Here is a 57,671-nt window from a genome sequence, read left to right on the forward strand (position 1 = left end):
TACCCATTGCGCATTGCTGTACAAGCTGTACAGCCCGCTGTTGATAACGTCCTCTGCTGCGGCCAAAGCTTCAGTATACTGCGCCATGCTAAGGTACACGCGTGCCTGTAGGGCTTTGTTCGCATAGTAGTTTAAGTAGCCGTCGCGCTTGGTCTTGGGTAAGCCTGCTTCGCCGGCCTTTAGGTCAGCGACGATCTGGTTATAGTTTTCCTCCACCGTAGCGCGTAAGGGCGTTTCGTTGTAAGCTAAAGTCTTTACAATATTTGGTACGCCGAAAGCCGACTTATCATCTGTGAACTGTTTTCCATATAGACGCACCAAGTCAAAGTATGCCAAGGCTCGGAGTGTGTGAGCCTCGGATTTCGCCAGCGCAAAATTCTCGGTGGTGCCTGCCGTTTCTAATTTCTGGATGTTTTCCAAGAGGTTATTCGCTTGGTAGATGACATTGTAGATCGTTGTCCAGAAACCCGCGAAATTGTTGGCCTGTGGATTATGGTTGAAGGTGTATAAGGCGTCTAATCCACGACCTTGCGAGAACAGTGTAACATCGCCGCCCTTTGCTTCACCATATACGATGAAGTTACGGCCATAGTACGCCGAATTTGTCATTTGCCGTTGTATACCGTTGATGACAATTTGGGCATCATTGGCTGTTTGTATGGCGCGATCAGCGTCATTGGCATTGGTCGGTGGGACATCCAGAAAATCTTTGCACGAAGTGCTTGAAATGGCTAGAAGTAGTGCACAACTGACGATCTTTATATAGGTTTTCATAGTCAAGTCTGTTAGGATTAAAAAGTAAGTTCAATGCCGAAGGTATATGTCTTGCCCAGTGGTGTTTCCCAGCCACGCGTTCCATATTGTCCCACTTCCGGATCCGCCATTTTGTACTTCGAAGCGGTCAATAAATTGGTTCCGTTAAAGAAAAGTCGGGCGTTCGCTATTTTTGCTCGTTGCGTCCAGGCCGTTGGAATTTGATAGGCAACGTTGATATTTTTCAGCCGAAGAAAAGACGCGTCATAGATATGTCTACTGCTAAACTGTATGGCGTCGGTCAGATCGTTACCATCGATCTTCGGTTGTGAACCCGTAGGGTTGGTAGGCGACCACATATTTTCGTAGTAGTGTTGTGAACGAATACGTTCCCAGTAGTAGCCATCGTCGTTTACATCCTTTTCTGCACCATCATACAGTTTTCCCCCGAGCTTGTAAGCAAAGTTCAGCCCCAGTGAAATACCCTTATATTCAAAATCGGAATTGATACCACCATAAACCTTCGGCACGGCACTGCCGATAATCACTTGACTTGCCTTCGAATAGCTATAGGTTGCCGCCCGTCCGTTGAAATCGAAGTCACTCGTGCTGTTATTCGTGTACCACACGTTGCGTCCGTTTTGGAGATCTACGCCTGCCCATTCATAGCCGTAAAACGAAAGCACAGACTCACCTTCTCGATAGATGAACTGTGCCCGAGCGTCGCCGTCGGTTGGATCATTCCAAAGGATATCTTTTCCGGCATCGAGGGTTTTTACTTTGGAGCTCAAGAAGGCGGCATTTACGCGTAGGGACCAGGTGAAATTATCATTCCGTAGGATATCGCCCCCCAAGTCCAGCTCGATACCACTATTGTTGATCACACCCACGTTTTGGAGCGCGCGGGTAAATCCCGTTGTACCTGAGGTGGGAACATCTTGCAAAAGATCTTTAGAGTCTCGGCTGAAATACTCCACCGATCCGGTAAGCCTGTTCTGCAAAAAGCCAAACTCCAACGCAAGATCATAGGTGTTACTTTTCTCCCAACGCAGCAAGGTGTTGGCTAGGCCTTTATCAATATTCACCAACGATCCATCGCTAACCAAGCCGCCAGGGCTGCCTTTGTAATTATACTTGTAGTACATCAGCGTTCGCCAAGCAAAATTATCGTTTGGTAAGGTGCCATTCACCCCGTACGATGCACGCAGGCGTAGCGCGCTGACCAGGTCATTGTCTTTCAGAAAGCTTTCACGGTGCAAGCTCCACGCGCCAGAGACCGACCAAAATGTACCCCATCGGCTGTCGGGATGGAAGCGTGACGACCCATCGCGACGTAAGGAAGCACCTAGGAAATACCGCTCGTCATAATTATAATCGACACGACCTAGAGCAGACATTAGATTGTTACCCCATGAATAGCTATCTGCGCGGAAGTTTGCGCCGGTGCCTATAGAACTGCTGTTACTTGATCCCAAATTTACGCCATTGCTGAATTGATAATCGGTAACATTTTTTTCCACCTCATAGCCAGCAAGTAAGCTGATGTTATGTAAATCAAATGTTTTGTTGTAAGTCAACGTATTCGATGATACATACTTCCGGATGTTGTTGTTCCATCGGCTGGATGATCCTTTATCTGTCGCCCCATTAAAATGTAATGCAGAAAGGTATAAATCGTCTCGTACATCGGTATTGTCAAACGAGAAAATTGTTTTTGCGGTTAGACCGGAGATAATCTCCCAAGATAACGACTGCACCGCGCCCAATCGTAGCGTTCTGGTGCTGTTGTCCCACTGATCGTTGTAATAATCCGAATTGAAGGCCAAGCTTCCGTATTGTGCTGTCCAAGGATTCCCCGTTTTATAATCAGTCGGCCAGTAGAACGGAAACAGCAGGTTTCTAGATTGAAAGAATGAGTTCGAACCGGTACTCCGTGTGTCGTTAAAGCCGGTCTTATCGGTGTTGGCTAGATTAAGATTGATGTTGTATTCTACGTTTTTGAATAAGCGCTGATTCAGATTTAGCCGACCTGATACCCGCTCATACTCATTGATGATTGCCCGCCCTTGGTCTTTTGTGTAGGAAAGCGATGAATAGTATTTGGTGTTTTCTGTTCCACCGCTCACCGATACATCGTTGGTCTGAAAAACGCCGGTGCGAAAGAGGTAATCTTCCCAGTCGAAAAAGCGGCCTTCGCGATTCTCGATGCCGTCTGTCATGCCGAGGATGCGTACATTAGACATTCGCGAAACATCATCAACTTCAAAACGGTAGCCGTGTCTGTTAAAGCGATTGTTTATCTGACCGAGAGCATACGTACTTGCTTCCGCATCGGTATAGTTGACTCCCGTAGCGTTGTTTCGGTTTGATGTACGGTAGTCATGGAAGATCTGGTACTCCATATTGATCTGCGCTTGCGGATCAGCAATTTCATAGTTGTCCGTGGCCCATGATGGTGTGAAGCCAATGGAAGAACGAAGGTTAATGGATGGTTTACCTGTTTTTCCGCGCTTTGTCGTGATGACGATCACGCCGTTTGCCGCTCTGGATCCATAAAGGGAAGAGGCGGCGGCATCCTTAAGCACGGTGATGGATTCAATGTCGGCAGGATTTAACGTGCTCATGACGTTCGAAGTCGAATAGATTTGCCCACTCATCTGGCCTACATTTCCGGATATAACAGGTACACCGTCAATAACATATAGTGGTTCATTGGAAGCATTCATCGAACCTATGCCGCGGATACGAACGTTGGAAGTTGCCCCCGCTTGTCCAGAACCCGTAGAGACCTGTAGTCCGGCGACACGACCATTTAAGGCATTTTCAAATGAGGTAGTGGGCTGATCGCGTATTTCTTTCGGTGTCACTGTTGCTGCAGAGCCCGTATACGTGCTTTTGCGAGCCGTTCCGTAGGCTACCACCATCACTTCGTCCAGCGCGGTATCGTCAGGCCGTAACGTGATCTGTAAACTTTTCTGCCCGGCAATGGGAATCTCTTGTGAGGCATAACCAACAGCGGACACAATCAGTGTGCCGGTGGTGGGCGCGGAAAGGGTAAATAAACCGCTTTCATTGGTAGAAGTACCGAGCTGCGTACCTTTAACGTTTATGCTCACACCAGAGACCGGTAAGCCCGTGGCATCGACAATTTTTCCTGCGAGCGCAGAATGCTGCGCATGGACAACCTGTATCATACTGCTACAGGCAAGGATACAGAGCGAGGTTAGTAAGTTTTTGTTCATACATGTAAGATTAGCATGGTTATTATTAGGTAATAATATCTTGTAGATCGACTGGAAGTAGCCTAACTACTATTCTGTCAGTTAGTGGGTTGTGCAGTGTAATAGGATGTTGCAGAAAAGATCTGCTAGGCCTTCAATACGACACCGATGCCGGCCCGTTCGGGGATGTGGCATTGTCCATCGACAATTTGCAGACCATCAAAAATATCGTTTCCGATTAACAGCGCGCCATCAAGATCTGCCCAATCAACCAGTGGCGCGAGTTGCGCAGCAGCTGTTATGGCGCAAGATGTTTCTGTCATGCAGCCTAACATTACCCTCATGTCCAGGCTACGTGCTAGCTCAGCCATTTGTTTGGCTTCGCGCATACCCGTGCATTTCATCAATTTGATGTTGATCCCGCTATAGACATCTTTCAGGCCCACGACGTCCGTAAGGCGTTGACAGCCTTCATCAGCAATGGTAGGGATAGGTGATCGCTCCGTTAGCCAAGCCATGTCGTCCACCTGCTCTTTGGGCATGGGCTGCTCCAAAAAAACGACATTGCGTTCCGTTAGCCAGTGGGTCATTTCGAGGGCTTCTTCTTTGTTTTTCCAACCTTGATTGACATCTGCACAAAGTGGGACGTCCGTCACCGAACGAATCGTTTCGATAATCATCTTATCGGTTTCCAATCCGAGCTTCACCTTCAGCATTTTAAACGAGGCTGCTTCCATTACCTTTTGTCGTATTACCGCCGCTGTATCTATGCCGATTGTAAATGAAGTGGCCGGAATACGCAAGGCATTGAGTCCCCAAATTTTGTAAAATGGCTGTCCAAGCAGCTTTCCTATCAAATCATGTAAGGCAATATCGACGGCTGCCTTAGCGGCGGTATTTTTTGCATCGATATGGTCTATATACCGCAAGATGTCTTCGGTTTGAAAGGGCGATGAAAATGGTGATAAGTCAACCTTATTTAAAAAGTTCATGACACTTTCCTGCGATTCGCCCAGGTAGGGTGGCATGCTCGCCTCGCCATAGCCCACAACACCCTCATATTCAATTTCGGTAAGTACAACCGGTGTCGTTGTACGGCTAAACGAAGCAACGGTAAAAACATGGCGCATCGCGAGCGTATAAGGCCGAAAGCGTATAGAAAATTTACCCATCTTTTTGGTTGACCAAGCAGTATCCATCTAATTTCTATTTGTTGTTGTAATAATGACTTGCACTGATATTTTGTATTTTAGGATCTTTTGCGGATAAAAAGCGTTTTGCAGCAACAACCGTTCGGGCTTGGAAATCGTCGTAGTCTGCGGCACCTTTTAACATGCTATTTATCCGTACACTGCCTGCCGCATGAATAAATTGCCCGTTGCCCAAGTATAATGCTACATGCGTGACCCGCGCGTTCTTACTTTTATTCTTACCCCCAGCGAAAAAAAGCAAATCTGCAGGTTTTAGGTTTTTAAGTGCTTTCTGCGGATCGAAATCTCCGTTTTTATCTAAAATATCGATCGTCTGGCCTTGCAAGACCTGTTGCGAAGCATCACGCGGAATGACGAGCCCATTCATAAAATAGGATGTCTTGGTAAAGCCACTGCAATCCACACCTTTCACCGAGGTTCCGCCCCAAAGGTAGGGTAGACCGAGCATCGACTTCGCACTGCGAATAATATTATCCGCGTTCGCATCGCGTGTTTTTAGCCACAGGGAGAAAAGCTGGGCTTCTTCTATCGGAATATAGGCTATCCGGCCATCGGGATAAGCGACTTTGTAGAAGGTGTCAGTTGCCGATACTAGCGATAATATACCACCATACACTAAATCGGATACGCGTTGGCTTTGGCGATCCGGCGCGGAATATGATTTCCCAAATTCAGCCGTATAGATCACGCGATCATTGCGGTTCCACATCTTTAGCTTCTCGTCTGCTATCGGTGTTATCGATGAGGTGGGTACCCAGGCTATGTAGCCCTCCGGCGTGCGAACACGGTAATCACTGCCATTTTTCTGAAGTATATCCACTTGTGTACCTAGCAAGAGTTGCGTAGCCATCTCCGCCGCGTGTGAAGGCGCCGTGCGTAGGTTCGCAACGGAAAGATTAACCAGTCCAGCGGTAGCGTCGCCTACCGATGCATCCGGAAGCGCCAATATAGTAAAGCTACCCTTCCATTTACTGAGGTCTTTTTCCAGTTCGGATTTTAATTGAGGATCACTAATTTGTATGTGATACGTACCATCATCATCCTTTTCATCAACAAGTTCGACAATGCTTGTGCGTTTGTCGGGCGCCCATTTCAGCCGGAACTCGGCTAGGGCTTTTTGTACATCTTGATCCGGGGATGTGGAATGCTGTGCTTTGCTTACTAAACTGAGGGATAGTAAGCAGCAAAAAAAAGCAAAGAATTTTGAGGACATGGCTTTTTTGTTAATCATTTAAAGCGAATATAGTGTTTTTGAAAGAAATATGACAAAATGAAATGCGTTTTTTTGTTTGTTTTCGGATTCAGTTAGTAATAATCAGCATGCCTAGACTTTTTTTGAAGCATTTGCAGGCGTCGACTGTTAAGCGAGCTATTTGCGTAGTCAATTTTTCCATCATGGCAAGTCCATAACCCTATATAGTATCTTTTTCTCCTTAATCGTTTTAGTAGATATGATCATGTTGTTAAGTGGATTTTTCGTAATATTGTGAGGACGTATATCTACTACTATTCATGAATTCCAGAAGACAATTTATCAAGCGAACATTAGTCGGCGCAGCAGCTGTTGGCTCGCTGAATACCCTCATGGCATCCCCGCAAACGCGCAAGTCTATCCAACCAATCGTTATCTCTACTTGGGATTTTGGTGTAGCAGCCAATCAGGCTGCGTGGCAAGTCCTTAAGAAAAAGGGTAGGGCACTGGATGCGGTGGAGCAAGGTGTACAGGTTGCGGAGGCCGACCTCTCGAATCCCACAGTTGGCAAGGGCGGTTACCCCGATCGAGACGGACATGTAACCCTAGACGCCTGTATCATGGATGAGGAGGGGAATTGCGGATCGGTAGCGGCACTGGAACATATAGCGCATCCAATCTCGGTGGCGCGGATGGTTATGGAAAAAACACCGCATGTTATGCTCGTCGGCGAAGGTGCCTTACAGTTTGCTTTGGAGAACGGGTTTCAGCGTGAAAATCTGCTTATCCCTTCATCGGAGAAGGCTTGGCAAGAATGGCTGAAAGAAAAGAAGTATAAGCCTATTATGAATATTGAAAATAAGTCATTCAACACCGAACGACTTCCGGGCAACCAATACAATCACGATACCATCGGGATGTTGGCGTTAGATGCTGAAGGCAATCTGTCCGGGGCATGTACGACGAGTGGAATGGCCTTTAAGATGCGCGGTCGCGTGGGCGATAGTCCGATAATCGGCGCGGGTTTATACATTGATAATGAGGTAGGCGGAGCAACATCGACGGGCGTGGGCGAAGAAGTAATCCGCACGGTGGGTAGTTTCTTAGTGGTGGAATTGATGCGTCAGGGTTATTCGCCAGAGGCAGCCTGCAAAGAAGCCGTGGAACGTATCGTAAAAAAGAAACCTGCAACAGCGAAGGAAATTCAAGTGGGATTTTTGGCCTTGAATAAGAAAGGTGAATACGGATCTTATGCATTGCAATCTGGCTTTACCTACGCCGTTTGCAATGAACAGAAGCAAGATCTGGTTATCAAAGGAAAACACATTTTTAAGTAGTGCGTAATGAGATATTGGTAGTTAGATCTTAGTATTTAGATTTTAGTAGTTAGATCTAGTATGTAGATTTTAGTAGTTAGATGTTAGCATGTAAAAGCGCGAACTATGACTTCCAAATTATCATTTTTAGTTTTTAACTTCTCACATTTGACGTGTAACTTCTTTTGAGGTGTAAATTTTGACTTGTAACTTTTAACTTCTTACTTGTCTTCTTTTTAACTTTTTACTTTTTAATTTTGACTTTTTAATTTACAAATATGAAAGCAACATTTGGTGGTGGATGTTTTTGGTGTACCGAGGTGATATTCCAAAATACGGATGGGGTGAATACCGTTTTACCCGGATATATGGGCGGGAAAACAGAAAGCCCAACTTATAAAGAGGTGTGCAATGGGGACTCGGAGCACGTGGAGGTTGTGCAATTAGATTTTGATGAAAGCAAGGTAAGCTTTGACGAGCTGCTCAAGATCTTTTTCAAAACACATAATCCAACAACGCTAAATAGGCAAGGTAATGACGTCGGCACGCAATACCGGTCTGTGGTTTTCTACCATGACGAAGCACAGAAAGAGGCAACTTTAGCGTTTATCCAAGGTCTGGAAGATGCGGAAGCATTTGCAGACCCTATTGTGACGGCTGTAGAGCCTGCGGAAAAATTTTGGGAGGCGGAAGATTATCATCATGATTACTTCAACCAAAATCCAGGCAATCCGTTTTGTGCGGCGGTAATAGCTCCTAAGCTGCAGAAATTTTTGAAAGAGTACAAGGCTTAATCGAACGAACAAAATAGCTCTTCAAAAAATCGTAATGAATGCGGAAAATGCTTCATTGCTTGCCTGTTATGTCTACGAATGGCCAAGTAAAAACAATCTTGCACTTGGTCATTTGTTTTTTATGTGCTGCGTTTTATCTTACGTTCCTTCCAGGATAAGATTTATTTTCATAGCGATTCACACCTATTTCCGTGCTGCTAAAAGATTATTCCAAATTTCCGAGCACAAAAGGTGGTTGGGTTCTGATGGCAATAACAAAGCCATTTCGGGCAATATACTCCAGCTCGATTTCTTTGTCTACGAATTGATAAAAGTCTTGATCGGAATCCTTCAAAATTAAGTGGCCGCCAAAACTGCTATGCAGTCCAAATGTGTTTCCCTGGTAATAATTCTCCGGAATGGGGTGCTCTTGCATGACAACCTCCGTCGTCGTAAAAGATATGTTTGCGGATCGATTTCTTTTTTGAAGCACCTTTTTCAATACGCCTCTACGAATAATCTTCCTATCGGCCTCTAGCACAATATCTTTTTCTTTATTCGTTAGTGGAATAATGACGAAAAAGATACATGCTACCACCGCTATGCAGAATAACACTACTTCTCCTATATCGAAAACAAATCCGGAGATTATGAAGAAAACGCATATGGTCCAAAAAATACTGTTGTAATTTTGTCGCGCCGTTTGATTCAACCGTCTTCGATCTTCTTCGGTAATTGCGACTATTTTTATCATGATAACTGTATTGTGCTACGGCGGGGGCCTCCGGTTCAACTCGTAAAGTTACAGGCTAATTTACTGATAATCTTTCCCTGATTTCAGGGATTTTTAACGGATAGCATACCGTCTTGCTCGGTAGGTTTTTATTTCAAGCGTAAAACAAAGGAACGAAAGCATATACTTTTCGCTCCTTTGTTTTTTAGCGTCTTTTATTGAAAAGCTGTGCTGATGTTATGCTTTCCGCTGCCTTAAAACAAGGACGTTTGCCCATCATCGTCCGGTTTAGCGCTATCTCCTTCATCCAGATTAATATCCTCTGGGTTGGTGATTTCAAAGCCTACGTCCGCTACCACAGCGTTTTGATCATTATCCGGTTGGCTAAGTGTTTCGGACACTGTCGCGGCCTCGGCAGCAACCTCAGGTGCAACGGGCGAATCCGACGAGGGCTTCACGGAAAGATCTATTTCCTCGGTAAGCAAGGCCACACGTTTAACCGTATGGAACGATAGCCTATTTCCTTGTGCCTTCATTCCTTTCACGTCAATAATTTCGTTCAAGGGTTGCTCTAAGGTTTCGGGAGTCTGTGATTTGCCTTTCAACAAATCCACTTTTACCATCGGATCGGCACCATTGGTGACGATAATTAGCTGTGAGCCTGGTGCTTCATTGATAAATGACAAGCGTTTTCCAATGGGCTGATCGTCAAACTTAAAGCGTTTTACGAAATAGGTACTCGTTTTACCATCCTGATGTATGACCGTGTAGACATGTTCTGGCAGGTATTTTTCCATGCGCAGTATGTTTGCATCAAAATGATTGTTTAGATCAAAGCTGGAAAATTCATATGATCCATCGGCGTAAACCAATAAGATCTTATCGTCACCATCGAATTCCCCAAGATAGCGCCCACGCTCGTCTGCATTTAAGCGCCTCAGCACATCATCAAACCATATTTTTCTGCCTGCTAAGGTGGAAACCCCAGCATTTTTGAAGGTTATTTTTTTGGTCGGGAACTTCGATACGATGTTGCCCTGCGATGCACGACCTTTTATAGCTATTTCTGCGAAATCCAGATCAAAGGTCAGCTTACGCAGTTTAGAATGTGGTTTCAACTGAATATTGACCACTTCAGCTTCTCCGTTTGGATTGGCCGTAAAATACAACAGTTTAGAGCCTTTAGCACCTTTAGATATGTCGTATTCCTTGTCGCGCGTCACGCCCGTTACAGCAAATCGTTTCACATAGCTTGTGCCTGTGGCACCATCGCTGTATACGGCGTTGTAGATGGTTCGCTCATCGCCCTTTTTAAAGACGGCGATATGAATAATCCCTTTGCCGACGAAAACTTTGTCCTGCACTTTGGTGACGGAATACTTTCCGTCGCTACGGAATACAATGATGTCGTCAATATCCGAACATTCCGAGACAAATTCATCCTTGCGCATGCCCGTGCCGATAAATCCTTCTTCCCGGTTAACGTATAGCTTGGCATTAGCCAAGGCTACTTGAGAGGCTTCTACTTTATCAAAGATACGAATCTCGGTTTTGCGTTCTCGACCTTTGCTGTATTTGCTGCGTAAATGCTCGAACCAATCGATGCTATACTCCGTAAGGTTTCGCAGGTTTTTGCGTACCACCTTGATGTCGTCTTCCAGCGCCTTCATCTGTTCGTCAGCTTTGCTTACATCAAATCGCGTGATGCTGCTCATCGGTTTGTCGATCAGCCGTTTGTAATCTTCCGGAAGGATTTCTCGGTAAAACTGTGGGAAGAACGGCTCAAACAAGCGATTTAATACAGTCACCACCGTTTGGAAATCGCCAGCATTCTCATAGTCAGTATGTTTGTACATACCTTCCTGAATAAATATTTTTAGTAAGGAGCTAAAAAAGATTTTCTCCTGCAGTTCGTGGAGTTTAATTTCGAGTTCACGCTTCAACAGCTCCTTAGTAAACTTGGTGTTGGCGATCAAGATATCGTTCACACTCATAAAGTGCGGCTTGTTATCAATGATTACGCAGGTATTTGGCGATATCGAATTTTCACAGGCAGTGAAGGCATATAGGGCATCGATGGTGACATCGGGCGAAATACCGGGTGCCAAGTGAACGATGATCTCGACGTGTTCCGCTGTATTGTCTTCGATTTTTTTGATCTTGATTTTGCCCTTCTCGTTTGCGGTGACTACGCTCTCAATAAGTCCCCCCGTGGTTGTTCCAAACGGGATTTGTGTAATGGCCAACGTCTTTTTATCGCGCTCTTCTATTCGGGCACGCACGCGAATCTTACCACCTCTGCGGCCTTCATTATAGTTTGACACATCAGCCAAGCCTCCGGTAGGGAAGTCGGGGACGAGGTTTGGACGTTCGCCTTTCAATACTTGAATCGAACCATCGATAAGCTCGATAAAGTTATGCGGCATAATTTTCGTCGCCAATCCGACGGCAATACCTTCAGCACCCTGTGCAAGCAATAACGGAAACTTGACTGGCAACGTAACAGGCTCCTTATTCCGGCCGTCATAGCTCAACTGCCACTCCGTGGTATCAGGATTGAACACCACTTCATTAGCGAATTTCGATAGCCGACCCTCAATATAACGCGGCGCCGCAGCGGCATCGCCAGTGATCGGATCTCCCCAGTTACCTTGGCAGTCGATCAGTAAATCTTTTTGCCCGATCTGCACCATGGCGTCCCCAATAGAAGCATCCCCGTGTGGGTGATACTTCATGGTGTTTCCGATCACGTTCGCAGCCTTATTGTAGCGACCATCATCCATCTCCTTCAGGGAATGTAAGATACGTCGTTGCACGGGTTTGAATCCGTCGTTGATATGCGGTACCGCCCGGTCTAGAATAACATAAGAAGCATAGTCCAGAAACCAGTTCTCGTAAAGTCCGGATAGGGGAATAGTGGTGCTGTTTAATTCGTGATCTTGACCTTGTGCATTGGGGTCGGTATTCTCTGCTGAAAAGTTTGTTTCTTCGCTCATTTACGACAAAGTAGCTTTATTTCGATACTGTTTATTGGCTTTTTAAGGCAGGTAAAAATAACAAAATTCAACCATTTATCGTGATATTTCTTCAGTTAGAAGTCAAAATTCAGCAGTCAGAATTCAAAAGCGAGACGTTAAAAGGTAGAACTTAAAAGTGAAAATGCGTCATTGCAAGGAAGTATGACGGGACAAGGCATTACTTTAAAAGTAAAAAGTTAAAAATTCAAGAGTTAGAAGTTAAAAGTTAAAATGCGTCCTTGCGAGGAGGTATGACGGGGCAAGGCATTACTTTAAAAATAAGAAGTGAAAAACTCAAAAGTTAGAATTTAAAAGTGAAAATGCGTCCTTGCGAGGAAGTATGACGTGGCAATCTGCATTTTTACAAACGTAATATTGCCGCGCCATCGTTCCTCTTGCTCCCAAAGACCTCCACTTTTGTCCCGTTTAATATCTCATTTCCCACTACTCAATACCAAATATTGCCGCGGCGAGCGGCGGAAGGGTTTAAGGAAAAAAAAGGTAGTGTTTCAGGACCAGCACAGTCCTGAAACACTACCTTTATCTATGTACAAAGTAGAAAAGTAAAAATTTGTACCCAGTACCATTTCTACAATCTACATACTAAAATCTAAGTACTAAAATCTAAATACTAATATCTCAATACGCACTACTCATTACTCACTACTCCAACGTAAACTGCGCCTCGCTAACGTCACTTGAGTTTGTGCCGATGTAAAGTTTGAAGTCTCCGGGTTCCGCGACGAATTTTAGCTCGTTATTATAGAACTTAAGGTCTGCTGCTGAAATCTCAAAGTTAATATCGCGTGCCTCACCTTTTTTGAGGAAGATTTTCTGGAAGCCCTTCAGCTCTTTTACAGGACGTGTGATCGATGCATAGACATCCCGCAGATAAAGCTGCACGACTTCCTCGCCGTCATAATTTCCTGTATTCTTAACGTTTACGGTCGCGATGATTTTATCGTCTGCGCGCATACTGCTCTTGCTTAGCTTGATATCGCTGTACGTAAAAGTACTATAGCTTAACCCGTAGCCAAAGGGGTAAAGCGGCTCGTTGTCGACATCCAGATAATTGGAACGAAATTTTTGGAACCAAGCATCCTTGGCCAGTGGTCTACCTGTTGTTTTGGCGGCATAGTATAGCGGGATTTGACCGACGTTTTTCGGGAATGTAGCAGGTAATTTTCCGGAAGGATTTACATCACCAAACAATACATCCGCTACCGCTTTTCCGGTTTCCGTACCCCCAAACCATACATTTAATATTGCTGGAACATGCTCTTGTTCCCAAGATAATGTCAGTGGGCGACCCGCAAATACGACCAAGACCACCGGCTTGCCGGTTTTTAACAAAGCTTCCAATAATCTTTTTTGAGTCGGCGGAATGTCTAGATCCGTCCGGCTGGAGCTTTCACCACTCATCTCAGACGATTCGCCCAACGCGGCAACAATAACATCCGCTGTCGATGCTACTTCTACAGCTTCGGCGATAATGTCTGCTTCAGGACGCTCATCACGCGGAATCGTCCGCCCAAACATCGTAGCCCGTTCTTGGTAAGTGGCATCGCTCAGTAGGTTGGACCCCATATGGTGCACAATGTTAACGCTATTACCCAATGCTGCCTGCATGCCTTCCAACAGGCTTGGCGTGTTTTCTAAGTCAGCGCTTACACTCCAAGTTCCAGGCATGTTGGCACGTGTATTGGCCAACGGGCCGATCAACGCGACGGTACCCTTCTTTTGTAAAGGCAGTGTTTGCTTATCATTTTTTAGCAAAACGAATGACTTGGCAGCAATCTCACGGGATTTAGCTAAGTGGGCGGGTGTCAAAATGTTCTTCTCGGCGCGCTTATCATCGCAATAGCGAAACGGATCTTCAAACAAGCCTAGCTTGTATTTCGCTTCAAGAATTAAGCGACAGGCTTGGTCGATTTCTGCTTGGGTCACCTTTCCTTGATCCAACGATTTTTTCAACGTCGTGAGGAAGCCTTCGCCAACCATATCCATATGTATTCCCGCTTTCAAGGCGAGTGCAGACACCGTTTGGAGATCTCCCAACCCGTGGTCGACCAGTTCATTGATACCGGTATAGTCGGTGACAACCATACCGTTAAAGCCCCATTGATTGCGCAAAACATCTGTCATCAGCCATTTATTCGCTGTTGCGGGCACGCCGTTAATATCGTTAAAAGAAGCCATCACAGTTCCGGCGCCGGCATCTATAGCGGCCTTGTACGGCGGGAGATATTCGTTGTACATGCGGTGCAGGCTCATATCCGTAGTGTTATAGTCACGTCCCGATTCCGCAGCACCATAAAGCGCGAAATGTTTGACGCAAGCCATCAGCGTGTTGTTCGCTTTTAGGTCCGTTCCCTGATAGCCTTTTACCATCTCTTCTGCGATGCGTGATGAGAGGTAGGTGTCTTCGCCGCTGCCTTCGGAAATACGACCCCAACGCGGGTCGCGCGAAATATCGACCATCGGCGAGAACGTCCAGTTCAAACCATCCGCTGTGGCTTCAACTGCGGCGATGCGCGCCGACTCGCGGATGAGCTTCATATCCCAGGTTGCGGCTAAACCCAGTGGAATAGGAAATAAGGTCTTGTAACCATGAATCACATCCATCCCAAAAATAATGGGAATGCCTAAGCGAGATTCTTTGACGGCAAGCGTCTGTGCCGCCCTGATTTTCGAAGGGCTTGACATGCTGAAGATTCCACCAATCTGGCCCGCTTTGATCTTACTTTCGACCCCAGTAGAAACGACAGACCCGGTTACGGCCTCACCGCCTGTGACCAGGTTAAGCTGGCCTATTTTTTCTTCAACGGTCATTTTGCCCATCAGTTCGGAAACAAACGTATCCATTTTTGGATCTTTCTGGGCTTGGACACTTAGGCTGCAGCTCGTGGCAACGCTGAGCATCCATATTGCTATTTTTCTCATATTCATTCTTTGTTTGTGTAGGTGATCCTATTTCCTGCGGTATGACAGCTCGCGCTATTCTACTTTGGTGACTGGATAGCGGGTTGACGTTCCGTTTTCATTAATCGCCTCTATGCTGAAATAGTAAGGCTTTTGGCTGTCCATAGCTTTGTAATAGTATTCGTTGGCGTCGTGTACCATGATGCAGTTATACAACTTGTCAGGCGCTAGTCCGGTGTATATATTGTAGGCGTATGCATTGTCAACGGGACTCCATTTTATCCAGGCGCTGCGTTTGTCTTTTTCTGTGCGGAGCACGATAAACTGCTCGACAGGTTCGGGGAGGGCACCGTTGCCTTTCCCAAATACGCGAAGTCCGCTGATCGCAAATTTTCCAGATGGCATGTGGATGTTCTCCAGTTTGATATAGCGTGCCTGAACTGCTTTATCCAACTCTATATAGGCGTGGGGAGCATCAGTTTTGTTATCGCTTTTATCGACAATTACGCGCCAGGCATGACCATCGTCTGAGGCATACAATTTATACTGATGATATATACCCTCTATTTTGCCTAAAAAGCTGCTGTCTACGTCTTGATCGGCATAGTTTATTTGGATGGCGCGAATGATCGATTTTTTACCAAGATCCGTTGTAATCCATTCGCCCGGGTTTCCGGATTGCGCACTCCAATAGGTTTTCATACTTTCATCCACGGCATGGTTGGCTGAAAAGGCGCCCGATGTGGATGATACTGTTACGGGTTTCTTGTAGTTTAGCAGCATCCAACCGGTAAATGTACCGGCTTGCTTTGCGTCGGGTAAGTAATGCGGATAATCACCAAAGGCTGTATTGCTATACATCTGGTCATCGTTATCGAAGTATGTCGGCCATATGCCTAGCCTACGTTCGAAATTGTTTTTAACGCCCAGCACGATTGTTGACACATGCCAATATTGCCCATGTTTATCGCGGAATGTAGAGCCGTGGCCAGCTCCGCGGGCAAAACCTCCAGGTTTGTAACTTAACGGATCAGACTGCTTGATGAATGGGCCTAAAGGCGAATCACCCACTGCTACACCATCTGCGTAGCCACTAAACTCGGTGCCCGGCCCCGCAAATTGAAAGTAATACTTATTGTTGTGCTTCGTCATGTGAGCACCTTCTAGAAAAGGATCAAGAAAAGTATTATCCATATGTTCGCCAAACCGCTGCCAGCCGTATCGCCAGTCTTCCAGATAAAGAAGTTCCTTGCGGGTGCCTTTCGGGTGCATGGTCTTGCGGTCTAGTTCGATGCCGTAGAGCGGATATTGGTTGCTGCTTCCATTGTACATGTAAAACCGGCCATCTGTATCGGTAAAGAAATCTGGATCCCAACCGCCTATGGCGAAGCTATCTACTAATGGTTTCCATTCGTTGGCTTTTGGATTGGTGCTCATCCAGATGGTAAAATTGTCGGTATAGGTGCTACCAAAGACCAGCATGGTGTCGCCTACGACGCCGACAGCGGGCGCGCAAAGCTCATCGTACACATCCCCATTCCAGGGGCGCAAAAATTTTTTGGACTGGAATTTCCAGTTGACCATATCTGCACTCCACCAGTATCCCCATTGGTTGGTACTGAAGAGGTAATAGTCGTCTTTGTAGGTTACGATCACGGGATCTGCTGTGGCACGATGCCGTCCCCATTCTGAGAAATTGGGAATAGGGGTATAGCCGTAATCGATATCAATAGGATTGCAATAGGTCTGATGGCGCGTTTGCCCCTGTGCAGCGCACAGGAGCAACATCGCCATACCGAAACAAACAAGGATTTGTTTCATTGTTTAGTTGTTTAGCTCAGGACTTTTAAATCCCAATTTTTTTAATCCGGCCTGCACATCAGGCGCTTGCATAAACAAGTTCCAGATGAAGCCATCTTTGTAATTTTGTATCATCACGACGATAGGCCCCTGATCAATGGCGAGGTAGCGCTGCGGATACCAATTCTCCGTTTCGCTGTAAGCGTCGTAGAAGCCATATTTGCCCCATACCTTATCCCCGATACTGTCTTTGAGATAATGCATAAAGCTCAAACTTTCTTTTGGACTGTAGGGCATCGAAGACAAAGCAGCTGTTGGTGAAATGACACCTGAAGGATCGTTATCGGGATGATGTGCATTGTAGCCATTGGTCGAGTAACTAGCTGTCCAGCCCCAACCTTTATCAGCGCCGTAACCCTTAAACTTTTTTGGGTTCTCGTTAGCGTACGCTATGTTAATTTTTGTATGATTAGTGACAACGTCCTCATAATTGGCATACGTATCTACCAGGCCCTTAGGGTTTAGTCCCAGAAACGAATAATGCGCCCAGAACAGCGGACCCACTTGTCCGTCCTCCGCATTGTGTTTCACCACCGTGGGTATGCCATATTTTTCTACGTCCGAGCGTATCGCGCCATCGCGTGCCCAGCCTTTATGGTAAGTCGATGCTGGAATGGCATGTGTGGGTGAGGAGGCTGCCATAATATAGGCTATCATACATTCATCAAAGCCTTGGATGGCATGGTTCATACCCCAGCCATGCTTCGGACTCCAATGCCAATAAAGCAGATCTTTTCCATTTCGGTAAAAATCCCAATTAATGCCTTTCCAAAGTTCATCGGCCTGCGCGGCAACCTTTTTTTCTTCAGCTGATCCATCTTTATAGAATTCGCGGATGCATATTAATGCCTCTGCCATAAAAGCCGTTTCTACGATATCGCCCCCATCATCACTCGTGCTAAATGCTTTCGCTTTGCCGGTGTCGCCAACATACCAGTGCGACCATGCGCCTTGAAAACGATCGACCTTAGCGAGGAAGTTTAACGATTTTTGGAAGTGTGCTAGGCCTTCCTCTTTACTAATGAATTCATTGTGTATGCCCACCAAAATTGCCATCAAGCCGAATCCACTTCCGCCTATAGTGACGACATTTTCATCGTTCTGCGGGTATTCGCCATCGATGTGGATACGCTCGCGTGCCAAGCCGGAGTTGGGCTCAGCACCTTCCCAAAAGTATTGAAAGGTTTGCTTCTGCGCGGCGTTTAAAAGGCTGTCTGTATGGACATCTCCACGCTGCTGCGTCGTATCTTGCGTATCCGCACGCTTGCTGCTGCTATTTTGTGAACAACTTATGCATGATATGCCTATAATGGCCGATAGGGTCAAGAACTTTATTTTCATTAGTTAAGATTAGGTGATGTGAATTTTAATTTTTGTAAGGCGCTTTTAATTTCAGGTGTCTGCATAAAATATTTCCATAATAGGCCGGAGCGGTAATTTTCAATACCGATAATGATGGGGCCTTGATCAATGGCGAGGTACGACTCTGCGAACCAAGGCTCGCTCAAGGAGAATGCATCTTTAAATCCCTGATCGCCCCATAATTTGTCGCCTAGTTTGTAGTAGAAAAATTCCAAAGCTTGAATAGATTCTTCAGGCGTGTAAGGCATGGCGGCCAGTGCGGCTGTAGGACTGATAACGCCATTATCTTCGGTAGGCGAATGCACCTTATAGCCGTTGATGTCATCGCTGGCGGTCAAGCCCCAACAGTCTGCGCCATAGCCAACAAAAGCTTTTGGATTAGCCACACAATACGCGCGGTTTATGAGACTATGGTTTTTTACTTGATCCGCATAAGAAGCGTATTGGTCTTGTAGTCCGTTAGGGTTTAAGCCCAGGAAGCTATATTGTGAAAGAAAGAGTGGGCCTCCGCTTGGCGGACCGAGCGGCAACTGAATACCGTGGTAACTGTTGCCATTGCGCATGGCCCCGTTGTTTGCCCATCCTTGCTCATATACAGCGGCATCAATGCCATGCGTGGGCGATCCAGCGGCAAGGATGTAGGTGATAAGCGACTCGTTCCAGCCCGAAATTTTAAGATTCATTTCCCATTGGAAATTCGGGCTCCAATGCCAGAATAAGGTTTGTTGACCGTTGCGGAAGAAATTCCAGTTTACGGCATTATATAGCGTGCTGATGTCTGTCGTTAATGAGGCATCGTTAAAGTACGTTCGTGCAGTAAGAAGCCCTTGGAAAAGTAAGGCCGTTTCGACAAGGTCAGCGCCATTGTCCTTTTCACTAAAGGGTTGCGTTTTGCCTGTAGCGCCGTTGTACCAATGTGCGAACGCACCTTGGTATGTATCGGCCATTTTTAAGAAGGAAACGATTTTTTTGGTACGTTCGAGCCCTTGTTCGCGGGTTACGAAACCGCGTTCGATACCTACCAGAATCGTCATTAAGCCGAAACCTGTGCCGCCCATGGTGACGGTCTCGCCCGAACTGTTGCGCTCGCGGATCATCCCATAGCTGGGGTGTGCATGATCCCAAAAATACGTGAATGTCTGTCGCTGCACCTTCGTTAGCAGTTCGTCGGTAGGCATGCGGTCAAATTTGTCTTTCGTGTCGATGCCGGTCGTAAAAGTATAGGCATACTCTTTATCCAGTTTTTTACCGTCTGTGGCTGTGAGAGAATTTCGAACAACTAATGTAAACGCTTTTAGCGCTTCGAGATCAGCAGCAGGGACTACAGTAACTGTTTGTCTGTCGGCGGACAGTGTTATGGTGCTCGCCACGCTGATTCCATTGCTTAGGATCGATACATGGCTAGAAAGATTTTGTTCTTGCAGCGGCAAGGGAAACGAGAGCTGGAAACTAGGCTGGAGTATTACATTTTTTTGATTCGCTGCCAGCGCGTTCCCTTCCAATCGAACCTGCGTCAACGGGAAGCTGTCAGCAGTTGGCGCTTGATCCTGCTGCTCTTTACTGCAGGAAAGCGTAAACAATAGCGTAATAAAACCAAATAGTACTTTGCTCATTGTATCGTATTAGATGGAGACAGAACGTTATTTAGCAGTGCTTTCAGTCTCCAAAAATGTCTCATTGTAGGGGAATATGACGAAGCAACCGGTATTTCGATAATACCCCTGATTGCTTCGTCGTCGTTCCTCATGCTTTCGATGACGTAAACTTGTCCTTTCGGTAGTTAATTACCAACCGGTGTTTTGGGTCATTTCAGGTGTTTGAATAAGCTGTCTGTCCGGAATCGGGAATATGTAATTCCGTTCCTGGAAATTTTTACCTGCTGCGCGCATGGCTGCTTCTCCCTGTCTGGTACGCACCAAGTCAAACCATCTATCGTGTTCGAAAGCCAATTCAAGCCGGCGTTCTTTCCAGATAGCCTGGCGGAGCTGCACTTGATCGGTCACCGTGACTGCCGGTAAGTTTACCCGCGAACGAATGATGTTGAGGTTTTGAAGTGCCAGTTGGCTATTTCCAGTTTCGTTAGCGGCCTCCGCTAGGATAAGATAGATTTCACCCAAACGCAAATAGCGTATATTTTTGTCGGTATCGCCGGCGCCAGCATTGGCTGATGAGTATGCTTTTTCATTGTACATCGGATTCTCCACATTAGGGCTTACCCTACGTCCGTCCCACAATGTTTCACCAGGGAAAATAATAGTCGCGTTTTTCCGTATTTCATCGCCTTCGGCATTGAATGCATCGAGCAAGTTTTGCGATGGAATATTAAATCCCCATCCCCAACCGGATTCACCGCGAGCGCCTTGCGTTTGCGAATATTGCTGTATTCCGTGTGCGATTTCCTCGCCTCTGGCCTGAAATTCAAACAACGATTCACGGCCATTATCTGTGGTCGCACGCCAGATGGTTGCATAATCCGGTTCCAGACTATACTCGCCCGAATTGAGTACCGTTTGCGCCATGTTTACAGCATCTTGCCATTTGGACTGATACAAGAATACTTTGGCCAATAAACCCTGTGCGGCGCCTTTCGTAGCCCGGCCTAGATCTTTCGCTTCGTAGGCAGACTTCAGCGGCAAGTGCTCGATAGCAAACTGAAGATCAGCCTCAATATATGCATAGACTGCAGCCGTCGATTGACGTTGGATCAGATCTACGTCTTGAATAGTTACATCACCCCAGCCACGTACCAAAAAGAAATAGTTCAATGCGCGAAGGAATCGTGCTTCACCAATAAGTCTGTTTTTATATACCTCGTCCGTCAATCCGAAGTTCTCGGTATATTCTATGGCTTGCGTAGCGCGTCCGATAGATTTGTACCAGTGCTCCCACGTAGACGCGAATGATGGCGTCGTTGATGTATAGGTTAAGGCATCCAGGATATCTTTGTCTGTTCCTGTGTCCGTTGCCGAACTGCCCTTGTCAGCATTATCAGATATTATTTCTGTAATACCCAAGTATGCGAACCCATAGTTCCAGTCTGTGAACATGCCGTATACCCCGTTTATAAACGTTTCCGGTTGGTATACTTCATTACTATCATCTGCTTCCACGATTTCTTTGGAAGGTACGTTCAGAAAGTCTTTGGTACAACCTTGAAAAAGAAATCCTGCGGCGATGAGTAATGCTATATTTAATGTTTTAAGTTTCATTTGTTTTCTAGCTAGGTTATTAGAAAGTAAGATTTAAACCAAACAAGAAATTTCTTGTTGTTGGATACGCTGACAATTCGACACCAGCAGTTCCTGCCGGGCGTGCATCATCCTGATTATTGCTGGATGAGACACCAGATATTTCCGGGGAGACACCAGAATATTTCGTGAACATCAGTGGGTTTTGTGCTGAGAAGTAGATCCGTAATTTCGAGTTTTCGGAATACAACTTATTAAAAGTATAGCCTAACGTTGCATTATTAATACGGAAATAGCTCCCTGATTCTAGATAGTAGCTGGAAGCATAGGTATCTCGCGCTGCCCCAGGGTTGGTGTTGGAAGGATTGCTTGCTGTCCAACGTTCGTTAAACGTGTCTTCGGTGATATTCTCACCGCCGTTGATGCGCGTGCCTTTCAACGCATTATAGATTTTGTTTCCAGCAACGCCATATCCGTACACCGAGAAATCGAAGGCTTTGTAGTTCATGCCAATGTTTATACCATAAGTCGAGGTCGGGATAAATGAGCCGAAGAATACCTTATCGCGGTTGTCAATAGCTCCATCTTCATTTTGATCCTTATAGCGAAGGTAGCCCGGTAAAGCAGCACCTGGCGTCGCTCCAGCAGCTATTTCTCCTGTGTTTTGCCAAACCCCTTCTGTTTCCCACATCCACCAAGCATAAATTGGTTGTCCAACACGTAGTTGTTTCGTGATTTCTCCATTCGCCAAGCTTCCACCGATACCTCCATCGTAGGCCGGAACAACTTCTGTAACTTCGTTTTTATTGTACGAATAATTTACGCTGACGTTGTAGTTGAAGTTATCGTTGACCGCCTTGTTCCAAGACACTAACGCCTCGATACCTTGATTGAGGACCTTTGCTCCATGTGCATAGAAGTTTTGAGAAAACGGTGAGTTCAGTGTAGGCGTTACGTCCAAAATCGTATTCCTGTTCATCTTGTGGTAATAGTCGATGGAACCAGTCAGCTGGTTGTTTAAGAAACCGAAGTCCACACCAAAACCTGTTTCGTATGTTTTTTCCCAGGTTAGGGGTATAGCAGGCGTTCCAAATGAAGCACCATAAACCAATTCCTGACTTGGACCTAAGACGTAATTGTTATTATTGATACCCGCGCCGCCATCTGTTCCTGGAGAAACGATGATTTGTGAGATATTAAGTGGTATGTCTTGGTTACCAAGCACACCCCAGTTACCTCTTAATTTAAGCAGGTTTACCCAGCTTGCATTTTGCATGAACTTCTCATTACTAATCGTCCACCCCGCACCGAATGATGGGAACGTACCCCAATACTCGCCAGAGGCACGGAATACACTGGAACCATCTCGGCGAACAGTACCTGTTAAGTAATAGCGGCTATCAAAGTTATATTGTGCACGGGCGAAGTAAGAAGCCAACGCACGATGTGTAAACTCGCGCTGGTCTACTGTTCTTGGATACTGGCCAGATACGTGAAGTAAGTTCCAATATTGCTCTTGGGCCGGCAAATCATAACCAGTTAAAGCGGTTCTGTTTCCTATACCGAACTCTTCTCTGGACATACCCAAGGTTGCGTCCAGGTTGTGTTTGCCGAAGCTTTTCTGAAATGTCAAGAAGTTCTCCCATATCCAGCGGAAGGTTTCTTCTTGCTGCAGGTTGAGTCTGTTGTAAGCAAACGACGCTGACGCTGGATTTTGTGCTCTTAAGCGTTCAAATTCCGCTTCTGTTTGCGTAGGTGATTCATTCAAGTAGGCATCACGTATGTCTTGGAAAGAGCGACCGCGCGTCCAATATTTTGTTGCGCCTACGCGTGAATTTACTTTAAGGTAGTCTGTAATACGAAACTCGCCCTCAAAGCCACCTTGCAAGGTCGTCGATTTTTGCAATTCGTTGTAGCGGCTGATATCATAAACCGGATTACCTATGGAATTTAAAACACGGATATCGCCAGATTCGTAGTCGATCAAACCAGTCTGTGCGTTTAATATAGGACGTCCAGCTCTGCCGTTCGGATACCATACCGGACTTAACGGTGTTTGACGATATGCTGTGTTGAAGGCGCCATTTGGCTTGATTTTGTTATCCGTAAAGGTAAGGTTCAACGTTTGATTGAACTTTAATCTTCCTTCTAAGAATTTATAGGTGTTATTGTTCCGAATAACATTACGTTTGAACTTAGCGCCTTCAAGTAACCCATTCTCTGTGAAGTTATTGAAACTTAAAAAGTAATCTACGGCTTCAGATCCGCCGGAGAGGCTTACCGCATTATTAAATACAGTTCCCGTCTTTAAAATTTCATCATACCAATCCGTATCGTAGGGTTGTCCTGTTGATTGAATTTGGTAACCCGCGTTTATTGCAGCGAGATTTTCACTAACGTAAGTCGCATATTGGCTACCATTCGCCATTTTTACCGGATTCAAGATATTTTTTATACCGGAGTAACTTTCGTAGTTGATTCGCAAGAACCCTGCTTTACCCTTTTTAGTTGTGATGATCACAACACCATTCGCAGCCCGTAGACCATAGATCGACGCCGACGAAGCATCTTTTAACACATCCATCGACTCGATATCCGTTGGGTTGATATTATTAATATCGGCAACGGGCATACCATCAACAATGTATAAGGGGTTCCGACCGCTAAGCGCAGTACCTAAACCACGGATGATCACGTTAGGGGAGGAGCCGGGGGCGTCTGAAGCAACGATATTTAGACCCGCTACTTTACCTTGAACGGATTGCATGGCTGACAAAGCCGGTTGCTTCGCGATCTCATCTGCTTTTATAGAAGAGATAGCACCGGTCAAGTCCGCTTTCTTTTGCGTACCGTAACCGATAACCACCACTTCCTCCAACGCTTGATCATCACTAATTAAGAATACATTGAGATTCGTTTGATTACCGACCGTAACAGATTGCGCCGTGTATCCGATGAAGCGGAATGTAAGGGAATCGGTCGCGTTCGCTTCGATCGTGAAGCGGCCCGCCGCATCGGTTTGTGTATTTTGACCGCTACTGGCAGACACCGTCACTCCAGGTAGTACGAATAGCGATCCGCTATCCTTGACTGTACCGGTGACGGTTTTAACCTGTGCATACCCAAATGACAGGATAGCGGCTAAAAACAAGAAGAGTGTAAATAACTTCCTCATAAAGCTAGTTTGTTTTAAATTGTTTGTTTGTTGTAACAGTAACTGGTCTTGTAACACAGTGTTTATAATTAAAACAAAGATGTGATGTATTCGTTCAGCATCGAAATTATTTGATTTCACATTACTACTTCACTATTTTTCCACCGCTACAATGCCTGCCGTGCTTATTGTTTAAATATATGGTAATGAGTTTTTTATATACGGTGAGTGATTGCTCAAATTCTTTTCCGGTGTGTAGTAAGTACACTAATACGGTGTAGTAGTGTTGATGTAGTGATTTTTAGCGTTTGCGAGGTATATAGGAGGCGTGGAAAAATGATTTAGCAAGGTGTTACAACGCGAGTCGCTGCAAAATATTGTATGAAATAAGTGATTTATGTTGGTTGTTGCGAAAAGTACCTTAGTTAAGCGTTTTTTTGTGCATTATTGAATTAGTTTGGCCCACATTCGGTGGTTCGACCTCTTTTCCGAACGTCAAAGCTGCATGATGCTTTTGGGAATAGTCCAAGATAATCATGTGCATGCTGAGAAAAGGCGATACCGTATAGTATATTCACACCTATCCAAAAAGGTGCAAAGTGAGGGGCATATATTATAGCTCCAATAGAAATTCGCTGAGGTTTTTCTCTGTTGGGAGATTGAATTTTTTACGTAGCCGATAGCGTCTGATTTCAATGCCGCGCGTGGTGATGTTCATCAGCGAGGCCATATCTTTGCTGGACATATTTAGTCGCAGATACGCGCATAGTTTTAGATCGTTGGGCGATAAGCCCGGGTAGTCGGTTTTTAATTTTTTGAAGAAGTTTTCATGTGACTCGTTGAAGCTTTTTTCAAATAAATCCCAGTCGCGCTCGTCACTTCGCGCGTTGTCGATAAGCTTGTTTACTTTCTGGAGCTGATCTTGTGATAGCTTTTTTCCATCACGGTCTTTCACATTCAGCAACTCTTCATGCAGGTTATTGAGGAGCTCATTTTTATACACAATATTGGTCGCGGCATTGGCCAACTCCCTGTTTTTGGCTTCCAGTTCGGTAGTCAGCTGTTCGTTTTTCAGTTCCATGAGCTTTTTCTCGTTCTGTTCGCTCTCCTTGCGCAGCAGCTCCTGCTGGCGCAGTTGCAGTTTGTTTCTGATCTCTAGTTTATCGCGCTTTATTTTTTCAATGATCATCTTGCGCGCAAAAACAAAAGCGACGACCGTCAGTAGCACATAAAGCAGCAGTGCTGGCCATTGCAAGTACCAAGGTGGCAGGATTTGGAAGGACAGCGAAGTGATTGCTGAAACGAGGCCGTTCGCGGCGATGATGCGAACGTTAAACGTATAATTTCCGGTGTGCAGATTGGTAAAATCAATATAGGGTATTTCCGTAGGAGCCGACCATTCTGTCTGCAAACCTTCCAATAGCGATTGATATTTTACGGGTGTATTGCTATACCATGGCGATGCAAATTGGATGCGGATGTTATTTTGATCGTACGATATAGCGCGCTCCGGATCCAAATAATGCAGCGTATCGCTAGCGTTTAAGATCTCTTGCAAACCCATGATCAGTGGCTTATTGGGTTTTTGGGCTTGCTTTTTCTTGAGATCATAAAAGGCGATACCATTGTCCAGACCAAATAATAACTTATCGCCCACCGCTTCCACAACTTCGTAGTTTTTCATGACAATATCTTGTAAGCTATTGAAGCTTGAAGAATCGACCACGATCTGATTGCTCTGCGGGGTTACTTCGGCAAAACGGCCCTCCTGTGCAAACATGTAGCTGTTTTTTCCAAGCGGACTAATCTTTTTGGCTCTCGCGAAAGAGCCAAGAGCACTGTTTAATTCTTCGTAAGGCTTGAAGCGCGATAATACGCCATCATACAAGAAAATGCCCTTATCCGTAGCGAACACAATGTTTTGCTGTACGGTGGCCGGTGTAATGCGTTGTATGTTCGGAAAATCTTTGCTAAATGAAAACGTCTTGAGCGTGCTCACCGTTTGATAGGGAGGCGCGAACTCCACCAACTGTATGGCGTTGTTGAAAACCACCCAAAATTGATTGTCGTTCCGCGGATAAACGCTGATCACCGCGGTTTTGGGATCGTTGTATTTTTGTTTCAACAGCCAGGCCCCCTTATTTTCGAACAGGGCCAAACCCGTATAGTTACCCTGTAGAAACAGCTGTGGATCTTTGGGCAGCTGGATGTTCGACCAACCGCCGGTCCAGCTTGAAATGCGTGTGATATTACTTCCGTCGACTAGAAATGTGCCATCATTGTGTCCGCATACGAGCTGCCCATTAAATACATCCAGGGTCCAAACCTGTCCTTGAGATCCTGCGATAAATTCCAATTTTAGCGGTGTCATCGTCGCGCCATCAGACCAATTGCTGTAAAAGAGGCCTTGGTTGGTGCCAAGATAGATGCGACCTTGGAATACCTTAATAGCATACACCGTCCCGATTTCGCCAAAAATATCGCGGTAGTAATAGAACGGGGAGTTTACCTCGATGCGGTCTATGCCATTATCCAGCCCAGCCCAAATGTTACCTTGCCTATCCAAGGTCATGCTCAACACGGTATTGTTTTGAAGGCCGTTGCGTTTATGGATATGTTGCAGTAACCGACCTTCTTTATCAATAATGAAAATACCGTTTTTGATCGTTCCGAAAGCAAAAGTGTTCCCGTCAATTTTCAATCCATTATTCAATTGCGCCTCTTTAAGCAAGGTGTTCACCGCAGATTCCGGTTTCCAAGCTTCAGCGCGGCCGTTAGCATCGAGCAGATATAGACCTTGCTTGGCCGTACCTACTAAAAATTGCTGCCCATCAAAGGGAAGAACGGTAAGCACATTGCGCAGGCTACTGGAAAGCTTGGCGAAATCCTTTCCATTCCAACGTTCCAATCCCGAAGGGATGCGCTCCATCCAGATCGTTTTATCGACCTGATGTGCAAAAAGGAAGGGTTCGCCATCGCCGTAGCGCACATCAACCTTATTGTTTTCGTAAACATAAAATTTGGAAAAAGATTGAAAGATAACGCTTCCATCTAGAAACAAGATTTTCCAGATCTCGTCGTTTTCGAGGATCTCGGGCTTCACCAAACGCGAGAGGTTGTGGTATTGCAATGTGCTTCCTTTTTTCTCGAAGTAACCAAACTCTTCTTTTCCGCCCACGAAAACATCGCCGTTGGCGGCGACAGCCACGCTACGGGTAAAGTTCTTATTGCTTAAGGGGTAGAGATCCCAATAGGCGCCATTAAAAGCGATTAATCCGTTGTTGTTGGCGGCATACATAATACCATCCTTCCCTTGGGCGATGCTCCAGTTTTGGTTGCCCGCCTTGTATTGCGATTTTGTATAGTTCTGCACAAACGGACTGCCCACCGAGGGAATGGATTGCGCAAAGCTGTATACAGCATTCAGAAAAGCAATTGAAAAGATTATAAAACGAACCATAGCTACCATCTCACAAGAGCGCAATTTACAAACTCGACGTCTTTTAAACAAAATCTTATTGGGCCAACAAATTCTAAAGAGGATTTAAGTATTATTGTGCTATGATTGCATACGCGAATGCCAAGGTCAATATCGGATTACATATAATCGATAAGCGAGCGGATGGATACCATTTGCTGGAAAGTATTTTTTATCCCTATCCGATTTACGATATCATCGAGCTTTATCCAAAAGCGTCTGGAAAAACCAGTCTGGAAATCAGCGGTATCGACTTGGTGCCCGATGCGAACAATTTGTGTTTGCGTGCTTACCACCTGCTTTCGGAACGCTATTCGCTGCCGCCCGTGCACATTCATTTACACAAGCAGATTCCGTTTGGTGCCGGCTTGGGAGGCGGCTCCTCTGATGCAGCAACGGTGCTAAACATGTTGAATGCGCAATTTGCGATCGGATTATCGGATCGTGAATTGTGTATAGAGGCCGCACGGCTGGGTGCAGATTGCCCCTTTTTTATCGTCAACAAACCCATGTATGCTACGGGTATCGGTACGGAGCTTACTCCTGTGGATCTGGATTTGTCCGGAAGATATATGGTGCTTATCAAGCCGAAGGTGCATGTATCTACTGCAGAAGCCTACCGTGGTGTTTCGCCAAGATCTGCTGAATTCAACCTTATCGATTCCGTGAAGCTTCCGCTGCAAGATTGGAAGTTTTACGTAAAGAACGATTTTGAAGACAGTATTTTCCTGCAGTATCCCGAGATACAGGAAGTCAAGTTGTTCCTGTACGAACATGGCGCGGTATACGCCAGCATGTCTGGTTCAGGGTCAACCGTGTATGGTATTTTTGACGAGGAGGTGCTATTAGATGTGCCTGAACAATTGGGAACGGTTTACTATCCGAAGGCTATACAGTAGGGGCCTTCACTTATTTTTATTTCCACGCTTTGTCTTACGATATGCCGGGATGTAAATTAACTTGTGATTTTACACGGCTGATGTTTGCTCGGATTTTTAGCTAGAGCATACCAGTTGTGCGGAACACCATCGATTTCGAAAACGTTTGTAAACGTAAATCCAACCTTTCTCAAGACGTTATTTGATCCTTTATTTTGGCAGTCAGCTATGGCCACGATTTCCTTCAATCCTAATGTGTTAAAGCCGTAGTCGAGTGTAGCTATCGCCGCTTCGGTCGCAAATCCTTTTCCCCAGTAACGCTTGATGAATCGGTAACCAAGATCGTAATAACGTATGTGGCCATTCTGTTCTTCGGTAATATACTTAAGGCCTGCCCATCCTAGAAAATCATTCGTGCGCTTGTCAATAACGGCCCATCTCCCTATACCGTAATCGACGTATTGCTTTCTTATAAATTCAATGATAGCCGGAATTTGCTCGATGCTTTTTACCGGGTTGTTCCCTAAATAGTGATGCACGGCTGGATCAGCATCCAATTCAAACATGCCGTCTATATCTGCCGGCAGTATCTCTCTTAAAATTAGGCGCTCTGTTTCTACGTATATCTTCATAATTGCTGTTTTTTTATCCGTAATTTCCGCCGATGCGGCTAAATATTTTTTTGGGTTGCCAAATGGTTTCACGCCCGTAGGTCATCCTTACTGCCGTTGTATCTTGCTTTTCAAATCCATTTTGCAATAGAAACGTTATCGCTATGTCATTATCTGCCGGTACAACAGCGACATCATTTGCACTATATTTAAGTGCCATCAGGGAAAGACCAGCATGGGCTGTTGCTGCATATATCGGGCCTTGTCCCAATTTTGGAAAATAGTAACCTTCCACTAGACCTTCCTTCTCAAAAACAATAGATTGGTTTAGGTGCCCTTCAATAAGTTTTTTCCTATTCTCTCCATTGATTTCCAAATCTAGCTTTAAGATTTGTTCATAAAGATCAGGCCTTGCAGGCTTTAATTGGTGCGATACCTGTTTTGAAATCCATGCATGCGTTCTTTTGAGAAACTGATAGGGACCTACCATTTTAAATCCTGCCTTTTCATATACCGGAACACCAAGGTCTGTCGCTATGAGATTAACAGACGATGCATCATTTTTGCTCGCTATCTCGAGTAGGTTTTTAACAATTTTATATCCAATACCGCGACCTCGGTACGATTCGTCTACGATGATGTGTGCTAGCCATGCAGAATCGCTATGCAGTATAGCTGCGCCGATACCAACGATCCTGTTCTTGTCGACAACCTTTACCGGTTTGCAAAAATCATGGAGACAGTACTGCAGTAAATTGATGTTGATGTCACCCCAACCCGAAGGTTGAAGGTGCTGGGTGTGTGGTAAATCTTGTATGTTAAGACGTTGTACTTGCATATTTTTTTGTATTAAGCGGCCAAATTGTCTCGAAGTATTCGCAAACCAATTCCATCGTTGGCGTTGGTTGTATGCCGTGATTGCTCAATTCCCGAAGGTAGTAATCCCAATGTACTTGCTTCCAGTACGCCAAGCTTTTATCTCCTTCGCCTTCAATAAAGGCATATGTAGCCGTGATATCTTTAAATTGCACAATAGCAACTTTAGTGGTTTTGATAATCGCCTGGGGGTTGCCATACCAATCCGTTATGACAGCAATATCACCGACCGCGGGAAGTTTTTCGTTAAAAATCTGTAATGATGATACCGCGTGAGTCGTTGCGCGTTTGATCCCTTTTTGTACAAGTTCCGCACAGTCATTTGCGTCCTTTTCGTTATCGCAGAAGTAGTAACAAACGGGGAGGGGAACGAGGTTATATAGAGGGTTTCGCTTTTGAAACTCCGCCCAGTATTCTTTTGCAATGGCTTTTTTCATATTGGTATCTTATGGTAACGGGATATTAAATCAATATCCCTTAAGGCTTATCGCTTTCCTCTTCTACAATACATTTTCATAATGCAATACCTGTGGAAATGGATCATAATAGTCATGCAGTAAAGACTTCCACTGCAAGTATTGTGCTGATTGCCGAAAGCCGACTTCGTGAGCCTCGATGGAAACCCATTCAACCAACAGAACGTATTGATGTTCAACTTCCACACATCGCTTTAAGGTATGTTGTATATACCCGTCTATCGCAGAAATATATTGTCCTGCTGTCTTAAAATCGGCTTCAAACTTCTCGGATTGGCCCGGTTTTACGTTTAATATGGCAACTTCTAGTATCATCGTGTATTATTTGTACTGTGTTTATTCGAAGGTTTTAAGTTCTCCATCTGTAAATTGAAAATGATAATATTTGCCTCTGTTGTCGATAATGCCTGCTAAAGGATTCGGCTGAACAGCAACGTCGCTTGGGAACCAGATTTCTTTCACCAGATAGTTTGGTAACAAAAACAGCCCTTCCTGCGATCCGTTGGCAGCAAACCTTTCTTGGTCGCCTTTCCATAAACGCGTTCCGAAAAAAGCTTCAAGCTGCTTATTCATTTTGTAAATATCATCTGTCGCCAATCCAATCTCATTAACGCAGAGAAAGCTGGTGATGTTAAACGGCTTGTCGGCGTGGTTTTTCAGATCATGGCGCACGATACATTCTGCAATATTTCCAGCAGCATCATAAAAATAAAAAGAATGCGCATTCCACGTATCGAAAAAAACAACCTTTTTATCGCCTTCGGCATTGATGATTTCCACTTTTGATGACAACCATTGCATTGCTTCATCCAGTTTGTTAGCAGGAATTAGGAAACAATAGTGATAGCGATAATGTTCAGCACTCCGCGCGAAGTACAGCCTACCTGAACCCAAAACAGATCACTGCTTTCCTCTTGGACGGATAGCCCTAACGTAGCTTCAAAAAAATGCCGTTGCTCAGCTATTTTATTGCTGTACAACGTAAGTTGCTTGATTTTCATAAATTGTGCTATTTCGTTCAAAAAAGGTTAATACTTGCTCGATCGCTATTTTTTGTAATTTACGTACATTTTCTGTTAATCTTCAGTTTTTTTATTTTAATTTTAGCGGAGTTTAGCGTTTTAACCCTTCTAGTAATTACTTTTTTTGATGGAACCTTTATCACATGAAAATTTTACAAACCATCCTTACGTCAATTATTTTTATGCTTTCGACTACGCTGTATGCACAGGTTGATATAGGTAGAACTATGATATTCAAGAAATCGGCTCCCTCTACTGGGGGTGTTAAAATAGGAGATTCTAGGCAGATTGTTGTTAACGCTCTTGGCAATCCTAGCGCTATTACTAAAGAGTATTCGGATTTCGATGAAGCCTACATGGAAGTGTTAAACTACCCAAACACGAAATTGTTCATATTAAACAGCAAGCTAGATGGAATAATTATAAATGGATTTGCTGGCTCTCCATTCACCGTCGGGACAAGTTCACAAAAAATAGATAAAGACTTCAGGGCTTTGTATGGAAATTTTGAAGGACAAACGACAAAAGTCCTTCAGATAACTTCTGGAGGAAAAGGTATTGATTACGCTATATCTATTAATTACAGTACGGGTGTATCAAGGTTACCAACAAGCGGCGGTGGTAGGGGGGGAGCTGGTGGCTGGAAAGAAATCATTACATTTAGGGAGGTTAATAGTATACATATTGTTGGAAACTAAATTCTCATGGTAAAACCCCACCGTCGCGCGCCATTTATGGCAATAACGTTTGGGTTTCCAGTACATGGAAAATAACTACATCATATGAAATACTTTGTAATGTTTTTGTCTCGACACTGTCAGCTAGGTCTCAGGAAAGGGCGAAAGACGTGATGGACGTATTTTTAAGAAACATCAAAGATGCTGTCTTGGAAAATATAAAACACGACTACGGTCAGTTAATATTTGACTCCAAGGTAAGTGTCGGTTTAGATACGACCAACGTGTTTTCGAAAGGAATTGGGGAGACTAAATTTACCAACGTCCCATAGACTCATTTTACGGAAAGAACCTCTTCGATTATGATGTGAAGATTCAGTTTGATAATTCTGATTTTGGCAACAAAAAATTTGGTGTATACGGTGAGACTTACGTAGAGGAAAAAGATAAAAAGTTAAAAAAAGAGCGAGAAAGTATACAATACATCCTCGATAACTTTAATATTCCGCAAACGAGAATGTATAAGTAGTAAAGTTACCATTTGCAGCAGCAGCAGCAGCAATATAGTAATGATACCTATCATGCTCATGTCGCTTTGCCAAGCGTGATATCCGCGGCATTTGATCCTAGCAATTACGATGCACAATGGTATGAAGAAAATGATACGAAAAGCGGAAAGACATATGTAGACGGATATAGTGTTTATCCCTAACTATTAAAACAGATGAAAGATCTTCTTTTGCTAATAACTGTTTTGGCACTACTCGTGCTTAGTGCTGCTTGTGGCGATAGAATGGATCGGCCTATACCCGGTGGGGAGGACTCTTTACACTATTTTAATAGTTCAGAGTACAAGGTAATTCGCAAACTGCCTGACTCTGTGGGGTTTCGAATACGGTCTACTCGGCTAGAGGGTAAGTCTAAAAATAGGCTGATATTGGATGTGACAATGAGTAAGGATGTTTTAGGGTATGATTTTCCAATTGTATATGGCGCGCAAAGTTATAGCGGAGCGACTATAAAGCCTAAAAGTATATCTATGGGCGAAGAAGCGGAACCCATCCTAAACAAGCGTTTAAAATACATGATATTCGGACTGCGATCTGGAAGTACTCGTTTATATCTGCGGCTTCCGAATACGGACAGCGTTCTATTTGAACTTCCTGTCCGATGGCGCGATAGCAAAGAGTAACGGATGAGACATCGCTTATTTTTGGCCAACATGTCAATGTTGCTTTTGCTAAGTGCCGCTTGTGGCGATAGAATGGATCGGCCTATACCTGGTGGGGAGGACTCTTTACACTATTTTAATAGTTCAGAGTACAAGGTAATTCGCAAGTTACCGGATTCAATGGGCTTTCGAATACGTTCTACGAAATTAGATGGCGAATTTAAGGATCGAATAATATTAGAAATGGTTGTGAGTAAGGCTCTTGATGGCTATAGTTTCCCTATAGTATGTAGCGGGAAAAATAACAATAATGGCAAAACCGTAAAACCTATTGAAGCGATTGCTCACGACGAAACAAAAGCTGGAGCTATGCTTAATAAACGATTGAAATACATTATTTACGGGGCAGGATCTGTTTATACTCGCCTATATCTACGGCTTCCAGGACAAGATCGTGTTTTGTTCGAACTTCCTGTCCGGTGGAAAACAAAAAAAGAATAGCGGATGATTTTATTGGGTTTTCAATATGGTATCAAACAGTTCATTTCGGATTAGTAATGCGCCTCGTGTTTATCTTTTAGTAATAACGTCATGTTCTTATCTAACCCTTCACTTAAGTCCCAGGAAGGAACGAGGTCAACGATGGTAGTTTCTAATAAATATGAAGAGGTCTATTTTAGAAAATATAAAAGGTGACTACGGTCAGTTTATATTTGACTCCTAGGTAAGTGTCGGTTTGGATACGACTAATGTGTTTTTGAAAGAAATTGGGGAGACTAAATTTACTAACGTTCCGATAGACACGTTTTACGGAAAGAACCTCTTCGAGAGTTCATCGGGACTGGTTCGGGACATCTTCGGCCGGGCTTCGGGTCGGCTTCGACGGTGCTTCGAGAGCATGTCGAACAACAGTCGAATGGTTTTGATAATCGCCTGGGGGTTGCCATACCAATCCGTTATGATAGCAATATCACCTACGGCGGGAAGGTTCTCGTTATGAATGTGTAATGATGATACCGCGTGAGTCGTTGCGCGTTTGATCCCTTTTTGGACAAGTTCCGCACAGTCATTTGCGTCCTTTTCGTTATCGCAGAAGTAGTTACGAATGGGGAGGGGAACTGGCTTATATTTGGGATTTCGCTTTTGAAACTCCGCCCAGTATTCTTTTGCAATGCCTGTTTTCATATTCGTGTTTTATATACTAAATACAAGTGGTGAAGGATACTTCGATAGAAATTAAACAAATCATCTCGTTTTTATCTGCTTTACATGATGCTCGAAATGTGCTACGTAATCAGTTGCTAAAAATTTCAATGTTTGTCCATTTGCGATGATATAGATCTTGTTTAATTTATTATTGTCAGATTTAGATAAAGATAGTATATTGGAAATACATCGATAAGCCTGAAAATTATTAAAATTGTGATTGGTTTTTACAAACTTATCAATAAAAGTTATAAGAAAAATCATTGCAGCAGAAAAGTGGAATAAGGTATGGCAGCGGACTTAACTACATCGCCTATTGATAGGCAGAATATATTGAACAACCCTGAAGCTCTGGATAACATCCAAGAGTTCTTGGGTATCACGGGCATGCTTTATGATGGGCAATATCGGTTTACGACGACACAGTTGTCGGATTTTTTTGATGTGTCCGACCGGACTATTAAACGCTATGTTGAAAATCATTTGCAGGAACTGGAGCATAATGGCTACTGTGTGTTGCGGGGAGTGAAATTGAAGCAATTCAAAGAGCTATTTGGCCATTTGATCTATCAAGAAGTGGATCTCAGTTCTGATAGGGACACGAATGTCCCTATCAGAAAGAAATTGACTGATAAACAGAACTTAAGCAAGGTAAATAAGCTCTCTTTGTTTAATTTTCGTGCCTTTCTTAACCTAGCGATGATACTCACAGACAGTGAGCGCGCTAGATCTATCCGTAGCGCTATCCTCGATGTGGTACTTGATCTAGTAAATAAAAAATTAGGAGGATCTGTGAAGTACATCAATCAGCGCGATGATGAGTATTTGTTAGCAATTGTGAAGGAACCGAAATACCGGAAAGAGTTTACCAGTGCACTCAGTAGGTACTTGAATATGGGAAATGTAAAGTATAAGCTCTATACGGATGCTATATATCAAGCTATTTTTAAGGAAAAAGCAAGTGAATACAAAGACCTGCTGCAGCTAGATGAAAAAGAGAATGCTAGAGAGACAATGTATGCAGAGGTATTGAAACTTATTGCATCATTCGAGATCGGTATAGCAGATGAAATGAAAGACGAGCACAATCGCATCGGCCGAAAATTGGAACCTGCCGAATTGAATGCTTTGATTCACCGGTTTGTGAATCGTCGCCATTGGGAGCCTCAATTGGAGGATGCGCGTGTAAAGATGGCCTCAAGGGATTATGGTTTCCGCGATGTAGTGCATAAGAAACTTGAAAACTATATCGATAGTATTTCGATAAATGATTATCAAAAATTTTTGGGTGAGCAAAGTAAAAGCCTCCAAGAGCAGATTGATGAGAATATTGAGATTTTCAAACGTCTAAAAGATCGTTAGCGGATGGGTGTTCAATACTTCGATGTGGCACATGCCATTAAAGTGCACGATGATATTATCGATAAATCGGGAGGGCTTCATGGTATTCTAAATGAAGGGTTGCTGGTCAGTACTTTGGAGCATGTGCAGAATGATCTTTACTATGAAAGCTTTATTGATAAGGCTTGTCATTTATTCTACTCTATCAATAAAAACCACTGTTTTCAGGACGGAAATAAAAGAGCTTCGATAGCGCTGACGGCCTATTTTCTAGAAATTAATGGCCTGGATTTTAAAGTCGGTCAGTTTTTGGTTCAAACGGAAAATATAGCTGTGCATGTGGCAAACAATAAGGTTGACAGGGAACTATTACATGAAATCATTGATTCGGTAGTTTACGAAAGTGATTATTCGGAATCGTTGAAATTAAGCATATTTAATGCGTTGCTTTGACATATAGTCTTTACAGAGGTACATCAATGGATCTCTACAGATGCGCCCAGGACTAATACAGGCTAGATAAGTCCTAATTTTTTTTAATTTTTGTGCGTGATATAAGGAATACAATTTTTATAATAAAATTAATCGATCTGTATAGTAAAAAAAATAGCTGTTTTAGAATGATGAATCATATAGGTTGGATACGCAATATTACCTGATAAAAAATAGTAACGATAATATGAAAGCAACTACAATTGTGTTTTTAAAGTCAAATACAGTATCTACTCATCAAAGTGCACGAATATGCTGCAAGTACAGCGGTACACTGTTCGCTATCCATTCTTCTGCGGCATTAAACTCCAGCCCGTAGTATGCAAAAAATGATTTATAATCCGCTTTGATATAGTCGAATGTGAGTTCAAACGGTCGCAATAACTCGTTAAGCGTATATCGATATTTTTCGCCATCACGGTATTCGTTTTCATCGCCACCGACGGAAACTGCAAGACTAATTTTTTTTCCGGCAACCTTGTAGCCGCTTTTGCTCCCGTACGCCCAACCATGCGTCAGCACCTCGTCCAGCCACTTTTTAAGGAGGGGTGGGCTCGAGAACCAATAAAATGGAAACTGAAAAATAATCGTATCATGTTGTTCTATCAGCTGTTGTTCGGCAAGCACATCGATTTGCTCATCTGGATAGCGTTCATAAAGTTGGTGCATGGTGAATGTATCCGGATACTTTTGCAATTCCTCAACCCATCTTTTATTGATCACGGAATGTGCCATGTCTGGATGCACGATGATCACTAATGTTTTTCTTTCTTTCATTTTTACGTTTCGTATACATACAAAATTAACGCTTGTGTCCGTGATCATGTATATTAGCAGCTTATTGTAAGCTACTATAAAAAATGTAAGGCATGTCTAAGATTAAGGAAACATCGAGCAATTTCGCGAATAAATCAGCGCTATCAGACGAGTGTCCAGAGGTGTATGCTGCTCAACTTATTTCCGGGCAGTGGTCATTGGCTATCTGTTCTTGGTTGCTGATGGGCAAGTTGCGCTTTAGCGAATTAAAGAATCGGTTACCCAATATAACCGAGCGTATGCTGGCTCTACAATTGCGGAAATTGGAAGATAACGGAATTATTGCCCGCACCATTTATGCTACGGTGCCTGCGCGCGTCGATTATGAATTGACGGCGATAGGGTACGAACTAAAGCCAATCATCAAGCAGTTGGAGGCGTGGGGCGAAAAGCACAGGTTGCTAAGCACCCAAAACAAGAGAGATCTAGCTTGATCACGCTATAAAAAAAAGAGCAGAGGTTTGGGAACCTGTGCTCTTCGCGATCAAATGTATATAGAATAGTTGTTGTATTTTAAGATGCTTGGCTGAGCTCTTGTGTCTCTTGCTCTTCCTCTAAGATGGCCATCAACAATAGATAGTAGCCTTTATCCAATCCTAGTTTTGCTGCGTGTAGTTCTAAATTTTCCATGGCTCTATGTTTTAAGTTTAATGTTTCTGTTTGTTACGAAGATAGTTTCAAAGCGTGTGCCAAATTCCCATCTACGAGTTGAATCCGCACTTACCGGCCATGATAAAAGGTGTTTTTCGTTTTAAATGGTATATTATTCAGCACTCACGTATTAATACTCATTTCATAGTCACTGTTTCGGTAAGAAATCATTGTTTCCGTGATTTACGCTGCGGCATGTTAGCTTTGTATCTGATGTTAGAGGCTAATTTCAATTTAAGAACAAACAAATCGTAGGTTTCCAAACTGTGCGTCATCTGATGCCGTCGACAACAAAAAAATCTATGCTGCATAAAAAAAGCAAAATCAGATGATTTCGCTTTTCGAATTAAAATATATGTGTATATGTATAGTTTTCCTTTAGCAGGCTTGCGGCAATTCAACCGCTTCTTCATATTCCTCTAAAATAGCCATCAATAATAGGTAATAGCCTTTATCTAATCCTAATTTTTTTGCTTTTGTTTCTATATTTTCCATGAGGTGTAAAGTTTAGTTTCTATTTCTGTTTCTTATGTCTAATCCTTTCCAAACGCTGTGCCATAGTTACCAATTTTTGGCACTACCGCATTTCTTGGCGATCATTCAAGTGCTTATCGTGTTCAAATTGCGCGAATGTTGTATCCACTGCGATAAATACGTGAGTTTGGTGTGCACTACGATGTGATTAATCCGGAGAAAGGCCTAAAAAGGCGTGAAAATGCCTGATACCTCGCTGATAACTGCATATCATACCGCATAGCAACTACGTGACAGCTGCCTAAATGCGATGTTTTCCGATAACGCTACCGCTCTTTTAATCGGACGATTCGTTGCAATACTGTAAGTTATGCCTTTCCTTTACATATATCAGTTTTGATAATAACTGATCAACATAACATAAACCATAAAGATTATGATACGTAAAAGTTATCTAAAAGAGCTCGGACCGTGGGGGCTTTTATGTGTGCTGCTCCTGCTATCATCTCCTGCTGTTCAGGCGCAACAAGCAAGCACAAAACGCACGATCACCGTGACCGATCTCGACAGCAAGGGAGCCCTGCCAGGCGCTACCGTCATCAACCTTACATCAAAGGCATCAGGAACGACATCAGCCGCCGGTGTTTTGGACATGGACGCCACCGCGGGCGATTCGATAACGGTGCGGATGATAGGATACATCAGCTCCACCGTCGTTGTGGGCACGGATGTGCTTGTGAAGGTCGAACTGATCCAAGAGCGGGAAAGCATTGGCGAGGTCGTTGTCACCGCGCTAGGTATCAAGCGTGAAACAAGGGGGCTCACGTTTGCGACGCAGCAACTCGGCGCAGAAGCGGTAAACGACGTACGCGATAACAGCGGAAACGTGATGACGAGCTTAACGGGAAAGGTGGCAGGTGCTACCGTAACCACCTCATCCACCGGACCGGGAGCCGCGGTAAAGGTTGTCCTCCGAGGAAATAAATCGATCTCCGGAAACAACAATGCTTTAGTCGTTGTGGATGGCGTACCCTACGATAACTCGCCGGGCGTGCAAGCTACTGGTACAACACCGAACTACGGAACGAGCGATGGTGCGGCCAACATTAATCCAGACGATATTGAATCGGTAAATATTCTCAAAGGCCCATCAGCAGCGGCGCTCTATGGCAGCCGGGCCGCCAATGGAGCTATTATCATTACCACCAAGCAAGGCCGCTCCGGCCGCTACCAGATCGACTACAATGGAAGTGCGTCTGTTGATCAGGTCAATATGCTCGCCCGGTTTCAAAACACGTATGGTCGGGGAAATGGCGGTGTCGCAGGAACAAATGTCGGCGAAAGCTGGGGCGCAGCAGCCACAACCTACAACGAGAATGTGCGTAACGTCTTCCAAAACGCAGCGACTTTCAACAATAGCATCAGTGCCTTTGGGGGTACAGATAAAATCAATGGGTATATGTCGTATTCCAATAACAGCATTGGTGGCATCACACCCGGCAATGATTTGAAGAGAAACACCCTCAATGTGCGTCTGAATACCGAACTGATTTCAAAATTAAAGACGGATGTTAAGCTGACCTATATGAACCAGCAGATTGATAACCGACCACGGCTGGGCGATATGGGGTTGCCTGTTGAAGCCTATATTATGCCGCGGGATTTAAGCGATGAAGAAGCCTTGAATTATGAGACCGTAAACCCCGTTAATGGCCAGCCCCAGCGGGCATATTGGTCGGGATCAACCCTGTATGATAATCCATATTGGAGTTTAAATCGCACAGCAGTACATGAAGTGCGGGATAGGATTACAGCGTTGGGAAGTATCAGCTACGAACTGACCGAGGGGCTAAGTGTATTGGGGCGCTACAGTTATGATAAATACAATGACGTGACCTATGGCTCTTTTTACGACGGCACCGTTTCGCTTGGCGATGTCCGGGCCGGGGGGAAGTACTACGAGACACACAGCAGCTATTGGGAGCAAAATTTAGATCTATTACTCAATGGCAAACACCAGCTAACGGACGACATTCAACTCAATTACAACGTAGGGACAAGCTTCCTTCGCCGAAATTACGATACCTTCCAGAATATGGCCAATGGATTATCCATTCCAAACCAATTCTCTTTCATGATGGCAACAACCCCGGAATTTCTTTTGGTAAACAGGTATGTCAGACAGCTAAATTCCGTGTATGCAAGTGCACAACTGGGTTTTTATGACAATATATTCCTGGATCTAACAGCACGGAATGATTGGTCGTCGACTTTGCCCAGCCCGCATAGCTACTTTTACCCATCCGCGGGACTTTCCGTCGTATTCAACGAGTGGCTCAATATGCCAAGCTGGGTCAATTTTGGAAAGGTGCGCGCGTCCTATACGCAGGTAGGTAACGACCCAGCACCTTATTTACTCAATCAGCTCTATGCTTTTACGCTCGGTGCACAGCGAGGCTTCGTGTCAAGAAGTGCGACCAAGGCTATTCCCGACTTAAAACCGGAACAGACGAAGGCCTTTGAGCTAGGCTTGGATATGAAGTTTTTTGATAGCCGATTATCGTTTGATGCGACTTATTACAAGAGCAACACGATCAACCAATTGCTGTTTCTGGCTTTACCCATGGCAAGCGGCTTCGGAAGGGAGTATATTAACGCCGGAAATATAGAAAATCGCGGTTTCGAGGTGCAACTCTCAGCGACCCCAATCCGCAAAGAAAACTTCTCTTGGGTAACAGACGTCAATTTTTCTACCAACCGCAACACCATAATTGAATTACACGAAACGACGAAGCGGGCAAACATCACCGATAATGCTCGTTACGCGACGGTTGTTGTTAACGAAGGCGAACGCTATGGCGATTTGTATGGCCATGCTTGGGCGCGCGATGCGAATACGGGTAAATTCATTGTCAATGCGCAAGGGCTACCTGTTGTGGAGGCTAACCAAAAACTAGGAAACTTCAATCCGGATGCGCTGATTGGCTGGTCCAATAGCTTTACCTATAAAAACTTTACGTTGCGCGCACTGATTGATGCGCGTATAGGCGGCGAGATTGTCTCCGGAACTGCAGCATACCTTGGTGCTTTCGGCGTCGCTGACTTTACCGAGCAGCATCGCGACGGAAGCTGGGTTATCGATGCGGTAACTGCGGATGGGCAGACCAATACCACCGCCATAACCGCACAACAATTTTGGACCACGGTATCGCAGGCCGGACGCGACGGGTGGGGCGAATTTTTTACTTACGATATGACGAACGTCCGGCTGCGAGAGCTGGCATTAACCTATAAATTTAATCTGGAATCGGTAAAAGCGATCAAGGCAGCGCAAGTATCGCTCACCGGGCGTAATCTGTTCTTCCTCTACCGCGGTAAATCCAAGCTTGATATTCCCGGTTTAGGAAAATTGGATAACCCCATTGATCCGGAAGGCGCTCTGGGAGCAGGAAATTACCAAGGTGTGGAAGTAGGGCTGCCCCCTGCTGTACGGACATTTGGCTTGAATGTAAAATTAACCTTTTAATCGATTACGACCATGAAAAGACATATTGTATACGCCCTTTTAGCAGCCTTATCGCTCAACGCATGCACCAAAAGTTTTGAGGGTTACAACACCGATCCCAATAACCTCACTGAAGTAGGCGAGCGTGAGCGCCCATTTATGTTTGCCAAGGCACAATCCTCTGCAGCGATGAACCGTTCATTCTACCAAACGGTACAGAACCTCGGCCCAGACCTTTACGCGCAATACTTCGCGCTCACGACAACGTCCTTCACGACAGACCGCTATCAGCTTGTGCCCGACTGGCAACGCCGCTTTTGGACGGTCGTTTACGTGGATACCGCTCCGCAACTGAAAAGTATCTTGGATAATGTAGAACCAAATTCCGGAGAAGGGGCGTTGGCCAACATCCTCTGGGTGTATGCTTTCCATCGGCTTACAGACCAATTTGGACCGGTGCCCTATTTTGCAGCGGCAGAACCGCAGCAATCCATCGCCTATGACGCGATGGACCAAATTTATGACGATTTCTTCCTCCGATTGAGCGCAGCGGTAGAAGCGTTGCAAGCACTGCCGGCAGGCACCAGAATCTACCAAGGCTACGAATTGATGTATGATGGCGACATTCAAAACTGGATTGCCTTCGCCAATTCGTTACGCTTGCGCTTGGCACTTCGTATCTCTGGCATTGACGCCGCACGGGCAAGAGCCGAAGCTGAAGCAGCTGTCGCAGCAGGTGTTATGCTGACCAATGCGCAGAATGCATCCCTATTAAAATCTCTGAATGGTAATGATACCAATGGCTTGTCGCAAGTGGGTGCGTGGAATGAGTTTGCGATGAGCTCGACCATCGCTTCCTATTTAAAAGGCTATGAAGATCCACGTTTAGCGATGTATTTCCAGCCGAGCATCAGCACCGGTACCTACAATAGTTTGCGAAATGGCGTAAGCGCTGCCGATCTCGGAAATGTAAGAAATCAAGCCGCTGCCAATTCCAATATCGGGCAGTATTGGGTACAATACAATGGGAATGTACCAGCGGGGATGCTGGTGCAACGCTTTCATGTCATGGCCGCAGCAGAGTCCTATTTCTTACGTGCCGAAGGCGCGTTGAACGGTTGGAATATGGGAGGGGATGCCCGTCAGCTTTACGAAGAGGGCATCCGGACCAGTATGGGGCAATGGGGAATAACCGATGGTGATGCTATTGCAGCATACCTAGCCTCTGGTAATACGCCTGTAGCGCCAGAAGACTTCCATAATTCGCCAGCAGTAGGAACAACGCCTATTGCCTGGTCTACCGATGCGGCGGTACAGCGGGCGCAGATCGGTGTACAAAAGTGGCTGGCTATTTTCCCGGATGGGATGGAGGCCTGGGCAGAATTTCGTCGCTCAGGATATCCTAGCATGTATAACGTCTTGGTGTCTAATAACGCTGATTTACCTGCGGGTAATTTTATCAATCGCTTACCGTATCCATTAACCGAGCAAACGAACAACCTGGCCGAATTGGAACGTGGGCGAGCGCTTCTTGGCGGTACTGATAATGCGGCTACGAAACTATGGTGGGATGTGGACTGACAAGGGATCGGCGGAACTCGCTGAATTAAAGCAGTGGGTAGCTCATCAATATGCAATTTTAGGCGAGCATCGAAAGCTTCATGCGCAGAAGCAATCTATCGCATCCCTTTTACACGAGCTATTGCAGCTCGATAAAACCCCGTTAGCAGCGCTTGAAACACGTATCCTACAGGATAGGCACGAGGAAGACTATACCGTGCGTACGCTTATTTTTCAGAGCCAATCGGGTGTTTTTATTCCTGCAAACCTCTATATTCCCGCTGGGTTGGGGCCGTTTCCTGCGATATTAAATAGCCATGGTCATTGGGACGGGGGGAAAGCTGGCGACATCGTTCAGCAGACCGCCCAGCGTCTGGTGCGTGCTGGCTATGTGGTCTTGTGTATCGATGCCTGGGGGGCAGGAGAGCGCGGAAGCCAAGGGAAAGAAGAATACCACGGTGGGAATTTAGGCGCTTCTCTTTTGGGTATAGGCACATCCTTACTGGCCTTGCAGCTTATCGATAATAAGCAAGCTGTCAATCTGCTTTGCAGCTTACCCTTCGTGGATGAAAATCGTATTGGCGCCGTTGGGGCCAGCGGAGGAGGCAATCAAACACTTTGGATCACTGCATACGACGAACGAATAAAAGCAGCGGTATCCGTTGTTAGTGTAGGTACGTTTGAAGGCTATCTGTTACAACGCAACTGTGTATGCGAGTTATTGCCAAAGGGGTTGTCTGTCTTGGAAGCGAAAGACGTACTCAGCAGCATCGGTCCGCGGTTTGTACACGTTTTAGCTGCATCCAAAGAAGATATTCCTGCATTTCAGCCTGCACAGATGTTGCGTGCTTACGAGGAAGCGCGTGCGGAACAGGAAGCGAATGGAGGTATTCCCTACGTCAGCTATAAGCTGTTTGACGAGGGGCATCATTTCTCGATTGCCATGCAAGAGGAAGCCTTACATTTTTTTAATGAAAAATTAGGGGTGAATGAGGCAAAGACCAAGGGCGCATACAATCGCACAGCACCCGAGGCGCTCAGGGCAACGGCGTTACTGGATGGCAGCTTCGCCCCGCTAGGTACCGTGGATTATGTGCAACATCGGCAGGATCAATCGCTGACGTATCTGAAGAGCAAGGTTAAGCTATCTGAAGATCTACTGCTGACAGAACTTCACCAATCCTTGGCCATTGATGAAAACCTCGATATCTTCGAGGTGGAAAACACATGGGGACAAACGAGTGGGTGGGAGCAGTCATCGCTGACCGTGAAAGGCGGGCGAACCCTCCATGCACTGATCAAAAACGGTAATTCTAGTCTACCTGCACAATTGATTGTGCCGGCGGGGGGTATTGCTTCCGTCAGCGAGGAGGAGATGGCGTCGTTTGTGCAATACGAGGGTGCTGTCGTGCTGATGGATGCTTTTGGCATGCGTGCACAACAGACAGCGCACATGGCTGTATTGGATGATGGTTTGCCGATGTTTCACAGTTTGTCGCGAACGCTGTTGTGGCTAGGCGAGACCTTGATGGGCAGATGGGTGTCTGACATACGCATCGTCGTAAATTTCCTTCGCGGTAAAAGATTAGCACCTATACGTCTGCTTGCCAATCGCGAGACGGCCGTGTCGGCTCTCTGTTACCAAGCACTGTATCGCGATGCCGATGCGTTGGCGCTAACGGAACTTCCGCTTAGCCTCATGCCGCAGCAAGCACATTCATCATCGAACCCGCTTAATATGGCAGCACCTATTCCGGGCATACTTTCTTGGGGTGATGTGTCTATGCTAAGGGCTTTGATAGATGTGCCGATTACAATAAAACTACCGATTGATAGTGCAGGGCATGCTTTGACCAATAAGCAGATCGATGATTTTGCCGACTGGGTGTCGGTGTTGAGAAATAAAATAGCAAAATGAGTGTAACGAAATCAACCAACTTTTTATATGGCAACAGATAGAAGATCGTTTTTAAAGTTATCTGCAATGGCAGGACTGGGTTTGGTCGCGGCTAATGGCTGTAACGTAACGAGTAAAGAACACGAAGACGCAAAATTAGGAAGTATCCTGAAGGAAGCGGAAAAAGAATATGAGCCGATCTTTAATATGTCCGGCTACGGTGCGCCCGCGTTGGAGCGGGTGCGTATCGGCTTTATCGGTGTAGGAAATAGGGGCGCTGCCGCCGTGGAGCGGATGAGTAGGATCGATGGGGTGGATATTCTGGGGATCTGCGATGTTCGGCCAGACAAAGCCGAGGAAGCAAAAAAAAGGATTGTGGGAGGAAGCCACGAAGCAAAAATCTACGCAAACAACGATCAATCCTGGAAGGAGCTATGTGATCGGCCAGATGTGGATTTGGTGTACGTAGCTACCCATTGGGCGCTTCACGCCGACATTGCGGTATATGCGATGGAACACGGCAAGCACGTAGCGTTGGAAATCCCCGCTGCCACGAGCGTAGAAGATTGCTGGCGCCTGGTTATGAGCAGCGAAAAAACAAAGAAACACTGCGTTATTTTGGAAAACTGCTGCTACGACTTCTTCGAACTGCTCACCCTAAACCTCGCTAGGCAAGGTTTCTTCGGAGATATCGTTCATTGTGAAGGAGCTTACATCCACGATATCCTGGCCAGCTTTTTCGAAAAAGATGCACGCTTTGATCTGTGGCGCTTAAAAGAAAATGCCGAGCGAAACGGCAATCTATATCCCACACACGGCTTGGGGCCGATCTGTCAGATATTAAAGGTGAACCGAGGAAATAAAATGGAATACATGACCTCGATGGCGTCGAAAGATTTCTCGCTGGGCAAGAAAGCGAAGGAAATCGCCGCAACAGATGATAGCTTTAAAACTTTTGTGGATAAGCCATTTCGCGGAAATATGAACATTTCTAGTATAGCAACAAGCAGCGGCAGCACCATCATGCTGCAGCATGATGTGAGTACGCCGAGACCTTATTCCCGAATACACATGGTCAGCGGTACGAAGGCCTTTGCACAGAAATACCCCTTACCAGGAAAAATCGCTGTAGGACACGAAGACTTCTTGGATGAGGCTGGTATGCGAAAACTGGAAGAACAATACACACCAAACATCGTAAAGCAAATCGGCGAGCTAGCCAAACGAATAGGTGGACATGGAGGTATGGATTTTATGATGGATTGGCGCTTGATAGATTGCTTGCGAAACGGGCTTCCGGTAGACATGGATGTCTATGATGCCGCTTCTTGGAGCGTCATAGGCCCCTTGAGCGAGTGGTCTGTTGCCAACGGCTCTCAGCCCATCGCTATTCCCGATTTTACCATGGGTAGATGGAAAGAGAACAAGGTGCATGAAATAAATTTAGAGTCGGGTGGAACGACCAAAGTGATAAATAACGATTGAATAAAATAGCAAATTAAAACGAGTAACAGTGGAGATTAAAACTTACGAAACACGCGAGGCGCTTGGACAAGCGGCTGGAAAACGGGGAGCGCAACAGATTAAAGAGGCGATTGAAAAAAATGGAGAAGCGAATATCATTTTAGCGACGGGCCAAAGCCAGTTCGAAACCATCGAAACGCTGGTAGCCGATAAGACGATTGATTGGTCAAAAGTGCGGATGTTTCATTTGGATGAATATATCGGGATGGCTATCGAGCACAAGGCTAGTTTCCGAAAATACCTAACAGAGCGCTTCCTCAACCAGGTCTCGCCATTGGAGGAGGCCATATTGATTAATGGAGAAGGGGATCCAGAAGAGGAATGTAAGCGTTTGGAAAAAGCGATATTTGCACACCCTATCGATGTTGCCTTTGTGGGCATTGGCGAAAATGGTCACCTTGCGTTTAATGATCCGCCGGCAGACTTTGAGATTGAACGGGCTTATTTAGTCGTTGACTTGGATACCCAATGCCGACAACAGCAACTTGGCGAAGGCTGGTTTGGCGAATTGAGCGAAGTGCCGCTGCAAGCCATATCCATGTCCATCCGCCAAATCATGAAATCGAAACATATTATTTGCTCCGTGCCCGATAAACGTAAGGCACAAGCGGTGAAAGATTGTTTGCAGGGTGAAGTAACCAATTTGAATCCCGCAAGCATTTTGCAACAACATGCGGATTGCGTATGCTACCTCGATGAAGAATCCGCATCATTGCTTTAAGACATCGTAGGATCAGATTATCAAGTAGGAGAGCACAGCAACCGGCAACGCCAGCTGGCTATGTACACATAACGGGACGCAACGAGGCTTCGGCATAGGAATTATTATGATAAAAAAACAAGAACCTTTCACGACGAAAGCAAAGCGTGACAACTGGATTGCGGTAGCGATTCTAGGCATGATGTTTTTTACCTTCGGCTTTGTGTCCTGGGTAAACGCCATCCTTATTCCGTATTTTAAGATCGCTTGCGAGTTAACGAACTTCCAATCGTATCTCGTTGCATTCGCTTTTTATATCTCCTACCTGCTGATGTCCATGCCCTCGTCGTACCTATTAAAAATAGTGGGCTACAAGTGGGGGATCGTCATTGGTTTCTGGATTATGGCTGCGGGTGCGCTACTCTTTGTGCCCGCAGCTTATGGTCGCACCTATCCTGTTTTTCTGATCGGACTATTTACCTTGGGCACCGGACTGGCAATTTTGCAAACTGTAGCCAATCTATATATCACCTTAGTTGGTGATCGTGAACGTGCGGCCCAACGTATTAGCATCATGGGCATTTGCAACAAGGGAGCCGGTATTTTAGCGCCCTTGGTGTTTTCCTGGGCCGTATTCCGCGCTAGCGATCAAGAGCTGTTCCTGCAAATTCCGCTGCTGGATGATATGCAACGCGGGATGCTGCTTGACGAGTTGATATTACGTGTGGTGACGCCCTACACGGTACTGGCTATACTATTGTTTCTGATCGGGGTATGGGTTAGGTTTTCGCCTTTGCCCGAAATTCCCCAGCAAAAATCGCTGGATGCCAGCGATGGGCGTACCAGTCTCTGGCAGTTTCCGCACCTTATTCTTGGCGCTATTGCTATATTTCTGCATGTCGGCACCCAGGTCATCGCGATCGATACCGTTATCAATTATGCCGGATCCATGGGGCTGTCATTGCTCGAAGCAAAAGCCTTACCATCGTTTACGCTCAGTGCCACCATTATCGGCTATCTGCTCGGCATCTTTTTGATACCCAGGTTTGTGAAACAAAAACTGATGTTTCGGCTGTGTTCGTTATTGGGCTTAACCTTCGCCTTACTGGTTTGTGTAACCGACTTTCCTGTTTATCTGGCAGGGATGAGGCTCGATAGCTCCGTGTGGTTTTTGATTGCCATCGGTTTGCCCAATGCGTTGATATGGGCGGGTATATGGCCTTTGGCTTTAGACGGTTTGGGCGATCTTGCTAAGCAAGGGTCCGCTTTGCTTATTATGGGGCTTAGCGGTAACGCCATCATCCCTATGCTTTATGGTTGGATGGCCGATATAAACAGCGAACGTGAGGCCTATTGGGTATTAGTGCCTTGTTTTGCGTATATTGTTTTTTATGCGTTCTGGGGCCATCGCTACAGAACCTGGTCGAAGTAAATTATTGCTATGGTTACGATTATACATGCTAACATAATAACCCCGGATCGCGTTATTGAAGATGGTATGCTGACTTTTGACAACGGCCGGATTACGGACGTTCAGGAAAGAACTGTTGCGGATAGGGGTGTACAAGGCGGTGAGGTTTGGGATGCACAAGGGCATTTCCTTTCGCCTGGCTTTATTGATATTCACGTGCATGGCGGGGGCGGGGCAGACTTTATGGATAACGATGTGGATGCTTTTTTGCAAGTGGCGCAAACGCATGCGCGGTATGGCACCACAGCGATGCTCCCCACGACATTAACCAGTGGAAAAAAAGAGCTTTGGGATACGTTTGCCGTATACGAGCAGGCGCTAAAGAAAAACACGCAAGGCGCAGAATTTCTAGGCTTACATTTGGAAGGTCCTTATTTCGCGATGAATCAACGCGGTGCGCAAGATCCGAAATACATTCGAAACCCAGACCCCGATGAATACCGGCCGATCATCAAACAGTATGGCCATCTGATCGCGCGATGGAGCGCTGCGCCCGAGTTACCCGGTGCAGATGCCTTTGGAAAAGCAGTGACTGATGCAGGCATTTTGCTGGCTTTGGCCCATACGGACGCCCTATATGACGATATCTTGCGTGGCCTAGATAGTGGTTATCGGCTGGCCACCCACCTGTATTCCGGTATGTCGGGTATGACGCGTAAAAACGCATACCGCTACGCCGGCACGATTGAATCTTGTTTAGTATTGGATGAGATCGATGTGGAGATTATTGCTGATGCTGTACATCTCCCAGACCCATTCTTAAAGCTTATTTTGAAAGCGAAGGGCGTCGATCGGATCACGCTGATCACAGATGCCATGCGTGCGGCAGGCATGCCCGAAGGGGAGAGTATATTGGGGGGACGAGAGACGGGTTTGCCCGTGATTGTAGAGGACGGCGTCGCCAAATTGCCCGATCGTTCATCCTTTGCCGGCAGTGTAGCTACTGCAGATCGCCTGCTACGCACCATGTTGGCCACCGGCGTGGTAAACTTGCACGATGCGGTGAAGATGTTGACGCTAAACCCCGCAAAGCTTTTACGGTTAGCGCACGAACGTGGCCATATCGCAAAAGGTATGCGTGCCGATTTGGTCTTGTTTGACGAAAATATCACTATTAAGAAAACGATCCTGGCCGGACATACCATTTACTCGGCTTGATAATAGCATACCGAGTCACGCTCGATGAGGGCACAGGGCAGTACGATTTCATGGGCTTCGAAGTTGTGGTTTTTAATATGCTTAATCAATAGACGGCAGCTTTGCCGACCGATTTCGAAGGCCGGCTCCTCGATTGTCGTTAAGTTTGGTTCTATAATCGTGGCTATGGGATCATTGGTAAACCCAATCACGGCAACCTTGTTGCCGACATCCAATTGCGCGCGTTTAAGCGTTTGTATGGCACCCACCGCCTTCCGATCGTTGACAGCGAAAATACCGTTGGGCGGATTGGCGAGCGCCAAGAGCTTTTCCGTATCCTCTTGTCCGTCTTGCTGACTGAAGTCCGAAAACACGATGTAATCCTCGTTCACTGCAATCTCCGCTTCGCTCAAGGCCATGCGGTATCCCCGAAGCCGTTCTTGGGTAAAAGCCAACTCGGCAGGTCCCGCCAAATGCGCAATGCGTCTGAAACCACGTGATATGAGGAGCCGTGTGGCCATGTAGGCACCGTCGAAGTCGCTCTGCATGACTTTCGATGCCGTGATATCGTGGGGAACGCGGTCAAAAAACACCAGCGGTACATCGTTATCCAGTAAACGTTTGAAATGGTCAATCATGTTGGAATGTGAGGATATCGATATCAGCAACCCATCCAGACTAGTGGTCGCCATATTTTCCAATAATTTTTTTTCACGCGCTACATCATCGTTGGTAACATACAGGATAATGGTGTAGCCGTGTTCGTAAGCCTCTTCCTGTATACCTGAAATCACGGTAGCGAAATAGTAGTTGGTAATAAAAGGAAGCACCACGCCGATGTTCTTTGTATTGCCCGAGGCCAGGGCGGCTGCATTGTTATTTCGTTTGAAATTGAGCTTTTCCGTTAAAGCAATGACCCGCTGTCGCGTCTCTGGGTTTACATCATGGGCATCGCGCAGCGCCCGCGAAACGGTAGATACCGATATACCTAGAGCTTGTGCGATGTCTTTAATACCAAAACGCTGTTTCATAAGGATGTTCTATACGCAATTTTACTAAAAAAAATACAATTCTCGCATCATATTCCCCTGCCAAATGGAAGCCTAATCTGCATAGAGCCCAACCAGGCTCCCTGACCGATTGCAGATGGTTGAATGTAGAACTTCTGCCAGCCTTAATCGGGAAATCAATCCCCGATTAAGGCAGAAATACCTGTTTTCATATTGTTGTTGCCGAGCAGAAAGTTGTTCAAGAAGTGCAGGCGAAGCGAAAATGGTCACTCTTGGATTAACCGCTTGGTTATCCCATCCGTTTACTCCTGTTTTTCAGCGCAAGTTGGTGGGGCTGTGGAATAGTACTGCCGAAAGAGAATTTTTTCAACGGAGCGACGTACCGTCTTAACCATCTATATTGTTAGGGCGGCTTCCGTTCTTTCCGTCAGCAAATCTGTGGGCGTATTCCGTTTTTTTCTGTTGATGGTATGCTGCGAAATGTCGAATATCCGCCGAGCTGTAGTGTGTATTTTGCTCAGTCATCCATTTTATGACGACCGCTTGAAAATCAGCGAGATTAATGGCGTAATGATCTAACATCCACTGTGCCCCATCGATACCATGCTCATAGGCTGCTTCTCTGGCTCCGGCAAGTTCTTCATAGAAATGACGGTCTATCTGCAGTTTTTCCAAGTTTTTCATGCCAAACGCAGACATTTGGATCTGTATTTTTTCCAGATTAGCGTGCGTCGCATTTTCCGCATAAGGTCTTTCAGGTAACGTTTCAGGATTGTCAGTCGTCTCCATTGTGTATTTATCGCTTTTTTAATTATCTCATGTTTTTATCCCGCTACTTGGGGTCAGAATCGTTGTATGTCCGTAGCGAAATTGTTGTATTTGTGTGGCAGGACTGCTAGCGCTCCATATGGAGTAGCCACTGTTCGCACAGATGTTGCCTGCCGATCCAATTAAGGCTTTAACAGTAGAACGGCAAGTTGCCATATAGCGTGCTATCCAAAAATAGCACCTCTAGCTGGAACGGCATATACCTGCTTTCCGTGATATTTTATATTTTTTTATGCCAAAAATGATCTTCCCTTGTTCTATGTAGAAAAGGTATAAAAATGGACTACAGACCTCAAATTGTTAGATCGTTGCGTACCCTGTTGGTATCTCGAGAGCACGTATTTACAGACGTTTTAAATATTGCGACAGCTGGAGAGATGCGGCATGTTATGGACGCATTTGAAGACGGCGATGTGTACGACTTTCAGCTCTCCCATGTCGAAGATTTGAAAGACCCTAATGTGAAAAAGCTTGTGCATTTGATTCGCGAGATGGACCGCACACTGGAAGAGCTGAAAACGACCAATCATATATTGGACAAAGAACTGTATGAAACTACAGTCGATGAAAATAGAGATTTAAGTGAATAAGCTCGTTTTGCGGGCTTCGATATAAAGATACAGACGTATGCAACACATTCTTATTTCCGGAGGAACAGGCTTCATTGGCAAGGCATTGGTTGATCATTTGCTCCATCACTATCCAGCAGCGCAATTGACCGTACTTGTGCGCTCGAAGCAAGGATTGAAACCACAGGATAGGGTGCGGTATTGTTTGTGGGATGTGGATCAAGCGTATATTTCTGACGAGGTACCGCAGGATATCGATACCGTTATCCATTTGGCTGGAGCTAACATTGCTGAAAAGCGCTGGACGGAAAAACGCAAGGCCGTGCTCTTACGTAGCAGAACGGAAAGCGGAGCCTTGCTGACGCGCTGGGTTCGGGAAAAAGGGAAGGGGGTGAAAACGTTCGTATCGGCCTCCGCTATTGGATATTATGGCGAGGGGCGAGAGGGGAAAGTCTTCACGGAGCATGATGCGGCCGGGGCGGATTTCCTGGCTTCGGTTTGCGTTGCCTGGGAGGCAGCAACGCAGTCCCTAGTAGCTATGGGGATCCGCGTGGTTTGGATACGAACCGGTTTGGTTTTACATCCTGATGGTGGCATGTGGAAGGCGCTTGCACCTGCTTTTTCTTTACGCGTAGCGCCTCGGTTTGCCTCGGGCAGGCAAATATTCAGCTGGATTAGTCTACAGGATCTGCTAGCGCTCTATGCCTTCGCTGCCGAGCACGATGTTGTCAAAGGTCCTTTGAATGCTGTTTCGCCGCATCCGGCGCCACAGATAACCGTGGCAAAGGTATTGCTGAAAAATAAGTACGAGCGATCTATAGTCGTTCCTGTCCCTAAACTGCTTTTGAACACCCTGTTGGGCGAGCTTGCTATAGAACTGCTCAAAAGTGCTGAGGTGAGTGCTAGAAACGCTGAACAACTGGGCTTCACTTTTGTTAAACCCCATTTATCTGATCTCTAGATCCTCAATGTTATCCTACCCATTACGCAGACTGCGTTGAAATAATGACCTAGAATAGCTAAACAAACTACAACGATTTAGCTTTCCTTCCCCTGTATATGGGCGTCAGGTAAGTCTAGCCTTTAACCAAAGATATGCAAAGTCGATATAGCGTTATACCTACAGCTTATGACTGTCTTTTGTGCTGTTAATTCAATTTTCTGTTTTTAGCGAGATCATTAAATCAACGCGCTGGATGTCCCATGGTTGCTTCCTTTGACTTTTAAAACAACAGTATGGAGCGCTGAAAAACTTGATGTAGTCTAAAGTGGTATAGGTGATTTTTTAGGTCACTTACCTGTAGAAAATATAGCTGTAAAACCATATAAAACCTAAGTAAAGATTTGATTTCTAGCCATCATGCCGCCAATTTTAGTGTCAGTGCGTGTTACAAACTTTGACGATTTGATTTTTTGTAGCGGTTGTTCGACAGGGTTTTTTTGTTGTTAATTAGGCTGTAATCGCTGTTTTTCATACTTTTTTTTTATTCTTAGACCGAAGTGTTTTGGCCGTGAATCAGTTCGGCAATTTCCTCTGTATACCCTTATTTCATTGAATTATCTGTCTAATAAATATTTTAATAAAATATTTTTTGAATTACATAAAATGTCACTAGTAAACATTTTTTGAACTTGAAATTTTATTTATGTTTAAGTATGATATTATAAATGATATGCCTAATTGACTTGCGTATTTTTTCTACAATTATTAATTTAACGGAAGATTTTAACAGCATGTAAAATCTAGGGCCCTGCTTTTCTTTAGTAATAAAAGATGCTGTTCTGTTATCTGGATATTAATCTAAAAAAATGATCACTAATGAATAATAATATGTCTTTTACTTTAAAAATGACTGCGCTAGAAATGGATAGGGTTGAGCGTCCTGTTCTTGCGCCACAGCCGGTTAAGCCAAGTCTTAATCCTGCTAAAAAGATATTATACGTATCGCCATCAGTTACCGTGATGTTAGTTAGACTGGAAAGTGGTTTGGCGGCAGGTTCCGTCTCCAGAGTTCAGATTGGAAGCCCGGGTGACCCTAATACACCACAAGTGGAAGATTGGACAGCAGACGGGAGTGATAAACAGATTTATTTATAGTTCCAATAAAAACGCTTTACATAATGATCAAGATGTGTAGATTGAAAATGGTAATGGCCAAGGTTTTTGTTGTTTTCTTACTCTCCTGTTTGGGTTGTACGCAGAAGGGCGGCAACGAAATAGAAATAGTCGACAACGGCACAAAGTTGGTTTTCAATATCTCTGAGGATGACTCCAACGGGGGGGCAGGACAAATGAAAGTGATGTCCGCGTTAAATAACACCATCGTAGAAGATAGAGTGGTGGGCGAGGAACAGCATGTTTTATTAAATAACGGCACGATGCGATTGACGGCCTCGCTTGTGGAAACATCCGCTCGTATGGGTGGCGGACGGGAGACGGTAAAAACTACATTTGCAGGGAACCGTGCCGATGTTCGACAGACAAAGGCGCAAACCGTGCTACCTGCCAATGTGAAATATAGGGTGGTACTGTATGATCGGGCTACCACGCCGTCAACCTTTGTGTCTTCCACATTGGGTACGGCTGGTACACCGTTGTCTATCGACGTAGTGAAAGGCAAAAATTACGACTGGGCAGTCTTCTCGTACAATGATGCAAATGATCCTGGAACTTCGAATACTACAGTCCCTTCGGATCAACGCGATTTGTTGCATATAAATGGTACGACGGGAGTTATTCCGGGTGCGCCGGGGGACGGCACAAATGTCAATGTTCCGATCAACGCGGTGCTCAAACATAAGCTGGCGGCAATCACGGTAGAACTTAATAGTACCGCTTATCCCGCTACGATTACTGCTGCTGTCGCCACCTTGGGCTCGGCAAATTATTTCTCTAATGCCAATATGGACGTAAAAACGGGTACGCTGTCTACAGCAACGGCATCAACCGTCGCGACGCCCATTAATCTAACCCCTACGACGCCAGCTGCTGTGCGTTCTGCTACGTACTATACCGCTTCGACGTCGACTATCGGAACCTTTTCTGTAGTCCTGAATAGTCTATCCATACTGACGCAGACTAATCAGGTAAAGACACAGGCCGCCCCCGTTACCTTTAACTGGGGTAATGTAGTTCCCGTGGCGGGCAGAAGATATGTGGCGAAAATAAATATTCAGCCCGTTCGGGATATCTCGGGAAACAATTTCCGGATTTTATCAACGGGAGCGGCGCCATATATGTTTTATAATAACAGTGTTAGCGGTTTGTGGCAGACGATGCATAGCGCTAGTAATTTCGGGCCGACGGGAAAAGTCGGGACAACCAACCTCAATTGGAATATAACTGTGCGAGGTAGCGGTTCTGGCAGTCTGTCTGATGCAAACACAGGAAACTATAAAATGATCTTTGTGGGTTATGCCACAGGTCTGACCAGTAATGATGTAGTTCAGCTGCAGAATTTCATAAATGGAGGCGGTACGGTAATCTTCTTTACAGAAAACCCAGGATCGGGAACCGATCAGTCTTTTTATAGGTACTACGTAGGTAATAACACTTCGTATTCAGGTTTTTCAACATTTGGAAACTTCACGCAAGATCCGGTGTTGAATGGGCCTTTCGGCGATGCCCGCGGAACTAGTTTTGGGAACCAATCTTCGATAGGTTATGGACTCATCAATTACACGGCGAGTAGTATGAACGTTCTTGCGTATGCGGATGGTTCGTCTTCTAATGCTGTCGCTTGGAAGAGTTGGGATTCTGAGCTTTTCTATTTTGGTGATGGGGGGATGCTGTATACCAATGGTCCGTTTATGATATCGGGTAGCCCGGGCTATGTCCCTCAGATAGCTAGCTGGAGCGGACGAGGCAATGTGTCCAATTCTGTTGTCATTTCGAATATTGTAGCAAGAGCGATATCCAGACTCAGTCAATAAAAAGCTTAATGTGTTTTTCTTTTGTCGGCTCTTGACGCCGGCAGTAAAAAGTATATCCTGAAGCACCCGCTTCAGGATGTACTCAATAATTAGCGATAAATCTGGATAACGAATTGGCACTGCTATGCGTCCAAGCCTAAGCGTTGTTGCCAAATGTGGATTTGTTTAACGAAATGCGATAATTGGGCGGTTCCGATAAACCCTATCCTAAACGATAGCTATCTGTGCTATTGGTTTGCCCTATACCGTACGACCAACCAATAAAAAGAGATATAAAGTTTCCGTTGCGGAGCACTTCTCAACCGGTCAAGATGTAATATTTCGGGGGCAGGCTGAACCTAAACATCAGCAAGTTAGGCTACAGGTAGCTGAAATCTTGGCTCGATAGCACTTGTTGCTTGTAGAATTCAATTTTTTGATACGCCCTATTGAAAAACATCTTTTTATCACGTGTGCCTGCTGTATTGAGTAACTTGGAGTTCTTCAGCTGATGCTTGAAAAAATCAAGTGCGTTGCTGCATGTGCGTACGTCTTTGGTAATAAAGTAACCTAACATCGTGTAGGGTATGAATAAAGATTGCTGCCGTTCATCAGCGACCAGCACGTTGTTGTTCAAGATTAGTAGCTCATGGTAGTAGATTCGGTACAGCTCATTTTTAGGCGTGC

At 45.2% G+C, this 57,671-nt stretch carries 44 protein-coding genes (2 of these 44 only partly in view); 20 read left to right on the forward strand and 24 right to left on the reverse strand.

The genetic code is table 11. The features are described from left to right. From B0I21_RS01695 to B0I21_RS01710, 4 genes are all read right to left on the reverse strand, one after another. Window positions 1-774: the 5' portion of a RagB/SusD family nutrient uptake outer membrane protein gene (locus tag B0I21_RS01695; protein WP_133638601.1), read on the reverse strand. Its footprint begins 696 nt before the window's first position; only the first 774 of its 1,470 coding nucleotides appear in the window; its start codon is at window positions 772-774; the stop codon falls past the left edge of the window. A 17-nt stretch (window positions 775-791) separates the two neighbouring features. Further along, complete coding sequence (locus B0I21_RS01700) at window positions 792-3,995, reverse strand: SusC/RagA family TonB-linked outer membrane protein (protein WP_133638602.1); 3,204 nt, start codon at window positions 3,993-3,995, stop codon at window positions 792-794. Between the two features lie 125 nt (window positions 3,996-4,120). Then, entirely contained in the window at window positions 4,121-5,146 is a 1,026-nt protein-coding gene (locus tag B0I21_RS01705; protein WP_243835914.1) for a dipeptide epimerase, read from the reverse strand. 34 nt (window positions 5,147-5,180) lie between these two features. Then, entirely contained in the window at window positions 5,181-6,398 is a 1,218-nt protein-coding gene (locus B0I21_RS01710; RefSeq protein WP_133638604.1) for a C40 family peptidase, read from the reverse strand. Window positions 6,399-6,697: 299 nt separating this feature from the next. On the opposite strand from B0I21_RS01710, the gene B0I21_RS01715 reads away from it, so the two are divergent. Both B0I21_RS01715 and msrA read left to right on the forward strand, forming a co-directional pair. Further along, window positions 6,698-7,714, forward strand: coding sequence for a N(4)-(beta-N-acetylglucosaminyl)-L-asparaginase (locus B0I21_RS01715; protein WP_133638605.1), 1,017 nt, complete (start codon window positions 6,698-6,700; stop codon window positions 7,712-7,714). A 257-nt stretch (window positions 7,715-7,971) separates the two neighbouring features. Continuing rightward, the gene (gene msrA / locus B0I21_RS01720; RefSeq protein ID WP_133638606.1) at window positions 7,972-8,487 is read left to right on the forward strand and encodes a peptide-methionine (S)-S-oxide reductase MsrA; all 516 of its coding nucleotides are present in this window, start codon (window positions 7,972-7,974) and stop codon (window positions 8,485-8,487) included. Between the two features lie 205 nt (window positions 8,488-8,692). Here msrA and B0I21_RS01725 read toward each other — a convergent pair whose 3' ends face one another. The 9 genes from B0I21_RS01725 to B0I21_RS01765 form a co-directional block, all read right to left on the reverse strand. Continuing rightward, window positions 8,693-9,220, reverse strand: a complete 528-nt coding sequence (locus B0I21_RS01725; RefSeq protein WP_133638607.1) for a hypothetical protein — start codon at window positions 9,218-9,220, stop codon at window positions 8,693-8,695. A 233-nt stretch (window positions 9,221-9,453) separates the two neighbouring features. Then, window positions 9,454-12,195, reverse strand: a complete 2,742-nt coding sequence (locus B0I21_RS01730; protein WP_133638608.1) for a DNA gyrase/topoisomerase IV subunit A — start codon at window positions 12,193-12,195, stop codon at window positions 9,454-9,456. A 684-nt stretch (window positions 12,196-12,879) separates the two neighbouring features. Then, the gene (bglX, locus tag B0I21_RS01735) at window positions 12,880-15,159 is read right to left on the reverse strand and encodes a beta-glucosidase BglX (protein WP_262708450.1); all 2,280 of its coding nucleotides are present in this window, start codon (window positions 15,157-15,159) and stop codon (window positions 12,880-12,882) included. 54 nt (window positions 15,160-15,213) lie between these two features. Then, window positions 15,214-16,959, reverse strand: coding sequence for a family 43 glycosylhydrolase (locus tag B0I21_RS01740; protein WP_133638610.1), 1,746 nt, complete (start codon window positions 16,957-16,959; stop codon window positions 15,214-15,216). Between the two features lie 3 nt (window positions 16,960-16,962). Next, window positions 16,963-18,339 carry a glucoamylase family protein gene (locus B0I21_RS01745; protein WP_133638611.1) on the reverse strand — a complete coding sequence of 459 codons (1,377 nt, stop codon included), beginning with the start codon at window positions 18,337-18,339 and terminating at the stop codon, window positions 16,963-16,965. Further along, complete coding sequence (locus tag B0I21_RS01750; protein ID WP_133638612.1) at window positions 18,339-19,973, reverse strand: glucoamylase family protein; 1,635 nt, start codon at window positions 19,971-19,973, stop codon at window positions 18,339-18,341. Before B0I21_RS01750 ends, B0I21_RS01745 begins: the two co-directional genes overlap by 1 nt. A gap of 171 nt (window positions 19,974-20,144) precedes the next feature. Next, window positions 20,145-21,569 carry a RagB/SusD family nutrient uptake outer membrane protein gene (locus tag B0I21_RS01755; protein ID WP_133638613.1) on the reverse strand — a complete coding sequence of 475 codons (1,425 nt, stop codon included), beginning with the start codon at window positions 21,567-21,569 and terminating at the stop codon, window positions 20,145-20,147. 19 nt (window positions 21,570-21,588) lie between these two features. After that, window positions 21,589-24,723: a SusC/RagA family TonB-linked outer membrane protein gene (locus B0I21_RS01760; RefSeq protein WP_133638614.1), complete on the reverse strand. Its 3,135-nt coding sequence runs from the start codon at window positions 24,721-24,723 to the stop codon at window positions 21,589-21,591. Between the two features lie 592 nt (window positions 24,724-25,315). Next, window positions 25,316-28,162 carry a helix-turn-helix and ligand-binding sensor domain-containing protein gene (locus B0I21_RS01765; RefSeq protein WP_133638615.1) on the reverse strand — a complete coding sequence of 949 codons (2,847 nt, stop codon included), beginning with the start codon at window positions 28,160-28,162 and terminating at the stop codon, window positions 25,316-25,318. A 101-nt stretch (window positions 28,163-28,263) separates the two neighbouring features. On the opposite strand from B0I21_RS01765, the gene ispE reads away from it, so the two are divergent. Next, window positions 28,264-29,079, forward strand: coding sequence for a 4-(cytidine 5'-diphospho)-2-C-methyl-D-erythritol kinase (gene ispE, locus B0I21_RS01770; RefSeq protein ID WP_133638616.1), 816 nt, complete (start codon window positions 28,264-28,266; stop codon window positions 29,077-29,079). Between the two features lie 56 nt (window positions 29,080-29,135). Here the strand turns inward: ispE and B0I21_RS01775 are convergent, their stop codons facing one another. The 6 genes from B0I21_RS01775 to B0I21_RS19990 form a co-directional block, all read right to left on the reverse strand. After that, the gene (locus B0I21_RS01775; RefSeq protein WP_133638617.1) at window positions 29,136-29,690 is read right to left on the reverse strand and encodes a GNAT family N-acetyltransferase; all 555 of its coding nucleotides are present in this window, start codon (window positions 29,688-29,690) and stop codon (window positions 29,136-29,138) included. A gap of 13 nt (window positions 29,691-29,703) precedes the next feature. Then, window positions 29,704-30,507 (reverse strand): GNAT family N-acetyltransferase, encoded by an 804-nt coding sequence (locus tag B0I21_RS01780; RefSeq protein ID WP_133638618.1) that lies wholly within the window; start codon window positions 30,505-30,507, stop codon window positions 29,704-29,706. After that, the gene (locus B0I21_RS01785; RefSeq protein ID WP_133638619.1) at window positions 30,488-30,982 is read right to left on the reverse strand and encodes an ASCH domain-containing protein; all 495 of its coding nucleotides are present in this window, start codon (window positions 30,980-30,982) and stop codon (window positions 30,488-30,490) included. The genes B0I21_RS01780 and B0I21_RS01785 overlap by 20 nt, the downstream gene beginning before the upstream one ends. Window positions 30,983-31,045: 63 nt before the next feature. Beyond that, window positions 31,046-31,336, reverse strand: a complete 291-nt coding sequence (locus B0I21_RS01790; RefSeq protein WP_133638620.1) for an antibiotic biosynthesis monooxygenase family protein — start codon at window positions 31,334-31,336, stop codon at window positions 31,046-31,048. Between the two features lie 21 nt (window positions 31,337-31,357). Further along, on the reverse strand, window positions 31,358-31,822 hold the full coding sequence (locus B0I21_RS01795; protein WP_133638621.1) for a hypothetical protein: 465 nt from the start codon (window positions 31,820-31,822) through the stop codon (window positions 31,358-31,360). A gap of 26 nt (window positions 31,823-31,848) precedes the next feature. After that, a complete protein-coding gene (locus B0I21_RS19990) occupies window positions 31,849-32,022 on the reverse strand; it encodes a hypothetical protein (protein WP_166637750.1) in 174 nt (57 codons plus the stop codon). 164 nt (window positions 32,023-32,186) lie between these two features. On the opposite strand from B0I21_RS19990, the gene B0I21_RS01800 reads away from it, so the two are divergent. The 3 genes from B0I21_RS01800 to B0I21_RS01810 all read left to right on the forward strand — a co-directional run bounded on the left by B0I21_RS01800 (window position 32,187) and on the right by B0I21_RS01810 (window position 34,392). Next, window positions 32,187-32,741 (forward strand): hypothetical protein, encoded by a 555-nt coding sequence (locus B0I21_RS01800; RefSeq protein ID WP_133638622.1) that lies wholly within the window; start codon window positions 32,187-32,189, stop codon window positions 32,739-32,741. Window positions 32,742-33,444: 703 nt separating this feature from the next. Beyond that, window positions 33,445-33,912 (forward strand): hypothetical protein, encoded by a 468-nt coding sequence (locus B0I21_RS01805; protein WP_133638623.1) that lies wholly within the window; start codon window positions 33,445-33,447, stop codon window positions 33,910-33,912. 3 nt (window positions 33,913-33,915) lie between these two features. Next, window positions 33,916-34,392, forward strand: coding sequence for a hypothetical protein (locus tag B0I21_RS01810; protein ID WP_133638624.1), 477 nt, complete (start codon window positions 33,916-33,918; stop codon window positions 34,390-34,392). A 306-nt stretch (window positions 34,393-34,698) separates the two neighbouring features. Here the strand turns inward: B0I21_RS01810 and B0I21_RS01815 are convergent, their stop codons facing one another. Next, window positions 34,699-35,076: an ASCH domain-containing protein gene (locus tag B0I21_RS01815; protein ID WP_133638625.1), complete on the reverse strand. Its 378-nt coding sequence runs from the start codon at window positions 35,074-35,076 to the stop codon at window positions 34,699-34,701. Window positions 35,077-35,385: 309 nt separating this feature from the next. Here B0I21_RS01815 and B0I21_RS01820 point away from each other — a divergent pair, with 309 nt between their 5' ends. Together B0I21_RS01820 and B0I21_RS01825 are read left to right on the forward strand one after the other, a co-directional pair. After that, window positions 35,386-36,459 carry a DNA-binding protein gene (locus B0I21_RS01820; protein ID WP_133638626.1) on the forward strand — a complete coding sequence of 358 codons (1,074 nt, stop codon included), beginning with the start codon at window positions 35,386-35,388 and terminating at the stop codon, window positions 36,457-36,459. 3 nt (window positions 36,460-36,462) lie between these two features. After that, on the forward strand, window positions 36,463-36,891 hold the full coding sequence (locus tag B0I21_RS01825) for a type II toxin-antitoxin system death-on-curing family toxin (RefSeq protein WP_133638627.1): 429 nt from the start codon (window positions 36,463-36,465) through the stop codon (window positions 36,889-36,891). A gap of 276 nt (window positions 36,892-37,167) precedes the next feature. Here B0I21_RS01825 and B0I21_RS01830 read toward each other — a convergent pair whose 3' ends face one another. Continuing rightward, window positions 37,168-37,707 carry an NAD(P)H-dependent oxidoreductase gene (locus tag B0I21_RS01830; protein ID WP_133638628.1) on the reverse strand — a complete coding sequence of 180 codons (540 nt, stop codon included), beginning with the start codon at window positions 37,705-37,707 and terminating at the stop codon, window positions 37,168-37,170. A gap of 92 nt (window positions 37,708-37,799) precedes the next feature. Between B0I21_RS01830 and B0I21_RS01835 the strand changes: the two genes are divergently transcribed. The 8 genes from B0I21_RS01835 to nagA all read left to right on the forward strand — a co-directional run bounded on the left by B0I21_RS01835 (window position 37,800) and on the right by nagA (window position 50,686). Next, window positions 37,800-38,180 carry a winged helix-turn-helix transcriptional regulator gene (locus B0I21_RS01835; protein WP_133638629.1) on the forward strand — a complete coding sequence of 127 codons (381 nt, stop codon included), beginning with the start codon at window positions 37,800-37,802 and terminating at the stop codon, window positions 38,178-38,180. Between the two features lie 1,127 nt (window positions 38,181-39,307). Beyond that, window positions 39,308-42,397, forward strand: coding sequence for a SusC/RagA family TonB-linked outer membrane protein (locus tag B0I21_RS01840; RefSeq protein WP_133638630.1), 3,090 nt, complete (start codon window positions 39,308-39,310; stop codon window positions 42,395-42,397). 12 nt (window positions 42,398-42,409) lie between these two features. After that, window positions 42,410-43,957: a SusD/RagB family nutrient-binding outer membrane lipoprotein gene (locus tag B0I21_RS01845; RefSeq protein WP_133638631.1), complete on the forward strand. Its 1,548-nt coding sequence runs from the start codon at window positions 42,410-42,412 to the stop codon at window positions 43,955-43,957. Further along, window positions 43,947-45,854, forward strand: a complete 1,908-nt coding sequence (locus B0I21_RS01850) for an alpha/beta hydrolase family protein (protein WP_166637752.1) — start codon at window positions 43,947-43,949, stop codon at window positions 45,852-45,854. The genes B0I21_RS01845 and B0I21_RS01850 overlap by 11 nt, the downstream gene beginning before the upstream one ends. 27 nt (window positions 45,855-45,881) lie before the next feature. Continuing rightward, the gene (locus tag B0I21_RS01855; RefSeq protein WP_133638633.1) at window positions 45,882-47,318 is read left to right on the forward strand and encodes a Gfo/Idh/MocA family protein; all 1,437 of its coding nucleotides are present in this window, start codon (window positions 45,882-45,884) and stop codon (window positions 47,316-47,318) included. A 28-nt stretch (window positions 47,319-47,346) separates the two neighbouring features. Beyond that, the gene (locus B0I21_RS01860; RefSeq protein WP_133638634.1) at window positions 47,347-48,078 is read left to right on the forward strand and encodes a glucosamine-6-phosphate deaminase; all 732 of its coding nucleotides are present in this window, start codon (window positions 47,347-47,349) and stop codon (window positions 48,076-48,078) included. Between the two features lie 106 nt (window positions 48,079-48,184). Beyond that, entirely contained in the window at window positions 48,185-49,489 is a 1,305-nt protein-coding gene (locus B0I21_RS01865; protein WP_133638635.1) for a sugar MFS transporter, read from the forward strand. 9 nt (window positions 49,490-49,498) lie between these two features. Next, entirely contained in the window at window positions 49,499-50,686 is a 1,188-nt protein-coding gene (nagA, locus tag B0I21_RS01870; protein ID WP_133638636.1) for an N-acetylglucosamine-6-phosphate deacetylase, read from the forward strand. Here nagA and B0I21_RS01875 read toward each other — a convergent pair. Together B0I21_RS01875 and B0I21_RS01880 are read right to left on the reverse strand one after the other, a co-directional pair. Then, on the reverse strand, window positions 50,674-51,696 hold the full coding sequence (locus tag B0I21_RS01875) for a LacI family DNA-binding transcriptional regulator (RefSeq protein ID WP_133638637.1): 1,023 nt from the start codon (window positions 51,694-51,696) through the stop codon (window positions 50,674-50,676). The two genes, nagA and B0I21_RS01875, sit on opposite strands and share 13 nt — an antisense overlap. 366 nt (window positions 51,697-52,062) lie before the next feature. Next, a complete protein-coding gene (locus tag B0I21_RS01880) occupies window positions 52,063-52,464 on the reverse strand; it encodes a DUF6620 family protein (protein ID WP_133638638.1) in 402 nt (133 codons plus the stop codon). Between the two features lie 317 nt (window positions 52,465-52,781). On the opposite strand from B0I21_RS01880, the gene B0I21_RS01885 reads away from it, so the two are divergent. The 4 genes from B0I21_RS01885 to B0I21_RS01900 all read left to right on the forward strand — a co-directional run bounded on the left by B0I21_RS01885 (window position 52,782) and on the right by B0I21_RS01900 (window position 57,005). Continuing rightward, window positions 52,782-53,093: a hypothetical protein gene (locus B0I21_RS01885; RefSeq protein WP_133638639.1), complete on the forward strand. Its 312-nt coding sequence runs from the start codon at window positions 52,782-52,784 to the stop codon at window positions 53,091-53,093. Between the two features lie 37 nt (window positions 53,094-53,130). After that, window positions 53,131-54,033, forward strand: coding sequence for a TIGR01777 family oxidoreductase (locus tag B0I21_RS01890; protein ID WP_133638640.1), 903 nt, complete (start codon window positions 53,131-53,133; stop codon window positions 54,031-54,033). Window positions 54,034-54,921: 888 nt separating this feature from the next. Then, entirely contained in the window at window positions 54,922-55,170 is a 249-nt protein-coding gene (locus tag B0I21_RS01895; protein WP_133638641.1) for a hypothetical protein, read from the forward strand. 23 nt (window positions 55,171-55,193) lie between these two features. After that, window positions 55,194-57,005: a hypothetical protein gene (locus tag B0I21_RS01900; protein WP_133638642.1), complete on the forward strand. Its 1,812-nt coding sequence runs from the start codon at window positions 55,194-55,196 to the stop codon at window positions 57,003-57,005. A gap of 358 nt (window positions 57,006-57,363) precedes the next feature. Here B0I21_RS01900 and B0I21_RS01905 read toward each other — a convergent pair whose 3' ends face one another. After that, window positions 57,364-57,671, reverse strand: partial view of a hypothetical protein gene (locus B0I21_RS01905; protein WP_133638643.1) — the 3' portion only. 655 nt of this gene lie beyond the right edge of the window; 308 of the gene's 963 nt are visible here — the last part of the coding sequence; its start codon lies off the right edge, out of view — the gene reads right to left on this strand; the stop codon is at window positions 57,364-57,366.

Origin of the sequence: Sphingobacterium paludis (assembly GCF_004364125.1) — a bacterium.
Classification (GTDB): domain Bacteria; phylum Bacteroidota; class Bacteroidia; order Sphingobacteriales; family Sphingobacteriaceae; genus Sphingobacterium; species Sphingobacterium paludis.

What these genes read in the sequence shown, in the direction of transcription:
- B0I21_RS01795 (WP_133638621.1), bottom strand. Translation starts at nt 31,822, where the DNA reads ATGCAATGGTTGTCATCAAAAGTGGAAATCATCAATGCCGAAGGCGAT.
- B0I21_RS01730 (WP_133638608.1), bottom strand. Translation starts at nt 12,195, where the DNA reads ATGAGCGAAGAAACAAACTTTTCAGCAGAGAATACCGACCCCAATGCA.
- msrA (WP_133638606.1), top strand. Translation starts at nt 7,972, where the DNA reads ATGAAAGCAACATTTGGTGGTGGATGTTTTTGGTGTACCGAGGTGATA.
- B0I21_RS01840 (WP_133638630.1), top strand. Translation starts at nt 39,308, where the DNA reads ATGATACGTAAAAGTTATCTAAAAGAGCTCGGACCGTGGGGGCTTTTA.
- B0I21_RS01865 (WP_133638635.1), top strand. Translation starts at nt 48,185, where the DNA reads ATGATAAAAAAACAAGAACCTTTCACGACGAAAGCAAAGCGTGACAAC.
- B0I21_RS01895 (WP_133638641.1), top strand. Translation starts at nt 54,922, where the DNA reads ATGACTGCGCTAGAAATGGATAGGGTTGAGCGTCCTGTTCTTGCGCCA.
- B0I21_RS01810 (WP_133638624.1), top strand. Translation starts at nt 33,916, where the DNA reads ATGAGACATCGCTTATTTTTGGCCAACATGTCAATGTTGCTTTTGCTA.
- B0I21_RS01700 (WP_133638602.1), bottom strand. Translation starts at nt 3,995, where the DNA reads ATGAACAAAAACTTACTAACCTCGCTCTGTATCCTTGCCTGTAGCAGT.
- B0I21_RS19990 (WP_166637750.1), bottom strand. Translation starts at nt 32,022, where the DNA reads ATGAAAATCAAGCAACTTACGTTGTACAGCAATAAAATAGCTGAGCAA.
- B0I21_RS01740 (WP_133638610.1), bottom strand. Translation starts at nt 16,959, where the DNA reads ATGAAACAAATCCTTGTTTGTTTCGGTATGGCGATGTTGCTCCTGTGC.
- B0I21_RS01750 (WP_133638612.1), bottom strand. Translation starts at nt 19,973, where the DNA reads ATGAGCAAAGTACTATTTGGTTTTATTACGCTATTGTTTACGCTTTCC.
- B0I21_RS01880 (WP_133638638.1), bottom strand. Translation starts at nt 52,464, where the DNA reads ATGGAGACGACTGACAATCCTGAAACGTTACCTGAAAGACCTTATGCG.
- B0I21_RS01805 (WP_133638623.1), top strand. Translation starts at nt 33,445, where the DNA reads ATGAAAGATCTTCTTTTGCTAATAACTGTTTTGGCACTACTCGTGCTT.
- B0I21_RS01825 (WP_133638627.1), top strand. Translation starts at nt 36,463, where the DNA reads ATGGGTGTTCAATACTTCGATGTGGCACATGCCATTAAAGTGCACGAT.
- B0I21_RS01725 (WP_133638607.1), bottom strand. Translation starts at nt 9,220, where the DNA reads ATGATAAAAATAGTCGCAATTACCGAAGAAGATCGAAGACGGTTGAAT.
- B0I21_RS01800 (WP_133638622.1), top strand. Translation starts at nt 32,187, where the DNA reads ATGAAAATTTTACAAACCATCCTTACGTCAATTATTTTTATGCTTTCG.
- B0I21_RS01890 (WP_133638640.1), top strand. Translation starts at nt 53,131, where the DNA reads ATGCAACACATTCTTATTTCCGGAGGAACAGGCTTCATTGGCAAGGCA.
- B0I21_RS01780 (WP_133638618.1), bottom strand. Translation starts at nt 30,507, where the DNA reads ATGCAAGTACAACGTCTTAACATACAAGATTTACCACACACCCAGCAC.
- B0I21_RS01875 (WP_133638637.1), bottom strand. Translation starts at nt 51,696, where the DNA reads ATGAAACAGCGTTTTGGTATTAAAGACATCGCACAAGCTCTAGGTATA.
- B0I21_RS01760 (WP_133638614.1), bottom strand. Translation starts at nt 24,723, where the DNA reads ATGAGGAAGTTATTTACACTCTTCTTGTTTTTAGCCGCTATCCTGTCA.
- B0I21_RS01745 (WP_133638611.1), bottom strand. Translation starts at nt 18,339, where the DNA reads ATGAAAATAAAGTTCTTGACCCTATCGGCCATTATAGGCATATCATGC.
- B0I21_RS01815 (WP_133638625.1), bottom strand. Translation starts at nt 35,076, where the DNA reads ATGAAAACAGGCATTGCAAAAGAATACTGGGCGGAGTTTCAAAAGCGA.
- B0I21_RS01765 (WP_133638615.1), bottom strand. Translation starts at nt 28,162, where the DNA reads ATGGTTCGTTTTATAATCTTTTCAATTGCTTTTCTGAATGCTGTATAC.
- B0I21_RS01830 (WP_133638628.1), bottom strand. Translation starts at nt 37,707, where the DNA reads ATGAAAGAAAGAAAAACATTAGTGATCATCGTGCATCCAGACATGGCA.
- B0I21_RS01835 (WP_133638629.1), top strand. Translation starts at nt 37,800, where the DNA reads ATGTCTAAGATTAAGGAAACATCGAGCAATTTCGCGAATAAATCAGCG.
- B0I21_RS01710 (WP_133638604.1), bottom strand. Translation starts at nt 6,398, where the DNA reads ATGTCCTCAAAATTCTTTGCTTTTTTTTGCTGCTTACTATCCCTCAGT.
- B0I21_RS01705 (WP_243835914.1), bottom strand. Translation starts at nt 5,146, where the DNA reads ATGGGTAAATTTTCTATACGCTTTCGGCCTTATACGCTCGCGATGCGC.
- B0I21_RS01850 (WP_166637752.1), top strand. Translation starts at nt 43,947, where the DNA reads ATGTGGACTGACAAGGGATCGGCGGAACTCGCTGAATTAAAGCAGTGG.
- B0I21_RS01845 (WP_133638631.1), top strand. Translation starts at nt 42,410, where the DNA reads ATGAAAAGACATATTGTATACGCCCTTTTAGCAGCCTTATCGCTCAAC.
- B0I21_RS01790 (WP_133638620.1), bottom strand. Translation starts at nt 31,336, where the DNA reads ATGATACTAGAAGTTGCCATATTAAACGTAAAACCGGGCCAATCCGAG.
- nagA (WP_133638636.1), top strand. Translation starts at nt 49,499, where the DNA reads ATGGTTACGATTATACATGCTAACATAATAACCCCGGATCGCGTTATT.
- B0I21_RS01885 (WP_133638639.1), top strand. Translation starts at nt 52,782, where the DNA reads ATGGACTACAGACCTCAAATTGTTAGATCGTTGCGTACCCTGTTGGTA.
- B0I21_RS01755 (WP_133638613.1), bottom strand. Translation starts at nt 21,569, where the DNA reads ATGAAACTTAAAACATTAAATATAGCATTACTCATCGCCGCAGGATTT.
- B0I21_RS01785 (WP_133638619.1), bottom strand. Translation starts at nt 30,982, where the DNA reads ATGAAAAAAGCCATTGCAAAAGAATACTGGGCGGAGTTTCAAAAGCGA.
- ispE (WP_133638616.1), top strand. Translation starts at nt 28,264, where the DNA reads ATGATTGCATACGCGAATGCCAAGGTCAATATCGGATTACATATAATC.
- B0I21_RS01820 (WP_133638626.1), top strand. Translation starts at nt 35,386, where the DNA reads ATGGCAGCGGACTTAACTACATCGCCTATTGATAGGCAGAATATATTG.
- B0I21_RS01900 (WP_133638642.1), top strand. Translation starts at nt 55,194, where the DNA reads ATGATCAAGATGTGTAGATTGAAAATGGTAATGGCCAAGGTTTTTGTT.
- bglX (WP_262708450.1), bottom strand. Translation starts at nt 15,159, where the DNA reads ATGAGAAAAATAGCAATATGGATGCTCAGCGTTGCCACGAGCTGCAGC.
- B0I21_RS01775 (WP_133638617.1), bottom strand. Translation starts at nt 29,690, where the DNA reads ATGAAGATATACGTAGAAACAGAGCGCCTAATTTTAAGAGAGATACTG.
- B0I21_RS01715 (WP_133638605.1), top strand. Translation starts at nt 6,698, where the DNA reads ATGAATTCCAGAAGACAATTTATCAAGCGAACATTAGTCGGCGCAGCA.
- B0I21_RS01855 (WP_133638633.1), top strand. Translation starts at nt 45,882, where the DNA reads ATGGCAACAGATAGAAGATCGTTTTTAAAGTTATCTGCAATGGCAGGA.